This is a genomic window from Bacteroidales bacterium, assembly GCA_029210725.1.
Taxonomy (GTDB): Bacteria; Bacteroidota; Bacteroidia; order Bacteroidales.
On record JARGFM010000004.1, the window covers coordinates 1 to 57,671 of the forward strand.

At 49.1% G+C, this 57,671-nt stretch carries 46 protein-coding genes, 2 tRNA genes and 2 pseudogenes (1 of these 50 running past the window's edge); 22 read left to right on the forward strand and 28 right to left on the reverse strand.

The genetic code is table 11. The features are described 5' to 3' along the window. A pseudogene (locus P1P86_03055) lies at nucleotides 1-194 on the forward strand (transposase). A 709-nt stretch (nucleotides 195-903) separates the two neighbouring features. On the opposite strand, the gene P1P86_03060 reads toward P1P86_03055, so the two are convergent. Then, the gene (locus tag P1P86_03060) at nucleotides 904-2,244 is read right to left on the reverse strand and encodes a tetratricopeptide repeat protein (GenBank protein MDF1574155.1); all 1,341 of its coding nucleotides are present in this window, start codon (nucleotides 2,242-2,244) and stop codon (nucleotides 904-906) included. 74 nt (nucleotides 2,245-2,318) lie between these two features. Next, nucleotides 2,319-4,808: a DNA gyrase subunit A gene (gene gyrA, locus P1P86_03065; protein ID MDF1574156.1), complete on the reverse strand. Its 2,490-nt coding sequence runs from the start codon at nucleotides 4,806-4,808 to the stop codon at nucleotides 2,319-2,321. A gap of 184 nt (nucleotides 4,809-4,992) precedes the next feature. Here gyrA and P1P86_03070 point away from each other — a divergent pair, with 184 nt between their 5' ends. Further along, complete coding sequence (locus P1P86_03070; protein ID MDF1574157.1) at nucleotides 4,993-7,599, forward strand: ATP-dependent Clp protease ATP-binding subunit; 2,607 nt, start codon at nucleotides 4,993-4,995, stop codon at nucleotides 7,597-7,599. On the opposite strand, the gene rimO is transcribed toward P1P86_03070, so the two are convergent. The 6 genes from rimO to P1P86_03100 all read right to left on the reverse strand — a co-directional run bounded on the left by rimO (nucleotide 7,596) and on the right by P1P86_03100 (nucleotide 11,879). Then, a complete protein-coding gene (gene rimO / locus P1P86_03075) occupies nucleotides 7,596-8,888 on the reverse strand; it encodes a 30S ribosomal protein S12 methylthiotransferase RimO (GenBank protein ID MDF1574158.1) in 1,293 nt (430 codons plus the stop codon). The genes P1P86_03070 and rimO overlap by 4 nt on opposite strands. Continuing rightward, a complete protein-coding gene (gene ftsY / locus P1P86_03080; protein ID MDF1574159.1) occupies nucleotides 8,885-9,832 on the reverse strand; it encodes a signal recognition particle-docking protein FtsY in 948 nt (315 codons plus the stop codon). The genes rimO and ftsY overlap by 4 nt, the downstream gene beginning before the upstream one ends. 64 nt (nucleotides 9,833-9,896) lie before the next feature. Then, nucleotides 9,897-10,049, reverse strand: a complete 153-nt coding sequence (locus P1P86_03085; GenBank protein ID MDF1574160.1) for a DUF4295 domain-containing protein — start codon at nucleotides 10,047-10,049, stop codon at nucleotides 9,897-9,899. 10 nt (nucleotides 10,050-10,059) lie between these two features. Next, complete coding sequence (gene rpmG / locus P1P86_03090; protein MDF1574161.1) at nucleotides 10,060-10,248, reverse strand: 50S ribosomal protein L33; 189 nt, start codon at nucleotides 10,246-10,248, stop codon at nucleotides 10,060-10,062. An 11-nt stretch (nucleotides 10,249-10,259) separates the two neighbouring features. After that, entirely contained in the window at nucleotides 10,260-10,502 is a 243-nt protein-coding gene (gene rpmB / locus P1P86_03095) for a 50S ribosomal protein L28 (GenBank protein ID MDF1574162.1), read from the reverse strand. Nucleotides 10,503-10,622: 120 nt separating this feature from the next. After that, nucleotides 10,623-11,879 (reverse strand): competence/damage-inducible protein A, encoded by a 1,257-nt coding sequence (locus tag P1P86_03100; GenBank protein ID MDF1574163.1) that lies wholly within the window; start codon nucleotides 11,877-11,879, stop codon nucleotides 10,623-10,625. Nucleotides 11,880-11,944: 65 nt separating this feature from the next. On the opposite strand from P1P86_03100, the gene P1P86_03105 reads away from it, so the two are divergent. Together P1P86_03105 and P1P86_03110 are read left to right on the forward strand one after the other, a co-directional pair. After that, a tRNA-Gly gene (locus P1P86_03105) sits at nucleotides 11,945-12,016 on the forward strand. Between the two features lie 239 nt (nucleotides 12,017-12,255). After that, entirely contained in the window at nucleotides 12,256-13,023 is a 768-nt protein-coding gene (locus P1P86_03110; protein MDF1574164.1) for a hypothetical protein, read from the forward strand. Between the two features lie 300 nt (nucleotides 13,024-13,323). Here the strand turns inward: P1P86_03110 and P1P86_03115 are convergent, their stop codons facing one another. Genes P1P86_03115 through sucD form a run of 6 tightly spaced genes read right to left on the reverse strand, consistent with a single transcriptional unit; the run spans nucleotide 13,324 to nucleotide 19,835 of the window. Further along, nucleotides 13,324-14,382: a sugar phosphate isomerase/epimerase gene (locus P1P86_03115; protein MDF1574165.1), complete on the reverse strand. Its 1,059-nt coding sequence runs from the start codon at nucleotides 14,380-14,382 to the stop codon at nucleotides 13,324-13,326. Nucleotides 14,383-14,427: 45 nt separating this feature from the next. Continuing rightward, on the reverse strand, nucleotides 14,428-15,807 hold the full coding sequence (locus P1P86_03120; protein MDF1574166.1) for a Gfo/Idh/MocA family oxidoreductase: 1,380 nt from the start codon (nucleotides 15,805-15,807) through the stop codon (nucleotides 14,428-14,430). A gap of 60 nt (nucleotides 15,808-15,867) precedes the next feature. Beyond that, nucleotides 15,868-17,097, reverse strand: coding sequence for a M48 family metallopeptidase (locus P1P86_03125; protein ID MDF1574167.1), 1,230 nt, complete (start codon nucleotides 17,095-17,097; stop codon nucleotides 15,868-15,870). Between the two features lie 54 nt (nucleotides 17,098-17,151). Next, on the reverse strand, nucleotides 17,152-18,141 hold the full coding sequence (locus P1P86_03130) for a DUF6340 family protein (GenBank protein MDF1574168.1): 990 nt from the start codon (nucleotides 18,139-18,141) through the stop codon (nucleotides 17,152-17,154). Nucleotides 18,142-18,192: 51 nt separating this feature from the next. Next, nucleotides 18,193-18,939: a 3-oxoacyl-[acyl-carrier-protein] reductase gene (gene fabG / locus P1P86_03135; GenBank protein ID MDF1574169.1), complete on the reverse strand. Its 747-nt coding sequence runs from the start codon at nucleotides 18,937-18,939 to the stop codon at nucleotides 18,193-18,195. 14 nt (nucleotides 18,940-18,953) lie between these two features. Next, nucleotides 18,954-19,835, reverse strand: coding sequence for a succinate--CoA ligase subunit alpha (gene sucD, locus P1P86_03140; protein MDF1574170.1), 882 nt, complete (start codon nucleotides 19,833-19,835; stop codon nucleotides 18,954-18,956). A gap of 64 nt (nucleotides 19,836-19,899) precedes the next feature. Here sucD and P1P86_03145 point away from each other — a divergent pair, with 64 nt between their 5' ends. Then, on the forward strand, nucleotides 19,900-21,027 hold the full coding sequence (locus P1P86_03145) for a helix-turn-helix domain-containing protein (protein ID MDF1574171.1): 1,128 nt from the start codon (nucleotides 19,900-19,902) through the stop codon (nucleotides 21,025-21,027). On the opposite strand, the gene P1P86_03150 is transcribed toward P1P86_03145, so the two are convergent. Beyond that, the gene (locus P1P86_03150) at nucleotides 21,008-22,396 is read right to left on the reverse strand and encodes an aldehyde dehydrogenase family protein (protein ID MDF1574172.1); all 1,389 of its coding nucleotides are present in this window, start codon (nucleotides 22,394-22,396) and stop codon (nucleotides 21,008-21,010) included. The genes P1P86_03145 and P1P86_03150 overlap by 20 nt on opposite strands. Nucleotides 22,397-22,526: 130 nt before the next feature. Between P1P86_03150 and P1P86_03155 the strand changes: the two genes are divergently transcribed. Genes P1P86_03155 through mnmE form a run of 4 tightly spaced genes read left to right on the forward strand, consistent with a single transcriptional unit; the run spans nucleotide 22,527 to nucleotide 28,891 of the window. Then, complete coding sequence (locus tag P1P86_03155) at nucleotides 22,527-23,936, forward strand: hypothetical protein (protein MDF1574173.1); 1,410 nt, start codon at nucleotides 22,527-22,529, stop codon at nucleotides 23,934-23,936. Nucleotides 23,937-23,945: 9 nt separating this feature from the next. Continuing rightward, nucleotides 23,946-27,017 (forward strand): MMPL family transporter, encoded by a 3,072-nt coding sequence (locus tag P1P86_03160; GenBank protein MDF1574174.1) that lies wholly within the window; start codon nucleotides 23,946-23,948, stop codon nucleotides 27,015-27,017. Beyond that, entirely contained in the window at nucleotides 27,014-27,469 is a 456-nt protein-coding gene (locus P1P86_03165; protein ID MDF1574175.1) for a DUF2141 domain-containing protein, read from the forward strand. The genes P1P86_03160 and P1P86_03165 overlap by 4 nt, the downstream gene beginning before the upstream one ends. Before the next feature lie 24 nt (nucleotides 27,470-27,493). After that, nucleotides 27,494-28,891, forward strand: coding sequence for a tRNA uridine-5-carboxymethylaminomethyl(34) synthesis GTPase MnmE (mnmE, locus tag P1P86_03170; protein MDF1574176.1), 1,398 nt, complete (start codon nucleotides 27,494-27,496; stop codon nucleotides 28,889-28,891). A 24-nt stretch (nucleotides 28,892-28,915) separates the two neighbouring features. Here mnmE and P1P86_03175 read toward each other — a convergent pair whose 3' ends face one another. Together P1P86_03175 and P1P86_03180 are read right to left on the reverse strand one after the other, a co-directional pair. Beyond that, on the reverse strand, nucleotides 28,916-30,673 hold the full coding sequence (locus P1P86_03175; GenBank protein MDF1574177.1) for an arylsulfatase: 1,758 nt from the start codon (nucleotides 30,671-30,673) through the stop codon (nucleotides 28,916-28,918). 146 nt (nucleotides 30,674-30,819) lie between these two features. Further along, on the reverse strand, nucleotides 30,820-33,240 hold the full coding sequence (locus P1P86_03180; protein ID MDF1574178.1) for an ABC transporter permease: 2,421 nt from the start codon (nucleotides 33,238-33,240) through the stop codon (nucleotides 30,820-30,822). Between the two features lie 98 nt (nucleotides 33,241-33,338). Here P1P86_03180 and P1P86_03185 point away from each other — a divergent pair, with 98 nt between their 5' ends. From P1P86_03185 to P1P86_03195, 3 genes are all read left to right on the forward strand, one after another. Further along, entirely contained in the window at nucleotides 33,339-34,985 is a 1,647-nt protein-coding gene (locus P1P86_03185; protein ID MDF1574179.1) for a C69 family dipeptidase, read from the forward strand. A 189-nt stretch (nucleotides 34,986-35,174) separates the two neighbouring features. Next, nucleotides 35,175-37,580 carry an ABC transporter permease gene (locus P1P86_03190; GenBank protein ID MDF1574180.1) on the forward strand — a complete coding sequence of 802 codons (2,406 nt, stop codon included), beginning with the start codon at nucleotides 35,175-35,177 and terminating at the stop codon, nucleotides 37,578-37,580. A gap of 30 nt (nucleotides 37,581-37,610) precedes the next feature. Continuing rightward, complete coding sequence (locus tag P1P86_03195) at nucleotides 37,611-38,516, forward strand: DMT family transporter (protein ID MDF1574181.1); 906 nt, start codon at nucleotides 37,611-37,613, stop codon at nucleotides 38,514-38,516. Nucleotides 38,517-38,552: 36 nt separating this feature from the next. On the opposite strand, the gene P1P86_03200 is transcribed toward P1P86_03195, so the two are convergent. After that, nucleotides 38,553-39,017: a DUF1360 domain-containing protein gene (locus tag P1P86_03200; GenBank protein ID MDF1574182.1), complete on the reverse strand. Its 465-nt coding sequence runs from the start codon at nucleotides 39,015-39,017 to the stop codon at nucleotides 38,553-38,555. Nucleotides 39,018-39,054: 37 nt separating this feature from the next. Beyond that, nucleotides 39,055-40,635, reverse strand: a complete 1,581-nt coding sequence (locus P1P86_03205) for a GMC family oxidoreductase (protein ID MDF1574183.1) — start codon at nucleotides 40,633-40,635, stop codon at nucleotides 39,055-39,057. 59 nt (nucleotides 40,636-40,694) lie between these two features. On the opposite strand from P1P86_03205, the gene P1P86_03210 reads away from it, so the two are divergent. The 7 genes and pseudogenes from P1P86_03210 to P1P86_03240 all read left to right on the forward strand — a co-directional run bounded on the left by P1P86_03210 (nucleotide 40,695) and on the right by P1P86_03240 (nucleotide 48,573). After that, entirely contained in the window at nucleotides 40,695-41,150 is a 456-nt protein-coding gene (locus P1P86_03210; protein ID MDF1574184.1) for a DUF4268 domain-containing protein, read from the forward strand. Nucleotides 41,151-41,167: 17 nt separating this feature from the next. Then, nucleotides 41,168-42,679 carry an AmmeMemoRadiSam system protein B gene (gene amrB, locus P1P86_03215; protein ID MDF1574185.1) on the forward strand — a complete coding sequence of 504 codons (1,512 nt, stop codon included), beginning with the start codon at nucleotides 41,168-41,170 and terminating at the stop codon, nucleotides 42,677-42,679. Further along, nucleotides 42,676-45,168: a hypothetical protein gene (locus P1P86_03220; GenBank protein MDF1574186.1), complete on the forward strand. Its 2,493-nt coding sequence runs from the start codon at nucleotides 42,676-42,678 to the stop codon at nucleotides 45,166-45,168. Before amrB ends, P1P86_03220 begins: the two co-directional genes overlap by 4 nt. A gap of 3 nt (nucleotides 45,169-45,171) precedes the next feature. Further along, complete coding sequence (amrS, locus tag P1P86_03225; GenBank protein MDF1574187.1) at nucleotides 45,172-46,281, forward strand: AmmeMemoRadiSam system radical SAM enzyme; 1,110 nt, start codon at nucleotides 45,172-45,174, stop codon at nucleotides 46,279-46,281. Nucleotides 46,282-46,353: 72 nt separating this feature from the next. After that, nucleotides 46,354-46,767: pseudogene (locus P1P86_03230) on the forward strand (methionine-R-sulfoxide reductase). A gap of 67 nt (nucleotides 46,768-46,834) precedes the next feature. Further along, nucleotides 46,835-47,170, forward strand: coding sequence for a 30S ribosomal protein THX (locus P1P86_03235; GenBank protein ID MDF1574188.1), 336 nt, complete (start codon nucleotides 46,835-46,837; stop codon nucleotides 47,168-47,170). Between the two features lie 29 nt (nucleotides 47,171-47,199). Continuing rightward, on the forward strand, nucleotides 47,200-48,573 hold the full coding sequence (locus P1P86_03240) for an exonuclease domain-containing protein (protein MDF1574189.1): 1,374 nt from the start codon (nucleotides 47,200-47,202) through the stop codon (nucleotides 48,571-48,573). Between the two features lie 9 nt (nucleotides 48,574-48,582). Here P1P86_03240 and P1P86_03245 read toward each other — a convergent pair whose 3' ends face one another. The 4 genes from P1P86_03245 to P1P86_03260 are packed head-to-tail and all read right to left on the reverse strand — an operon-like array spanning nucleotide 48,583 to nucleotide 50,755. Further along, nucleotides 48,583-49,101 (reverse strand): DUF4252 domain-containing protein, encoded by a 519-nt coding sequence (locus tag P1P86_03245; protein MDF1574190.1) that lies wholly within the window; start codon nucleotides 49,099-49,101, stop codon nucleotides 48,583-48,585. Nucleotides 49,102-49,134: 33 nt separating this feature from the next. Further along, nucleotides 49,135-49,716 carry a hypothetical protein gene (locus P1P86_03250; protein ID MDF1574191.1) on the reverse strand — a complete coding sequence of 194 codons (582 nt, stop codon included), beginning with the start codon at nucleotides 49,714-49,716 and terminating at the stop codon, nucleotides 49,135-49,137. Further along, the gene (locus P1P86_03255) at nucleotides 49,704-50,219 is read right to left on the reverse strand and encodes a sigma-70 family RNA polymerase sigma factor (GenBank protein MDF1574192.1); all 516 of its coding nucleotides are present in this window, start codon (nucleotides 50,217-50,219) and stop codon (nucleotides 49,704-49,706) included. Before P1P86_03255 ends, P1P86_03250 begins: the two co-directional genes overlap by 13 nt. 38 nt (nucleotides 50,220-50,257) lie before the next feature. Beyond that, nucleotides 50,258-50,755: a DUF4252 domain-containing protein gene (locus tag P1P86_03260; protein ID MDF1574193.1), complete on the reverse strand. Its 498-nt coding sequence runs from the start codon at nucleotides 50,753-50,755 to the stop codon at nucleotides 50,258-50,260. A gap of 165 nt (nucleotides 50,756-50,920) precedes the next feature. On the opposite strand from P1P86_03260, the gene P1P86_03265 reads away from it, so the two are divergent. Further along, nucleotides 50,921-50,996: transfer RNA gene (locus P1P86_03265), tRNA-Lys, on the forward strand. A gap of 39 nt (nucleotides 50,997-51,035) precedes the next feature. Here the strand turns inward: P1P86_03265 and P1P86_03270 are convergent. Both P1P86_03270 and P1P86_03275 read right to left on the reverse strand, forming a co-directional pair. Further along, a complete protein-coding gene (locus P1P86_03270) occupies nucleotides 51,036-52,085 on the reverse strand; it encodes a CNNM domain-containing protein (protein MDF1574194.1) in 1,050 nt (349 codons plus the stop codon). Nucleotides 52,086-52,126: 41 nt separating this feature from the next. Then, a complete protein-coding gene (locus tag P1P86_03275; GenBank protein MDF1574195.1) occupies nucleotides 52,127-52,867 on the reverse strand; it encodes a protein-L-isoaspartate(D-aspartate) O-methyltransferase in 741 nt (246 codons plus the stop codon). 201 nt (nucleotides 52,868-53,068) lie between these two features. Here P1P86_03275 and P1P86_03280 point away from each other — a divergent pair, with 201 nt between their 5' ends. Further along, nucleotides 53,069-54,490: a S41 family peptidase gene (locus P1P86_03280; GenBank protein MDF1574196.1), complete on the forward strand. Its 1,422-nt coding sequence runs from the start codon at nucleotides 53,069-53,071 to the stop codon at nucleotides 54,488-54,490. Here the strand turns inward: P1P86_03280 and P1P86_03285 are convergent. Next, a complete protein-coding gene (locus tag P1P86_03285) occupies nucleotides 54,487-55,539 on the reverse strand; it encodes a quinone-dependent dihydroorotate dehydrogenase (GenBank protein MDF1574197.1) in 1,053 nt (350 codons plus the stop codon). The genes P1P86_03280 and P1P86_03285 overlap by 4 nt on opposite strands. A gap of 31 nt (nucleotides 55,540-55,570) precedes the next feature. Then, nucleotides 55,571-56,086 carry a helix-turn-helix transcriptional regulator gene (locus P1P86_03290; GenBank protein MDF1574198.1) on the reverse strand — a complete coding sequence of 172 codons (516 nt, stop codon included), beginning with the start codon at nucleotides 56,084-56,086 and terminating at the stop codon, nucleotides 55,571-55,573. A gap of 644 nt (nucleotides 56,087-56,730) precedes the next feature. On the opposite strand from P1P86_03290, the gene P1P86_03295 reads away from it, so the two are divergent. Continuing rightward, nucleotides 56,731-56,862, forward strand: coding sequence for a hypothetical protein (locus P1P86_03295; protein ID MDF1574199.1), 132 nt, complete (start codon nucleotides 56,731-56,733; stop codon nucleotides 56,860-56,862). 351 nt (nucleotides 56,863-57,213) lie between these two features. Here the strand turns inward: P1P86_03295 and P1P86_03300 are convergent, their stop codons facing one another. Next, nucleotides 57,214-57,671: the 3' portion of a dicarboxylate/amino acid:cation symporter gene (locus P1P86_03300; GenBank protein MDF1574200.1), read on the reverse strand. Its footprint extends 811 nt past the window's final position; 458 of the gene's 1,269 nt are visible here — the last part of the coding sequence; the start codon falls outside the window, past its right edge; the stop codon is at nucleotides 57,214-57,216.

Below are 57,671 nucleotides of genomic sequence, written 5' to 3' on the forward strand. Positions count from 1 at the left end.
GCCGGAAGCCTGAGAAAACCAAACAGACTCAATATCAAAAAAGGAAGAAACGACAGGAAGCAGCTGAAAGAAATCAAATCGAAGGCAAGTTCGGACAGGGAAAAAACGGATATAACCTGAATCAGATCCGGGCAAGGCTGAAGGATACTTCAGAAAGCTGGATTGCATGTATCTTCTTCGTGATGAACCTCATCCACTATGAGGCTAATCACTTTTTTGGCTCTATTTTTAGCCTGCCGGATGCCTTGACAGGCTGGACAACCTCTGTTACCGTCCGCCTGGAAGCATTTTTTGCGGAGCAACGGACAATCGTCAGTACTCAGGGCCGAGAAATAATGTTTTATTAAATGACTTTTTCAGCAGACCCTATTTAATATAATGCCTAACCGTAGCGAAGCGGAGCTCGACGAAGTCAATTATAGGACAATCTGCATAAACCTCAAATAATTAACATTTTATGCGCTGGCCTGTGCGTCTATTTACCTGAGCGACCAGGCGAAGGCAAGCGGCGAAATATTGTAGAAAGCTGTGAAGATAGCCAGGATGTCGACCTAAATGAGAAAGCCCGGATATAAGCATCTCTGCCAGCGCAGATATAATATCAACCGTAGCGAAGCGGAGCTCGACGAAGTCAATTATAGGACAAGGATTACCGGTGAGGATGGATCCAGCCAAAGCTGCTTAAGCTGGAGAAGGTCGCAAATTGCTTCAACATAAAATCGGTACCGATATAGGACCTGGAAAAGCTCCTATATCTGATTTTATGTTAATCAGGGAACCTGAAAGCAATTTGCTTTGAATGTCCTATAATTAATGTTATGTTAAATAGAAAATATAAACAGAAAGGGAGATATTCTGATATACCTCCCCTTCATTATTGTATCGACCTGTAAGTTTTTCGACTTACAGATTTTCCTTTAAGGCCTTCACACGCTCATATTGATCGGTCATCTCCTCCTTGTAATAGATTCTCTGAAGCAGATCAAGAGTTTCATATTTAACACCCTCGTTCTCTGAATTCAGTTCATATGCTTTCTCCAGAATTGGAATAGCCGCCTGGTACTTCACTTTACCAAGTTCTATGAGTTGATTACGGATGTTTTCGTCCTGCTCATCATTACTCCTTTCGAAGAAATCAGCTCCCTGGAGATAATAGATATAGCCCAGATCGTACCATACGTAATAAATGGACGGATCAATCTCTCCGGCCTTATTGTACGCTTCAATGGCTTTGTCAATAGCTTCCACTTCTTCTTTATTGATCAGCATGCGGCCCAGCCAGTAATATGATTCCGGGATTTCCGGATTATTCTCCACCACACTCTCCATAAAAGCGATCCCTTCATCAATATCTTTCATCTGGATATAAGTATCAGCAATATTAGCTATAACACTCACGGTATCCGGATACTTTTCGTAGGCTTCTTTGAGGATTTCCAGTGCGCTAACCGTATCGCCCAGACTCATATAATCCATTTTAATCTGCAGATAGGTATTGGGACCACCAAAATCGGCAGCTGCCAGCTGCTTGTAGTAATTGATGGACTTATTATAAAGCTCGTCGTTATCTGTCTTAGCAGCAATCTCCCTGGATATGATACCCGAATACTGCACCATTACGGTATCCAGTTCGCCGGCAAACAGGTCCAGCTGATTGATCTGCAATACATCTTCAAAACAGTCCAATGCTCCTTTATAATCTTCTGAATAATAGTCATTTACACCCTGTCTCTTTAACATTGCCTTTACTTCGATTAAACCCTCCTTTATCCTGGACTCCAGCTTACCTCCTTCATCCAGCTCAAGGGCTTTTTTATAAGCTTCCATGGAAACCTTCAGAGGTTCTTCGTGAATGGGATTCACTCTCACCCACTGTTGCAGCACTCCATCGATAAAAATATATTTCATATTCTCATAAATGTAAGTCTCTTTCTGAGAGCCATCCTCCATGGTTTCGTTTTCAATACTTAAGGGTTGCTTGTAGAAAAGAATGAGCATCTTTGTATCCATGCCCTCCTGGACCTGTTCCAGTCCGATGTTAAAGACATCCTGGAAGAGTTCTCCCCTATCCATCCAGGTTTTGGCTTTCAAACTCTTTTTTGCGTCCTGAATGTTTGCATCATTTTTTTCTACTTTCTTTTTAACCGTATTGGCATTCAGCAGAACTACAGTGGTACCCAGGTCCTGGGCATTCAGTCCAATTACAGCTGTGGCAAAGATTACCAGTGTGATTAACTTTCTCATATTGATTGTGATTAATTTGACTTTAAAAATACAACTTTACCTTATACCTTCAAATAGAATGCCAGAACAGTTTCCTATTCTTCAACAGCCTCAGTATCTGTCTCGTTATCATCACCGTTTTCGCTGTTAGCCGGTACCTGAGTAGCAGCAGCAATCTGATCTCCATCTCTGAGATTTATCAGCCTCACCCCCTGCGTGTTACGTCCCATTACCCGGATGCCTCTTACAGCCAGCCTGATAGCAATCCCGTTTTCAGTAATAATCATCAGGTCATCCTCATCGGTCACCGCTTTCATGGCAATGAGATTACCGGTTTTCTCCGTGATATTGATCGTTTTAACTCCTTTTCCGCCCCGGTTGGTGAACCGGTAGTCGTCCAGAATGGAGCGTTTTCCAAAACCATTTTCTGAGATTACCAGAATATCTTTTTCTTCGGGTTTGGCAGTTATCATACCAACCACTTCATCCTTCGGCCCTCCGAGGGTCACCCCTTTGACGCCGGATGCGGTCCGGCCAACCGCCCTGACGGTATCTTCATGAAAACGAATGGCCTTGCCCGAACGAACCGCCAGCATCATCTCCATGTCTCCGTCGGTCAGCCTGGCATCCAGGAGAGTATCTCCTTCCCTGACCAGAATCGCATTGATCCCGTTCTGCCGTGGCCGTGAGTAGGCCTCCAGCCTGGTCTTCTTGATCACACCCTTCTTGGTAGCCAGGACAATGTAGTTGTTGTTGATGTAGTCGTTGTCTTTCAGGTCTTTCACATTGACAAAGGTTTTTACTGTATCCTCCGATTCAATGTTAATCAGATTCTGGATGGCTCGTCCCTTGGTAGCTCGTGCCCCCTCAGGAATCTGATATACCTTGAGCCAGTAGCACTTCCCGTTTTCAGTAAAAAACAGAATGGTATTGTGCATGGTGGCCACAAACATATTCACCATAAAGTCCTCGTCCCTGGTGGCGCCTCCTTTGGCACCCACTCCCCCCCTGTTCTGGGTCCTGAACTCATGCAGCGGGGTTCGCTTGATATAGCCCAGTTTGGAGATGGTAATCACCATGTCATCGTCCGAATAGAAGTCCTCGGGATCGAATTCCCCTTCATCGGGTACCAGAGCGGTTCTTCGTTCATCCCCAAATTTCTCTTTTACATCCAGAAGCTCCTCCTTAATGATCTCCATACGCAAGCCCTCATCAGAAAGAATTTTTTTATAGTACTCGATCATCTTGATTAATTCCTCAAACTCAGCGCGTATCTTATCACGTTCGAGGCCCACCAGTCGCTGAAGCCTCATATCCAGAATGGCCCTGGCCTGGATCTCCGTAAATCCGAACTTCTCCATCAGCCCTTCCCGGGCCTCATCGGGTGTTTTGGACGCTCTGATCAGCGCAATCACCTCATCAATATGATCCAGCGCCTTCAGAAGCCCTTCTAGAATATGAGCCCTCTTCTGGGCCTGATCAAGATCATACTGGGTACGGCGAACCACCACGTCGTGCCGGTGATTCACAAAATAGGTAATAATCTGTTTCAGGTTCAGTGTGCGTGGCCTTCCCTTGACCAGTGCAATGTTATTAACATTGAAGGATGTCTGTAACTGCGTGTATTTCAATAAGTTATTTAGAACAACATGGGCGCTTGCATCCCTTTTGATAATGATCACTATACGCATTCCCTGCCGGTCCGATTCATCATTAATGTAGGAAATCCCCTCGATCTTCTTTTCATTGATCAAATCGGCAGTTTTGCGAATCAATTCAGCCTTATTTACCAGGTAGGGAATCTCCGTTATTATTATCTTTTCCCGTCCCGAATCGGTAACCTCAATTTCACTTTTGGCCCTTACAACAATCCTTCCCCTGCCAGTCTCATAGGCCTCCTTCACCCCATTATACCCGTAAATGATCCCCCCTGTGGGAAAATCCGGAGCTTTCAGGATCTCGGTAAGCTTGCTGATCTCAATGTCATAATCATTGATATAGGCCACGATGGCATCCACCGCATCACTCAGGTTATGGGGCGGCATATTGGTGGCCATACCCACTGCGATACCGGATGTTCCATTGATAAGTAAAGTCGGTATGCGGGTAGGCATCACCGTCGGTTCTTCCAGGGTATCATCAAAATTCAGCTGAAAGTCCACCGTGTTCTTATCCAGGTCGGCCATGCTCTCCTCCGCGATCTTCCGCAAACGTGCTTCAGTATACCTCATGGCCGCAGGGCTGTCCCCGTCCACCGATCCAAAGTTTCCCTGTCCTTCCACCAGCGGATATCGCAAGGACCACTGCTGAGCCATTCTTACCATGGCATCGTATACGGATGAGTCCCCGTGCGGATGGTACTTACCCAACACCTCTCCTACTATTCTTGCAGATTTCTTATAAGGTCTGTTGGAAAAGATTCCCAGTTCCGACATTCCAAAAAGGACCCTGCGATGAACTGGCTTCAGACCATCTCTAACATCCGGCAATGCCCGTGAAACGATTACCGACATCGAGTAATCGATGTAAGCGGATTTCATTTCCTCCTCAATATTGATCCTCAGTATTTTTTCTCCTTCCGCCATCTGTTTACAACTAATTAATTATCAATATTTTATATGCTGATTATCCAGCTGCTTTAATAACACACGAAAATAGTCATTTCCACCCTAAAAACCTTGATTTAATTGCGCTTTTATTAACAGTGAACTGTTTATAATAGATGAGTGTTTTATTGATAATCTCATGCCTTATTAGTTACTTTGCCGTATGGATGCACAGTTTTCACAAAGGATAAAAGACGTACTTGGATACAGCAAGGAGGAAGCCATCAGGCTTGGCAACTCTCACATCAGCGTAGAGCACCTTTTTCTGGGGATTCTGAGGGACGGAGAAGGATTGGCTATTGATGTGCTCGTTGTTCTGGGAGTTGAACTTTACGACCTGAGAATGGCTATTGAAAAGGCTATACGGAACGACCAGCCCTCGACCGTGACAGACCCTGACAGTCTGCCTCTTCTGAAAAGCGCGGAGAGAATCCTTAAGCTAACACACCTGGAGGCACGTTCTATGAAAGAAAAGACCATCGATACCAATCATCTTCTCCTGGCTATCCTTAAGGATGATAACAATTATGCCACGAGGTACCTGGTGGAGAATGATATTACCTATAATAAGGTGAAGCAGGAGATTTCAGAATCTCAGCCCGAAAACCAGGCAGATTTTCCCGGAGATGAAGATGAGGAGGGTAAAGGTCCTTTTGGCAGCGGAGGCGGCGGAGGACATCCCGGAGGTTCGAAAGGTGGTCCGGGCGCTTCTCAAAAGAGCAGTTCTGACACTCCGGTCCTGGATAATTTTGGAATTGACCTGACCAAGGCTGCCGAAGAGGACCGGCTGGATCCCATTGTTGGCAGGGAAATAGAAATTGAGCGATTGGCGCAGATCCTGAGCCGTCGTAAAAAGAACAACCCCATCCTTATCGGGGAACCCGGAGTGGGTAAATCTGCCATTGCTGAAGGACTTGCACTAAGGATTATTCAGCGAAAAGTGAGTCGTGTTCTGTTTGACAAGCGCGTAGTTACCCTTGATCTGGCTTCCATTGTGGCCGGTACAAAATACCGGGGGCAATTTGAGGAACGTATGAAGGCCATCCTCAATGAACTTACCAAGAATCCGGGAATCATCCTCTTTATCGATGAGATTCATACGATTGTCGGAGCCGGAGGGGCCACCGGTTCCCTGGATGCAGCCAATATGCTGAAGCCGGCTCTGGCCAGAGGTGAAATACAATGCATTGGGGCAACGACCCTGGATGAATACAGACAGCATATCGAAAAAGATGGAGCTCTGGAACGAAGGTTTCAGAAGGTGTTGATCGATCCTACCTCGCCGGAGGAAACCATCGATATTCTCAAGAATATCAAGGAACGCTATGAGATCCATCACAATGTAAATTATACGGATGACGCCATCAAGGCCTGCGTGAAGCTTACGCAGCGCTACATCAGTGATCGTCACCTTCCGGACAAAGCGATAGACGCCCTGGATGAAGCAGGATCAAGAGTTCATATTTCCAACATTGTGGTTCCCGATCAGATCGTCAACCTGGAAAAAGAAATTGAAGTAACAAAACAAGATAAGATTCAGGCAGTCAAGAATCAGAACTTCGAAAAAGCTGCGAGCTACCGGGATAAAGAGAAGGAGTTACTGGACAGGCTCGATTCTGAAAAGAAAAAATGGGAGAAAGAGCTCTCTCAGAACCGGGAAACCGTGGATGAAGAGAAAGTAGCAGAAGTGGTGGCCATGATGACGGGTGTACCCGTTCAGCGGATTGCTCAGGCCGAGGGTGCCAGGCTCCTGAAAATGGCCGATGAACTCCGTGGAAGTGTGATTGGTCAGGATGAAGCCATCAGCAAGGTGGTCAAATCCATCCAGCGCAACAGGGCCGGACTGAAAGATCCCAATAAACCGATCGGGACCTTTGTATTCCTGGGACCCACCGGGGTTGGAAAAACACAAATGGCCAAGGTCCTGGCCGAATACCTCTTTGAGTCCATCGACAACCTGATTCGTATCGACATGAGCGAGTATATGGAGAAATTTTCCGTATCCAGGCTGGTGGGTGCTCCTCCGGGATATGTGGGTTATGAAGAGGGTGGTCAGCTTACGGAAAAAGTGCGCCGTAAGCCCTATGCCGTGGTTCTGCTCGATGAAATAGAAAAGGCCCATCCAGATGTGTTCAATATACTGCTGCAGGTTCTGGATGAGGGCCAGCTGACAGATAGCCTGGGAAGGCGCGTGGACTTCCGGAACACCATCGTGATCATGACCTCCAATATCGGGACACGAGAATTGAAAGATTTCGGTCAGGGAGTTGGCTTTGCTACAAAAGCCAGGCAAAACGCTGCCAATGAATATTCCAAAGGGGTCATTCAGAAAGCTTTAAAACGGGCTTTTGCTCCCGAATTCCTGAACCGTATCGACGATGTCGTACTCTTTAATACCCTTTCCAGGGAGGATATCCATAAAATCATTGATATTGAACTGAAAGGGCTCTATGAAAGAGTAGCAACACTTGGCTACGGAATCAAACTTTCCGACGAGGCCAAAGATTATGTATTGGATAAAGGCTATGATATTCAGTACGGCGCCAGACCCCTGAAGCGCGCCATCCAGAAATACCTTGAAGATCCCATGGCCGAAACGATCATCAAATCGTCCATGGTTGAAGGCGATACCATGATGGTGAATTTTGATAAGGAGAACGAGGAAATAACGGTCTCCATCAAAAAGAAGAAATCGCTGCCTAAATCGAAGGAAAACAAGGAGTTGCCCGAAGGAAAAAAAGAGCTGCCCGAAGGAGAGGAAATAGCCTAGAACTGATCCGGCACTCCATAGAGGTCAAATTCACCGGCCCCGGTAATTCTTACCTGGTAAAAATTACCAGGGGTGAGTTCCTGTTTGTCTTCTACCAGGACCTCATTGTCAACTTCCGGAGAGTCATACTGGGTTCGCCCCACATAATATCCCCCTTCTTTCCTGTCGATCAAAACCTTAAATGCTTTCCCAATCTTCTCGTTGTTGAGTTCCAGGGAAATTCCCTGCTGCAGTTCCATGATGGTTGAAGCGCGTTTCGATTTGAGCCGGGCCGGAACCGTGTCTTTGTAGAATTTGTATGCCGTTGTATCCTCTTCATGAGAGTAGGGAAAAACACCCAGCCTGTCAAATCTGAATTCAGTGATAAACTGGAGCAATTCAGAAAATGCCTCTTCAGTTTCCCCCGGAAAACCGGTAAGCACCGTGGTCCGCAGGGCCACACCGGGCACCTTCGCACGGAAAAGATTTAATAAGTTCTCAAGGTCTTCCCTGTTATGCCCCCTGCCCATGGCTTTAAGAACAGGATTGTTCACGTGCTGGATGGGAATATCCAGGTAGTTGCAAATCTTCTCTTCGGAAGCCATCAGATCGATTACCTCTTCCGGAAAACCGGTAGGAAAAGCATAATGAAGACGGATCCATTCCAGATCCTTGATCTTAACCAGCTGCCTGAGCAATTCGGGAAGTGCCCTGTTCCCATAGAGATCCATCCCGTAATTGGTCAGATCCTGCGCAATCAGGATCAACTCCCTGACCCCATGACGAACCAGATTCTGACTCTCATTTATCAGATCCTCCACAGAGATGGATTGCTGCACGCCACGTATTCCTGGAATGGCACAAAAGGCACAGGAGCGGTTGCACCCTTCCGATATCTTTAAATAGGCATAGTGGGAAGGAGTTGTAAGTACGCGTTCATGAAGCAGGAGCTGATCCAGCTTGCTGCCCATGGCCTCAAGGATGGCGGGCATTTCCCAAACCCCGTAAAATCCATCCACTTCAGGCATTTCCGCACTTAGGTCCTCTTTGTAACGCTCTGAAAGACAGCCCATCACAAAAAGTTTCCTGATCGTGCCACGCTTTTTCTCCTCCACATAGGACAAAATCGTATCTACCGATTCCTCTTTGGCATCCAGGATAAATCCGCAGGTATTGATGATTACCACATCTGCGTTTGCTTCATAGGTATTATGAAGCACCTGGTAACCTGAGGCACGGAACTGTGCGAGCAGGTGTTCGGAATCGACCAGGTTTTTGGAGCAACCCAGTGTAAGAATATGGACAGTCATTCGTGGCTGAATAAGCTGTCCACAAATTCATTACGGTCAAAAATCTGAAGATCTTCCAGTTTTTCGCCAATACCGATATACTTCACCGGGATATGGAACTGGTCAGAAATACCCAGCACCACCCCTCCTTTGGCAGTTCCATCCAGTTTCGTAAGAGCCAGTGCATTCACCTCTGTGGCTATGGTAAACTGCTTCGCCTGTTCAAAGGCGTTCTGTCCTGTCGATCCATCCAGAATTAAGAGGATCTCATGGGGTGCCTCCGGGATCACCTTCTGCATAACACGCCTGATCTTACTGAGTTCATTCATCAGGTTCACCTTATTGTGTAAGCGGCCTGCAGTATCAATGATAACCACATCAGCATTCCCGGACACCGCAGAAGAAAGGGTGTCGAAGGCCACCGAAGCGGGGTCCGAACCCATTGGCTGCTTCACGATATCAACCTCTACCCGTTCGGCCCATACAGAAAGTTGATCCACTGCTGCTGCCCGGAAGGTGTCGGCCGCTCCCAAAAGGACCTTCTTCCCTCCTTTCTTGAAATGATAGGCCAGTTTTCCAATGGTTGTGGTTTTTCCAACTCCATTCACTCCAACCACCATAATGACATAGGGAGAAGCAGGCAGGGGATCTTCGAAAGCGCTGACGACTCCGGAATTGTTTTCCTCCAGAAGAAGAACGATCTCCTCTTTTAAGATTGCATTTAACTCATTTACATTTAAAAACTTATCTACAGAAACCCGGGTTTCTATCCGTTCAATGATCCTCAGGGTGGTGTCCACCCCCACATCCGAAGTGATGAGTACCTCTTCCAGCTTATCCAGAACCTCATCGTCAACCCGGGATTTCCCAACAACAGCTCTGGACAGTTTCTTGAAAACACTCTCCTTGGTCTTCTCCAGTCCTCTATCAAGATTCTTCTTCTTTTCTGAAGTAAAAAGTCCCATACCGATTAAAAAAAAGCTTCCTTAAAATTAAGAAAGCTTTATGATTATATATGATTGACAATGATTAGTTACCAAAGAAATCTTTGATATGGTCATTGTGCACCATCTCTTCTTCGAAGATGTAAGCTCCGGATTTGGGGGAACGCACCATTTTGATGCACTTGGTGAAATTTCTTCCCTCTCCGCTCTGCAAACTTGCTACTACTTTCTTAGCCATTTTTCAGATCTTATTTGATTTCGCGATGAACAGTTACTTTTTTCAATATGGGATTGTACTTCTTCAGCTCAAGCCTGTCAGGGGTATTCTTCCTGTTCTTGGTTGAAATATACCGTGAAGTACCAGGCATTCCACTCTCTTTATGCTCAGTGCATTCGAGAATTACCTGTACCCTGTTTCCTTTACCTTTTTTAGCCATTTCCTAGTCTCTTAGTAAGATTTTAAAAATCCTTTCTTAACAGCGTCATCCAGAGTAGCTTTCAGACCGTTCTTATTGATGGTGCGAATTGCCTGAGCAGAAACGCGGAGACTTACATACCTGTCTTCTTCTTCAAGATAAAACTTCTTATCGAAGAGATTCGGCTGGAAGGTTCTTTTAGTCCTTCTCTTAGAGTGAGATACGTTGTTTCCCACCATCATCTTCTTACCTGTTATCTGACAAATTTTCGACATTTTTCCTTATAATTTCAGATCGATTCTTCTAACGAGGCGCAAAGTACGCAATTATTTATCAAATAATCAAACATTCCATTCAAAAAAAGCCCTTCATATACTTCAGCGAAAACCGAAGCTTTACCGGCTGGCTTTAAGATTGTCCAGAATTAAACGGCGAAGAAGCTGAAGAGCGGTGCTGCTGGCCTGGTCTATGATTCTTTCCCGTGAACCTCCGAAACGAAATTCCCCTGTATAAGATTTCACTCCATATTGCACACATAACCAGGTCGTTCCCACGGGTTTTTCATCGCTTCCCCCACCGGGGCCAGCAATCCCGGAGGTGGCAATGGCTGTGTCTGTTCCCAGTGCCTCCCGTGCACCACAGGCCATTTGTTCCACCACTTCCCCGGAAACGGCCCCCTTTTCTTTGATCAGTAAGGGATCCACCCCAAGCACTTCTGTTTTTATGCGGTTCTGATAGGCGATCACCGATCCGGTGAAGTAGTCCGAGCTGCCCGGAACCGCGGTGATCAATCTGGCAATATTTCCGCCGGTACAACTTTCCGCAGTGGCAAGGGTTAAACCCCGCTCCCGCAGGAGAATCCCGAGGGACTCCTCCAGGGAAATATCGTCAAAGCCAAAAATATGTTCGGGGATGATTTCCAATAGTTTACCTATAATTACATCAAGTATTTGTTTTGAATCTTCGGCACATTTGTCAATCACAGTCAAACGCAACCTGACAATACCCGGCCTGGGCAAATAGGCCAGTTTCACACAGGCGGGCAGGGCGTTTTCCCAGTTACGCAGCATGTCTGCCAGGTAGGATTCAGGAACCCCCTGGGTCATAATGGTCCGGTGAACCACATGAGGCACCTGGTTCATTCTGCGGATTTCAGGGATCACATGGTCCTCCATCAGGCCCTTCATTTCGTATGGAACCCCTGGCAAAGAGATCAGAATGGAACCATCCTTCTCGAACCACATTCCGGGCGCCGTTCCGTGATTATTCATCAACACCCGGCAAACTTCCGGCACATCGGCCTGTCTGAGGTTGGATTCAATCATGGAACGGCCGCGTTCTCTGAAAAAGGTGGTAATTTTTTCCAGTACCTCCGGATGGCTTACCAGCTTGCTGTTAAAATAGGCTGCAAGAGTCTGTTTGGTGATGTCATCCCGGGTTGGCCCCAATCCCCCGGTCATAATCAGCAGATCGTACCGCCCCATAAACCTGTCGAGCGTTTCGGTGATCTGACCGGCCTCATCTGAAACGGTCACCATCTCCCCCACCTGAACTCCAAGAGTGTTCAGTTGCTGAGAAATCCACACGGCATTGGTGTCGGCCACCTGCCCGATCAGGATCTCATCCCCTATGGTAATCAGGACACTTTTCATTTATCCGCTGGTTTTTTCAGCTGCCTGGCAAAAATATACAAATTAAATGTAAATTTGTCACTGCTGCGGGAGTAGCTCAGTGGTAGAGCATCAGCTTCCCAAGCTGAGGGTCGTGGGTTCGAACCCCATTTCCCGCTCTTTTAGTGAAAGGACTTATGGCTTTTCAGCTGTAAGTCCTTTTTTTTTGCAATTGCTCACTACTCCTGCAGTTCATTGATTTTATAACTTTTCCGGTTCTATTTCGTAATCTTACAAGGTAATAACGATGCGTATTCCATCTCGTATATCTTAAATGTATAATAATATGGATCAAAAGAATCAGACTTTTTATGCACCAGCAGAGAGGGACTAACTGAGTGAGGTAGTGCGTCAGAAGGTGAGCATTGAAGCATCCGAATTTCTGGACAGGGTGATGGCCAAAACGCCCTATATGTTTTTAATATTGAATGATAAAAGGCAGGTTATATACAGTAATCACCTGCTGATGAATCACCTGGGATATCAGGACATGGATAAACTGGTAGGCTTTCGCCCTGGCGAATTATTCAGTTGCATACATTCCAATAAAGAACCAGGTGGATGCGGAACATCAGAAAATTGCAGGTATTGTGGGGCAGTAAACGCAGTCCTCAGAAGTCAAAAAATGAATGATCTGGTGATTGAAGAGGCCATGATCAATATGAATATCAACGGTAAGATAATACCGGCAAATTACAACGTCTCCTCCAAACCATTCGACTGGAGAGGAGAATCTTTCTTTATAGTGACTCTGGAGGATATCAGTCCGGTAAAAAGGAAAGAACAGCTTGAAAAGACTTTCTTTCACGATATTAAGAACAAGGCAGGCACAATCAACGGTTTTTTAAAACTTATTCAGGAGAATGGTATTGGAAATGGCACCTACCTGGAAATTGCAGAAAGAGGAATTTCTGAACTTCTTGAGGACATCACCTATCAGCAAAAACTGCTGGAAGCTGAAGCGGGAAATATGGTGATTCATGCAGAGCCAATCTCTGTGCGGACCATCCTTGAAAATGCCTGTGGTGATTACAAAGAGATGGCAGGCAGGCAGGCGCGGTATTTCTGTCGACCAGACCTTTCAACAGGAGGATATCGTTTTCAGAAGCGATGTGGTTTTGCTTAAAAGAGTGCTGGGGAACCTCCTGAAAAATGCCATAGAAGCCAGCAAATCAGGAGACCGTATTACAGCAGGGTGTACCACTGATCCGAATCATATCACATTCTGCATCAACAATCCAATAGTAATGTCAGAAGAAATCCGGTACCAGGTATTCAATCGTTCTTTTTCAACTAAAGGAACCGGAAGAGGAATCGGAACATACAGCATCAAATTGTTTTCTGAAGATTACTTAAACGGAAAGGTGTATTTTACCTCAGAAGAACCGGGAGGAACTACTTTTTATGTAAAACTTCCGCGCAATATTTAAATCTGTACCAGCCCCTTCATCATCTCACAGGCCAGTTTCGCGTTCTTTTCCACGAAGTCGATTCCGACCTTTTCTCCATTTACCAGGGGAAGCGGGTGACACAGCTCATAACTGTAGTAGCCTTCATACCCGATCTCCTTCATGTTTTTAACAAACTCGGGCAGGTATTTTTCCGCTTTCTGCTCCGCCGCTTTATCGCCGTGATCACTGTGATCCTGGGTATCCACGATCCTTCCGTCTGCATCTCTGTCGAACTCACCTCCGAAATGGGTCAACATCTGTATACCCTTTACTGCCTGTGCGGCTTCCCTGATATTTTCAGGGGTCTTCTCCTCCATGATGGGAGCATCCAGGCATGCTTTTAAAGCAGGGGAATCAACCTCTTCAATCATCCGCATCATATCCCTCCAGTCGTTGATCACCGGTTTGTGATTCTGAAGGGCCAGGGTGAGGCCGAAATCTTCGGCATACCTGGCACTCTCAATTAATCCATCCCTGCACCATTCCCAGATCTGCTCAGGTTCAAACTGGTAATGTGCATGCTGCCAGCTCTCCCTGGCAATATCGTATCTCCCGCCGCTGGGATGCAGGGTAACACCCGGCCAGCCCAGGAAGACCCTGAGGGGAATCACCCCCAGATCAGAGCTCATCCGCATCAGTTCCCGGAGATACACGATCTGACACTCCCGGTACTCCGGAACGGGACTGCTGAAATCATTGTTGGCCGAAACCGCGTAGATGTCCAATCCCAGATCGGCCGCTTTAGACTTCAGTTCCTTGCAACGGGCCGTGGGCATATCCAGGGGATTCCCATGGGGCCTCTTCCCGTCGATCTCAATTCCGTCATACCCAAACGTTTTGGCTTTGACCATCATTTCATCCAGGGTAAGCGCGTCGCCCTTGTACCAGACCCCCAGGAAGGTGATGCTGTAAAGGCCCACTTTATTGACCGCTTTCTTCCGGCTCTCGCCGGCCATCATCTGCATGGCCGGAGAAGATAAACCAATGGCAGCTGTGCTGACCGCCGTTTTCTGTAAAAATTCACGTCTTTTCATGTGACTGGAAGTGTTCATTTTATTGGTAGTTTAGGTGTTTATGTATTATACAATTGTTTCTGTTTCCGCATCCCATCTTACTTTTCTCCCTTCCAGGAATGACCGGGTAGCCATCCGGGCAGTAACAGCCGCTTCAAACCCCCTGTCGATGTTGCAGCTTGTGGCCCCTCCGTCCCGGATACCCTTCAACCATTCTGCGAGATGAAGCCGGGTGGTGTTCACCTGTTTTCCCTCCCGGTAGGTACTTACCAGTCCCCTGTCCGCATAGTATTTGGAGGTCGCTGAGGACACTGCATCCACGTTTTGCTCAGCACTCATGTAGTTAACGAAAGGCGCCGCCGGATCAATAATTCCTGCTTCTATCCGGCTCTTATACTTGACGGACCTCTTGTCTGCCCAGACAGAGAGTATTCTCCCAAGCTCCAGGCTTGCGTCCCGGCCCATAAAGAGGGTCCCCCTGGGAATTCCACTGGACAGGGTCCCGCTGTAAAGCAGAGACAGGGCCCTGCCGGGAAACTCAAAGCTTGCCTGGAACACATCCGGCACCTCCCTTCCATTCCTGTGGTAATAAAGTCCTCCAGAGGCGATGGCAGATTCGGGGATACCCAGATCCATGATGGAATTGACTGCATCATATTCATTGGTCAGGAGCTCGCCCGACATACCGTTCCCGTAAGCCCAGTAATTCCTCCACCCGTAATACCTGTGGATGCTGAAGGCCTGTTTATCGGTGGCAGGACCCTGAAACAAGTCCCAGTCAACGGAGCCGGCACTTGCCGGTTCACCTTCACTGATGTTCCATTCCTCCAGCGGACTGTTCAGGTTGGTAGTGGTCTCCACCAGGCTAATCTTTCCCAAAGTATCCTTGTGAATCAATTCCCTGGCTTTCACGTTAAGATCACGTTGCCGGCCCTGGTGCCCCAGTTGAAATACCACACCACTTTTCCTGACCGCATCCCTCAAGGCTTTGGACTCCTCCAGGGTCCGGGCCATGACGGTCTCCAGGTAGATATGCAAGCCTCTGCCGGCGGCCTCGATGGCCATGGGGGCATGCCAGTGGTCGGGGGTGGCAATGATTACCGCATCCAGATCCTCGATATTCATCATATCCAGGTAGTTTTTATAGCCTCTGGCCCCGGATCCCACCGCTTGCAGTCCCCGCTTCAGGCGAAGGTCAAAAACATCACATACAGCCCGGAATTCAATATTCAGATCCCCGGGCTCCATCGCCCTGATTAACTCTTCTGCCCTTTTTCCATACCCGATAACTCCAAGACGGATGGGAGGGATTCTCGCTGCCCCCTGTTTTTGCATCTGGCTGCTGCCTTTTTCAGAAAGCACTCCACGGGCTCCCAAAAGCGGCACAGAAGCCACGCCGGTGAGAAATTCACGCCGTTTAATAAATCTGCTTTTTTGTACCCCCATGAGGCAGAGGAATTGACGAATACAACTCCAATAAAGATAGTCAATAATTTTATTGTGTCCCTATTTTTGTAAGGACCTGATCCTCTGAATTAAAGGTGGATGAGAATAGTGAAAGAACACATATGCCGGGTGGGGAGCGAGATTGCTCAGGTTATTTTTTGAAAGCTTCTTAAGTGAAGAAATCAGCCTGTCTGCTACATAATTCTCCTTCACATACTGATCTGCCTGGAACTCAAAACGCCTCGATAAGGCATTGGTGCCCAGTCCTGTAAGCATAGATATGGGAGAGTATAGCACTCCGAAGGCCAGCAATCCCAGATGAAACGAAGCCTCTGCCCCTCCCAGGGCCACTGCAAAACTGTCCACACCCACAAAGAGAGAAAAGAGGTAGAACATAAGGGCCGTTTGCAAGGTACCCAGGACCATTCCGCCGGCCGAATGTTTCTTCTTGTAATGACCCACTTCATGTGCCAGTACGGCCACAATTTCCTCCTCCTCCAGATTCTCCACCAGGGTATCATAAAGGACGATCCGTTTCCGGGGCCCCAGCCCGCTGAAATAGGCATTGGCCTTGCTGGAACGTTTGGAACCATCGATCACAAATATGTGGTCCACCCTGAATCCGGCTTCAATGATAAATTCCTCTATTTTACTCTTCAGAGACCCCTCTTCCAGTGGGATTTGTTTATTGAACAAAGGAACGATCAGGGTGGAATAGAACATATTCAGAAAAACCGAGACCAGGCTTATCAGGCCAAGGGCAATCAGCCAGAACCATTTGCCTGTGAGCATATAGATCCAGGTGACCAGGGCCAGCAGCCCCCCTCCCACAATGGCACCAATCAGCCAGCCTTTAAGTTTATCCAGGATATAAGTCCGGACCGTGGTTCGGTTAAATCCATACTTTTCTTCCAGTACAAAGGTATTATAGAGATCGAAGGGGGTGTTCAGCAAATCCCCGAGCAGGGCAAATGACCCAAAAAAGATAAGTACGTGCACTACATAGTGACTGCTTAAGCCTTCAATCAGGCGATCATACCAGCCAAATGCACCGAAGAAGAAGAGGAGCAACATCCCCACAAAGCTCAAGGAACTGCTAACAAAAGAGAAACGGGTATTATCCCGTTTATACAACTGGCTCCTTTTATACTCCTCAGCATCGAAGACCCCGGCCACTTCATCCGGCAAAACCGGAAGTGTGTGATCCAGGTTCAGCTTGTCAAGAATCCTCTCCAGCACATAAGCAAAGATCAAAACTGCTATGATCAGGACAAATACCGTATTATACATCAAAAAATCCTTTAAGTTAACTTTCAGCTTCTCCCGAAACCGGGTCTCCGGTCATTAGTTCACCTGCTTAAGTATATCATTTCTGTTCAATAACCTCACATCCAGCTCTTCCCGGTACATCCGGACCCGGGCCAGGGTGTCCCGTTCCAGTGCCATATCAAGCATCATGCTGGCCGAATCAAGATTGTCCTCAATTTCATAATAGATTGCCATATTGTAATATGCCTTGGATCCCAGCGTACTGTCGCCAGATTCACTCAGGCGGTTCCAAATGGAATAAGCCTGCTCCCAGTCCCCTTTGCCGGTATATTTCACAGCCAGTTTCAGAGAATCTTCCTTTCCCCCGTAAAGCAACCTGGTGGTCCGGTTCCAGATAGGCACCAGATAGGAACCATATTTTATGCCACTGCCGTAAAAGAGTTCCCGGATCATATCTACTCCGGGAGAATAGGGCAGAAATTCCCCATCGCTGATGGCTGGAAAAAAGAGCGTATCTGTAAGGGTATAGCGGTCGAAGGGCCTCGGATTGTCTGGCAGGTATATGTTCCATATCAAACGGTTGGAAACCTCATAGTAATGATTCTGAACCTCACCGGGGCTTTCTTTATAGTAATCAAAGTGCTGATCCAGGGCGGCCGAATAAAATTCCAGGCTGATCACGGCATCACCGCCCATGGTATCGCACATATCGGCCACCTCTCTCTTTGTCAGAATGCGTTCTTCCAGCAGCGAGGTATCCATTCTTCGATCGCTTAACCAAATGGGCATGTGAAAACTTTCAATGGGCGAGCTGCGCAACACCTCCAGGATGCCCCGGTGCAGATTATTCATGATCAGGGTATCCAACAATACCAGCTGCCTGGCATCCATTCCAGTCTGGTTGTTTTCTGCCCAGATAAGCGGAGTAAGAGGCGCCCGGTTCAGGAAAAGCAGCTGGTTCACCTGATCGGGAAACTGAACCGTGGCTGGTTCCAGAACCTCGAATTCGACCACGCTGTAAATACTTCTGCATCCATGCAGGGCCATCGACAGCAGTGCAAGCAATAAGAGATATTTGACCCGAATGAAAATTACCCTGGATATTAATGGATCAGATCACACACTCATGCCACCACATACCTGAAGGGTCTGACCGGTCATATAGGAGGAAAGGTCCGATGCCAGGAACAAAGTTACGTTAGCGACATCTTCGGGCAATCCGCCCCGCTTCAGGGGAATACTCTTGATCCACTCCTCTTTCACATTATCAGGCAGTTTGCCGGTCATGTCGGTGATAATAAATCCGGGGGCAATGGCATTGCAGCGCACATTCCTGGCTCCCAGCTCCTTGGCAATGGATTTGGTAAATCCGAGGATCCCGGCCTTGGAAGCGGAATAGTTGGACTGTCCGGCATTTCCGTTAACGCCAACCACCGAGCTCATGTTAATTATGGACCCTGTCCTTGCTTTCAGCATATACTTCTGCACCGCTTTGGTGAAATTAAAAACCGATTTCAGATTCACCCTGATAACCAGGTCCCACATCTCTTCGTCCATGCGCATTAACAAGGTATCTCGCGTGATCCCTGCATTATTGACCAGCACGTCCACCTTTTCAAAATCGGCAATTACCTGCTCGACCACCTGATGTGCCTCATCATAATTACTGGCATCACTCACATAGCCTTTCCCCTTTACCCCCAGTTCGGAGAGCTCTTTCTCCAGGGAGTCCATGTTTTCATCCCTGGAAAGATCCGTAAACGCCACATCGGCACCCTCCTGGGCAAAACGAAGTGTTATCATCCTTCCAATACCTCTTGCAGCACCGGTAACCACTGCGACTTTTCCTTTTAGTAGATCCATGATTCGTTGATTATTTAAGGAATTTTAATTTTCATCAATGAGGCCATCTTCTTTCCAATTTCTGCCGGGGAAATTACCACCGTTATTCCACATTCCTCCATGATTCTCATTTTCGCCTCTGCAGTATCAGCCTTACCTCCAATAATAGCACCTGCATGCCCCATTCTGCGTCCCCTGGGGGCTGTCTGCCCGGCTATGAAGCCCACTACCGGCTTGGTTCCATGCTCCCTGATCCAGTAGGCCGCATCGGCTTCCATGCTGCCTCCTATCTCTCCGATCATGATGATGCCCCTGGTTTGTTCATCCTCCATCAACAGTTTGACGGCATCCAGGGTGGTCGTTCCGATGATGGGATCCCCGCCGATCCCGATACAGGTGGATTGGCCCAGACCTGTTTTGGTGATCTGGTCCACCGCTTCATAGGTTAAAGTTCCCGAGCGGGATACAATCCCTATAACACCCTTCTGATGAATAAAACCCGGCATAATCCCAACTTTGGCTTCCCCGGGGGTAATAACACCGGGACAGTTGGGTCCTACCAGCCTTGTATCCCGGTTCTCCAGATAACTTTTTACTTTGATCATATCGGCTGTGGGTATGCCTTCGGTAATGCATACAACCAGCCTGATCCCGGCATCGGCCGCTTCCATGATGGCATCGGCCGCAAATGGCGGAGGTACAAAGATCACCGAGGTATCGGCACCCGCCTTTTCAACAGCTTCCTGCACCGTATTAAAAACCGGTTTACCCAGGTGCTCCTGTCCGCCTTTCCCGGGAGTTACCCCTCCTACCAACTCAGTACCATAATCCATCATTTGTCTGGCATGAAAAGTACCTTCACTTCCGGTAAATCCCTGGACAATCACCCTGGACTTTTTATTCAATAATACGCTCATCTACATGCTTTGTTTTTGGTTCTGACTGAATCTCAAATGTAACTAAATTTTCGTACATTTCGATATGGAAGCTATCCTCTATATCGGGATCTCCCAGACCCTCTTTGCCGGCATCCTGATTGCAGTGAAAAGGCCCCGGATACTGGCTAACAAGATCCTGGCAGCCTGGCTCTTCATCATCTGCATCGAGATGATTATTGTCCTGATTAACGAGACCCTGATAGAGTTATATCCCATTAAAATCCTGCCCTATACCTATGGGCCTTTATTACTGTTATATGCCATGTGGATGACCTCAGAAAAACCCCATTTTGATCTTCGCTACCTCTGGCATTTCTCTCCCTTTATCATCTTCCTGATAGCCTCTCTGCTGTTCCTGGATGAACGGGTTATGCACGGTACTGACGGATTTCTGCTAAAGGACCGTTTTGTCTCCTTCAGGATCATTTATGGCATTACTTTTTTTATTTCCATCACGGCCTACTCTGTGGCTACTTTTGTGGTTATCAACAGGCATCAGCGCAGGTTGAAGCAGCTGGTCAGCTACTCTTCGGGCAAGATCACCCTTCAATGGCTACTGGGCCTCTCCATCACCTTCTATGCGGGATATATCATCATGTTCATTTTCGGGGGAGTCGATATCCTGGTGGGTTTTATGCCCTTTGATCCTTACGAGATTTCCTTTATCAGCCTGACCCTCCTATCCTTTCTCTTCGGAGTATTCGGGTTTCATCAGCCCGGGATCTTTGAAGAAATGGTCAGATATAAAAGCATCGAGATGGAAGTGGAGCCGGAGACCGATAATAAAAAATATCAGAGATCGGGACTGAAACAGGAAGATGTGGCCGGGCTGGTGAATAAAATCAGGAAATATATGGTTATCGAAAAACCCTATCTGAACGGGGAACTGAGTATCTATGATCTCTCCGAGCAGCTCAGGATCTCCAGGCATATCCTGTCGGAGCTGATCAATGAGCATATGGGGAAAAACTTCTACAGCCTGGTAAATGAATACAGGGTTAATGAGGTGAAAGAGCGGCTGAGAAGCAATACATATAAACACCTGACAATTCTTGCCATCGCTTTTGATTCCGGGTTCAACTCCAAATCGAGCTTCAATACCATCTTCAAAGAGAAGACTGGAAAGACGCCCAGCGAATACCTGGCAGACCTTAATGCCAAAAATTCCTGATGGACTTGCCCAGTACCGACCGGTACAGTCGCAGGTAAAACTTCCGGTGTGGAGGGTATTTCAGAAAAAGCTCAAACCACATGGCTTTGATCATGATGGTTTTTTGGTGACTGAAATCCAGAAAACCTGCTTTCCCGTGATAGCTTCCCATTCCTGAAGCTCCAAGCCCTCCAAAGGGTGCATTCATATTGACGAAATGTGTCACTACTTCGTTGATCATGCCTCCTCCGGAAGCGATCTCTTTCAGGATCCGCATTGCCAGAGACCTGTTGCGGGTAAAGATATAAAGCACCAGCGGGGACGGCTGCAGCTTTAATGACTCCAGCAGCTTTTCCAGCCTGTTATAGGTAAGGACCGGTAGCACCGGACCAAAAATCTCCTCCTGCATAATCGGGTCCCCGGGGCTCACCCCGTCCATGATGGTCGGCTCGATATAACAATCGGAACGGTCCACAGTACAGCCTTTAACCACCTTCTCCGGATTAATCAAAGCCAGGACCCGGTCGAAGTTCTTTTCATTCACCATGCGTGGTAACAAAGGACTCTGCCTGGGATCAGAACCGGTAATACGATCCATCTGCTTTCCGATTTCCCGGATCAGCTCCTCTTTAACAGACTCATGCACATAAAGGTGATCGGGCGAGACACAGGCCTGGCCGTTGTTATGAAGCTTGCCCCAGGCAATACGCTGGGCGGTGCGCTTCAGGTTGCAATCGGGCATCACGATGACCGGGTTTTTCCCTCCCAGTTCAAGCGTCACCGGGGTCAGCTGTTCAGCCGCTGCCCTCATAATGATCCGTCCCACCTGTGTACTGCCGGTAAAAAAAATCTTATCAAATTTCAATTTCAGAAGCTCCGTGGTCTCCTCTACCCCTCCCTCTGCCACATAAATCAGCTCCCGGGGAAAATTGGAATTAATCAGCGAAGCCATAGCCGAGGATGAGTTTTGGGTGACCTCACTGGGCTTCAGGATGACCGTATTTCCGGCTGCCAGGGAAGAGATCATGGGAATCAAAGACAGCATGAAGGGATAATTCCAGGGACCGATCACCAGGGTCACCCCGTAAGGGACCGGAATGGTTCTGGTGCGAGCCGGAAAATTGGAAAGATTCGTGAGCTTCCGCCTGGATCGCGACCATCGCTTCAGTTGACGCACAGCACTGTTGATCTCCCCGTAAGGAAGGCTGAGCTCATTCTCTATGGTGAGCAGTTCAGGCTTTCTGAAATCCCTGTATATAGCTTCTGTGAGCAGGGATTCATTTTCCAGTAAAAGATCATGCAGCTTGCGCAGGTTCTTTTTTCTTTCAGCGATGGGCCTGGTATGACCTGCCAGGAAATACTTACGCTGGGATGCAATCAGTTCCTTCATGGTGATAAAAATAGCAATTTCTTATACAAAGGGTTCAGACTGGTCGGCTTGAACCCCTTTTACCTCAAACATCGGTCCGGACCGCACCATCCGGACGATTCATATCCTCGCTCAGTTTACATTTGCCTTGATGAAACGGACATCTTTTTTGGTACTGCTTCTAATACTTGGTATTACAGGGGTTTCGGGTCAGGGGCTGTTTGAATCTTCGCTGGCTGAAGGACCGGACTCCTCCGGAAAGGAGTATTTATCCATTGGCGGATTTATACGTTCGGCCATCTACCTCGGAAAAACACCACTTGAACAGGATCCCTATCTGCAGAGTGCCTATGGCCAGGCAGGGCTTTTGATGAAGGCAAAAGCAGGTAACAGGGCCACTGCCCTCGCTGATATCAGGTTCAGGCACGGTACAGAATGGCAGCAGACTATTTCAGAAATAGAACTCAGGGAGGCGTATGTGGACCTGCAAAGCGGACCGCTTGGATTCAGACTGGGGAAGCTGATTTCTCCCTGGGGTAAAGGAACCCTGTTTAATCCAACCAATAAACTAACGCCCATGGACCCTGCCACCAGGTCGCCGGAGACCGATGATATGAATCTGGGAATCTGGGCCCTGCAGGGAAATCTTTATCTGGGTTCCCTCCTGAAACTGACCGCTACCTGGAACCCCCTCTACCGGCCCGGGAAACTATTGACAGATCCCATCCCTATGCCCGGGTATGTCTCCTTCCTGGAACCCGAATATCCCGGTGTAAAACTCGATGAGGGAAGTTATGGCATCCGCCTGGATCTGCACGCTCCGGTGATGGATGCATCCCTGTACTGGTTCGATGGATATCATGGCTGGCCCGGTATCTCCTTTGACTCCTTTATTTTGGATAGCCTGAGCATGGAGCCCGTGTCCCTGAGTATTCTGGAAAAAGCCTACAAAATAAGGATGGCTGGTGTGGACCTCTCCATTCCTGCCGGCGCCTGGATTTTCAGGGTCGAAGGAGCCTGGTTGCAGGCAAACAACGACCACAAAGAAAGGGAGTACCTGCCCTTTCCCGAGATCTCTTATACAGCTGAAGCAGAAAGAAGCGGTTCCTGGTGGACCACCATAGCAGGGTATTACGGCAAATTCATTATGGATTATTCTCCCGCCCTGGCCGAACCGCTGCTCTCGGCCGAACGGGAACAGTTTCTACCGCTCATGCAGGGAGGGATGCCTGATGGCCCGGAAACGGTGAATGCGATGATAATAGAACAGGTCGCTGCATTCAACAGACTGTATAACTACCAGCTGGAGGAGAATTATCATTCCGTATTCCTGGTACTGAAAGGAGATTTTTTTCATAACAAACTGGAGATCCATGCCCCGGTTTTATATAATATAAGCACGGATGAGTGGATGGCCCGGCCGGCCGTCTCCTGGATGCCGGCCGATGGCCTTCGTGTGAAAGCGGGTCTTCATGGTTTGTGGGGGAGTAAACACTCCCTTTATGATATGGTTGGGCCGGTGCTAAATGCAGGATTTCTCTCCATGACACTAACATTTTAAAAAAATTCCATGAATCAGAAAATAATCAAATACCGCTGGTGGATCATCGCAGCCTCCCTGTTATTCACGGTCGGGTTCTCTATGTCTTTGCTGAAACTGGAAATTGATCCCGATCTGAAAAACTATTTCCCCAAAACCATGACCTCCATGGTAAACACCGACCGGATCGAGGAGGTCTTCGGCAACCAGGATATTATCATGATGATATTTGGAACAGATGATATTCTGAAAGAGGCCACATTAAAGCGGCTGAAGGTGGTGGAAAAAGAGATTGGACGCCTGGAGGGAATTAAACAGAGCTCTTCCCTTTTTGGCTCCAATCACATCTATGGCGAAGAGGGGGTCATGTACGTGGAACCAACCATCCTTCGCATCCCGGAAAATGAAACACAGCGTGAAGAACTCCGGCAGACTATTCAAGGGAATGAACTAGTTTATAAGGTGATGGTATCGGATGATTTTAAAGCCACGGCCCTGGTACTTACCCTGGAAGCAGATGCCGGCGAAGATGAGGTTTTTGAAGGAATTCACGGGATCCTGCAGGAACATCCCGGTGCGGAAAATATTTATTTTGGAGGTCTCCCCTACCTCCGTCAGGCCATTGATAAGGATATTAAGCGAGACGGCTTGATTCTGATACCCATTGCCCTCTTGCTGATGCTTATATTTCTCTTTCTGGTTTTCCGGGAATGGAGAGGGGTATGGCTTCCCTTCCTGGTGGTGGTGATGTCGGCCCTGGTGGGGCTCTCCATGATCCCGGTACTGGGATGGAAATTCTATATCATCACTTTGCTGGTGCCTATTCTGCTGATTGCAGTGGCCAATGATTACGGAATTCATATGATTGCCAGGTACCAGGAGCTTAATGCTTCAGGCTCCGGCGAAAATATGAAAAGAAAGGCTATCCGGATCACCAGCGATCTCTGGAAACCGATTACACTCACCGGTCTTACCACCATCGCGGGAATCTCTGCCCTCTGGGCCCATACCATGATCCCGGCCCGCCAGATGGCCCTGGTGGCAAGCATCGGGATTCTGCTGGCCATTTTCTTTAGCCTGGTGCTGTTGCCTGCACTGCTCTCCCTGCTGCCCAAATCCAGCTTTGTTCCTGCCATTTCCGGAAAAGGCAGAAATGGCAGAAAGAATTTACTAAGACGATTCGCATTTTTCGTAGTCAGGTACAAAAGGCCCACCCCGCTGCTTGCCCTGGCTGCCACTCTGCTTATTTCTTCCGGGATCTTCTTTCTGAAGGTCGACTCCAATGAGGAGAATTTCTTTCCGGAACGCCATGAGGTTAAAAAGGCAGCAAAAATAATAAACTCCAAGTTCGGGGGATCAGAGAGCATTTCGCTTTTGTTTAGCGGCGATATGCTCTCCCCCGAACTCCTTCAGAGGATGGAAGGCTACGGGGAGGAGATGAAGCAACTGGATGCGGTGGATTTCACCATGGGGTTTTCCGGGGTAATAAAAGAAATCAGTAAGGCTCTGTACGACCCGGGCGATCCGCTTTACGACCAGATCCCTCCCACCCGCGAGGCGGTGGCCCAGTATATGGAACTATACTCCATGAACGGGGATCCCGGTGAACTTGAACAACTGGTCGATTTCAACTATGAACATGCCCATCTGATGATCCGGATCAATGATACGAACAATGAAACGATCAACGGGGTCATAGAAAGACTTAAAAAGCTTACCGAAGAGGATCCTGCCGTGGAAGCCATTGGTGGATACGGATATGTGCGGACCGAACTGGCCAATAAGGTGCTCAAAGGTACTTATTACTCGCTGGGCATTGCCCTGATCATCATATTTATTCTCGTATCCATGATCTTCCGGTCTCTGAAGGCAGGGCTTCTTGGAATAGTCCCACTATTCATATCGGTGCTGGTGCTGTTCGGCCTTATGGGCCTGACTGGAATAAGGCTGGATGTAGCCACGGCCCTGCTTTCCTCTGTTATGATAGGTGTCGGGGTCGATTATTCCATACATTTCCTCTGGAGATACAGGGAGGAGCGCAGGCAAAACAGACCGGCTACCGAAGCGGTGATTACCACCATTACCACCACCGGACGGGGCATCATTTATAATGCTCTTTCGGTCATCGTCGGTTTTGTGGTATTAATCATCTCCTCCTTTACCCCGATCCGTTTTTTCGGGGTACTGGTGGTGGTTTCGATTCTGAGTTGTCTGACAGGTGCGCTGGTCATCCTGCCTGCTGTGGTCCTGAGGTTCAGGTTCAGGTTCCTCGAACCTGCTTTCGATGAGCATTTAACCCATAATATGAAAGGAAGAAAAACCATGAGAAGAATAGCCATGGGCCTGTTGCTGGCCCTGCTTGTTTCTATAAGCGCCAGTGCCCAGGATGCCAGAGAGCTTATAAAAAGCAGTCACGATGTCGTCAAGGTGAAATCCTTTGAGGCAGTCTCCACCTTAAGCATCGAAGATTCCAGGGGAAACCAGAGAGTCAGGAAAAGTTCCATGGCTTCCATGTCCCTGGCAGACGGAACGGAGAAGAGAATTATCAAATTTGTCTCCCCTGCAGAAGTTCGCGGAACAGGGATCCTTATTTTCGACTACCCGGAAAAAAGCGATGATATGTGGATCTACCTTCCGGCACTGCGTAAAACAAGACGTATTGTGAGCAAAGAGAAGAGCAAAAGCTTTATGGGCAGCGAGTTTACTAATGCAAATATGACTGCACCCGGACTGGATGATTTCCGCTATACACTGCTCGGGAAAGACCTGTTCAGGGATAAGAACTGTTTTATGGTGGAATCCATCCCGGCGGATGCCGGCAGGGAGGATGAATATGGCTACAGTAAATCTGTTTCCTGGATAGAAGAAAATACCTATCTTGTGTACAAGATTCAATATTTTGATTTTGATGGCGAGCTCTTCAAGTCTATTACCAACAGTGAGTTCCGGGAACTGGATAAGGAGCAGGGGAAATACATGGTAACCGGGATGAAAGCCGTGAACCATCAGAACAAACGAAGTTCGGAGATGATTATGGATCAGGTGTCGGTCACATCCACCAATCCCTCCTATTTTACAGTTGCATACCTGGAAAAAGAATGATATACAAATGGCTCACAGGCACCCTGATCAGTCTCTTTTTTAGTCTTACACTCTACTCTCAGTCAGGCTCCAAAGGCACCCTGGAAATCAGGTTCACAGAGCTTCGTTCCGGCAGCGGGAAAATTGCCATCGGAATCAATACTTCGGAGGAAGGCTGGCCCAGAAAGCCTCAGATAGAACTAAACTGGAATAAGGAGAATGTAAAGGAGGGTGTATTTACTGTAAAAGTTCCGGACCTTTCCTACGGGACCCTGGCGATCTCCGCACTGGATGATGAGAACGGCGACCTGGAGATGCATATGACCCTGGGGATTCCAAGGGAAGGTTTTGGATTCTCGAAGGATTCTCCGGTCGGACTGTCGGCCCCGAAGTTTGAGGATTGCTCCTTCCGGTTTTATCAGCCCAACCAGCATATCAGCATCCGCATGCGATACATGGGGAAAGGCAAATAGCCAGATATTCCCTATTTTTGCAGGATGTATTTCGAATCCACCATATGTGCACTGGCCACTCCGGGTCATGGAGCCCTTGCTGTGATCCGTGTAAGCGGACCCAGAGCCATTGAGATCACTGAAACCATCTTCGAGCCGGCAACAAGAAAGAAGAGCCTGGCCGAAGAAGCCCCCAATACCATTCATTTCGGAACAATCCGGGAGGGTGCTAGAATCATTGATGAAGTACTGGTGAGCCTTTTTAAGGCACCACGCTCCTACACCGGGGAAGATTCCATAGAAATTTCCTGTCACGGATCGCCCTACATACAGCAAAAGATCCTGGAACTGCTGGTCAGCCACGGGGCTGAGGCTGCCCGTCCGGGTGAGTTCACCAAGCGGGCCTTCCTGAATGGAAAGATGGATTTGTCCCAGGCCGAAGCCGTAGCGGACCTGATTGCCGCCGAATCGGAGGGCGCCCACCGCGTGGCCCTGCAGCAATTACGCGGAGGTTTTTCGGAGCACCTGAAAGCCCTGCGCAAACAGCTCCTTCACTTCATTTCCATGATTGAGCTGGAGCTGGACTTCAGCGAAGAGGAAGTGGAGTTTGCCGACCGCGGCCAACTGATTGAGCTGGTCGGGCAGATTGGCGCCCTGATCGATGAGCTGATCCGTTCCTTCCGGCTGGGCAATGTACTCAAAAACGGAGTTCCGGTAGCAATTGTTGGCCGGCCCAATGTGGGCAAATCGACCCTGCTGAATGCCATGCTTAAAGAGGAACGCGCCATTGTAAGCGATATGGAGGGAACCACCCGCGACTCCATTGAAGACAGCATTAACCTGGGAGGAATCAGCTTCCGCTTTATTGACACCGCCGGCATCCGGGAAACTGCCGATACCATCGAGAACCTGGGCATCAGGCGTACTTACCAGAAGATAGAACAGTCCTCTATCGTTCTTTTACTGACCGAAGCCGGAGATGACCTGGTCCATATCAGGCAGTCCATCGAAGCAATCCGGGAACAGATGGGAGGAGGCAAACAACTGGTAGTCGTTCTGAATAAGTCGGACCGGGTTCCTGAAAAGGTGCATGAGAAGCTGCAAAACAGCATCAAACTGCAGCAGAATGAAAGAATCATTGCTATTTCTGCAGAACAGGGTAAGAACATCGACGGCCTTACCCGGATGCTGCTTGACATGGTCAATCTGGGCAGCCTGAAACACCAGGATGTGGTCATCTCCAACATCCGCCACTACAATGCCCTGAATTCGGCCTCCGAAGGACTCTCACGGGTCTCCGAAGGACTCACCTCTGCCCTGCCCTCCGACCTGCTGGCGCAGGATATCCATGAGGTGCTGCACTACCTGGGCGAGATCACCGGGGAAGTGACCACCGATGAGGTACTGGGCAATATCTTCAAAAATTTCTGTATCGGAAAGTAAAAAGCGCTCCTTTTTCAACAGGATCTAAATGCGCTCGAAAAGAAAGAGGCGGAAGTCCATCACGCTGTTGCCGGGCATATCCAGAGCCTTCAGTGACATCTGAAAGGTTCCCTTTGTCAGATCGATGGTTCCCATATCCATCTCTTTCCAGTCTTTTACATAAGATTCCATACGCGGAGTCAGATCCTCTTCCATACCGCGAAGGGGCGGATCAAATGCTTCGGTGATTTTCGATTCCAAATAGCTCTCCCCGACCGACAGCAGGATGCGAGAACCCTCATCACCCTCCGGACAGGTATAATAGAGGGCAACCTTAAAGGTCCCTTCCTGAGGCACTTCCACCTGCCAGCTAAGGCTGTCATCCTTGCTGATCCAGTTGGTGAAGAAGGAGCAGTTGGGCCAGCGGTTGGAGCGTTCGATCTGGCCATGGGCCGTTCCGTCGCGGGCCGGGATCTGGGTATATTTGAGAGCCGGGTGGCCCAGGTAGAAAGGTCTCGGATCCTCTTCCGGCAATTCTCTGTCAATCTGAACGCGATAGGATTCAGCCACTTTTTCCATCTGCTCCCTGATCTCTGGCAGCTGATCCCCGAGATCCTTTGTCTGACCGCGATCCTTGACTATGTCGTACAGTCCGCCTTCGGGATCAAGCCGGTAGCGCTGACTCCTGATACTAATGCGTCCGTCCCAGTAATTCAACAGATAGCGGTCCTCCGGACCGGAATCATCCTTCAGGATACTGTTTGTAACACGGGTCCCGTCCAGCGGATGCATGGTTTCACATGGAATACCACACAGCTCACTCAGGGTGGGAAGCAGATCAGTAACAGAAGCCAGGGTCTCCACCTTTTTTCCGGCTTCTATTTTTCCGGGCCATTTAATAAACATGGGCGAGCGCACTCCCCCTTCATCCACCGAGCCCTTTTTCCCTTTCATCCCTCCGTTCCAGCGCCAGGTGTTTGGACCGTTGTCAGAAAAGTAGATAATGATGGTGTTGTCTTCGATCCCCAGCTCCCTGGTCTTCTCCACGATCCGGCCCACGTTCCAGTCGATGTTCTCACACATGGCCAGGGCCGCGCGGGTTTCGTTCATATCCTCGTCTTCATGGTCCGAAAGCATGGTGATCTCTTTGTTCCTGTAGCGGTCCCAGTATTCCTCAGGCGCTTGGAAGGGAGTATGAGGTGTATTAAAGGGAAGATACAGAAAGAAAGGTTCGCCTGCATGTTCTTCCATGAAGTCCAGTCCGTGATTGGTAAAATCATCAATAATAAAACCCTCCCCTTTTACAATTTTTCCGTTATGCTCCAGCATGGGTGAATAATAGTTCCCCCAGTGACCGGAACAAAAGCCATAATAATCTTCAAATCCCCGTCCGTTGGGATGATAGGGATACTGCATGCCATTGTGCCCTTTGCCATAAGCCGCAGTGCGGTAGCCTGCCTGCCTGAACACTTCAGCCATGGTGGTCTCATCCATATCCAGGCGTTCGCCTCCACCCCCCGTACTGTAAACCCCTCCCCTGAAATGGTAACGGCCTGTCAGCAACTCGGCCCGGGTCGGTGAACAGACTGCACAGACATAGAAATTTTCCAGGGAAGCACCTGCACGCGCCAGCCCGTCTATATTGGGGGTTGAGATATTGGTATTGCCCTGTACTGAAAGGTCTCCCCAGCCCTGATCATCGCTCAGGATGACGATTACATTGGGCTGTTCGGCCTCATGACCGCTGGAACAGGCCTGCGTCAGTAAACTAATGCAAAGACTGGAAAGGAGCAGGAATCTCATAGCTTCGGGTTTTAAGAATCAGGCTTAAAAATACTTAATTCTGCAGAAGTTAAAAGTTTTTTCAGCAGCTTCAGGTCCAATCCGCTTATAGTTACTGGATATTTCTTGTAGATCGGTCTGGTTCGTTGGCTTATTCCTCAAAGTTCCTATTCATATCTGAGAGCTTTAACCGGGTTGGCAGAAGCGGATTGATAGACACGCAGCAGGACTGTGACCGAAGCAATGATAAAAGCCATCAGGGAACTCAGGATAAAGACCACCGGGTCGAGGCCAACCCGAAGCGGATAATCCTGGAGCCAGTCTTTCATAAAGAAATATCCCAGGGGCCACGCAGCCATGGTCGATAAAAGGATCAGCCAGATATATTCCCTGGAGAGGGACAGCAAAACGCTGGCGATGGAAGCTCCCATGGCTTTGCGGATGCCCACCTCCTTGGTACGCTGGGCAGCACTGAAAGAGGTCAGGCCCAGCAGTCCGAGAGCCGCAATAAAAATGGCCAGTATGGAGAAGATATTAAAGACGGTGGCTGTCTTCTCCTCATTGTTGTAAAGCGCCGCCAGCTCTTCCTCAAGGAAGGTCATATGAACGGGCTGCTGTTCCCGGAAGGAATTCCAGATCTTCTCGATATAGTCCAGGGTCATTCCTGCCTCAGTGTCACTAATTTTAACCGTCATTTGGTTTTTATTCACATCGTTAAAGCGAATAATGAGTGGCCTGATCTCCTGATGCAGGGATTGAAAATGAAAATCTTTGACCACCCCGATGATGTGGTGCGGATCGCTGGTGTCTTCACCGAACTGTGTATAAAGGCGCCTGTCAAGGGGATCGTCAAAGTTCAGTGCCCGAACGGCCGCTTCACTAAGTATCAGCGCGGTGGAGTCCGTTGGAATTTCCTGCTGGAACCATCGCCCCTCCAGGATCTCCAGTTCATAGGCCTCCTGGAAATACCAGTCGGCCCACAGGTTATTTATGGCATAGGTTTCATGGGTGGAAGCTCCCTCCGGCAGGTAGGCATTGTCTCCTATTAATCCACCCGGTACCGAACTGGAAAGGGTAACCTGAAGAATGGATGGATTCTTCAGTAACTCCTGGCGAAAGGCATCTGTCTGCGCACCCAGCACATAGACCCGGTCTATGACTACCAGGTTCTCCTTGTTAAACCCCAGATCCTTGTCCCGTAAATAATTAATCTGCCTGTTTACCAGAATCGTACATATGAACAAAAAAATAGTCACCACAAACTGAAAGGTCACCAGAATCCTGCGCAGGCTTGCTCCCCTGGCCCCGCGCATAGCCCCGCTTTTCAGTACATCCACCGGTTTGAATGAAGAGAGGAAAAAAGCCGGATAGCTTCCGGAGACAAAGCCCACAAATAGACCAATTACCAGAAGTCCGATGATCAGGCGCAGGGTGCCCAGGGACTCTAATTCAAGTCCCTTCCCCGTAATACTGTTAAATCCGGGCATAAAAAGCTCCACCAATACCACGGCCAGAATCAGAGCCATAAGCGTAATCAGAAAGGATTCTACAATAAACTGCCGGACCAGACTACTTTTGTCGGCACCGGCTACTTTCCTGATTCCCACTTCGGTGGCCCTTCTGGAAGCACTGGCAGTTGCCAGATTCATAAAGTTAACGGAAGCTATCAGGATCAGAAACAGGGCAATCACTGAAAAAATAATGACCGAAGACCGGCTTCCGCCCGGGTTTATTTCAAACTGAAGATCCGACTTCAGGTGAATGTCCTTCAATGGTTCGAGAAAATATCCGTAAATGTTCCCGGATGCTAAAAACTCCTCCATCGATAATCCGAGGACCTCTTCCAGCTCTGTCCCCATATGCTTTGCAATAAGCTCCGGGAATTTTGCCTGCAGCTGACCAGGATCAGCGTCCTTCCCAAGCCGAATGTAGGTATAGTTATTGTTCCCCAGCCATTGGGTGTAATTGGCCAGATATATGGAGCTCATGGATCCAAGCATATTAAAGCGGAAGTGGGAATTCTCCGGAAATCCCCTGACCACCCCGGTAACTTCAAAATTTTCCTCTTGCTCACCAACCTGTAGTAACTTCCCCACAGGATCTTCATTCCCGAAATACTTGCGCGCCGTCTCTTCCGTCAGCACGACTGTGTTGGGCCTGTTTAACATATCGTCCGGATTTCCGTAGACCGCCGGTGCTGTGAATACATGGAAGAAGGTCGAATCCACATAATAAAAGTCCTCCTCAATAAACACCTTCTCTTCAAACCTGACCTTGGGATCTCCATCAAAGGTATACAGGCGGGTAAACTCCTCCACCTCCGGAAAATCAGACTTCAGGGTAGCACCCATGGGAGCATTGGATACAGCGGCTTCAACCTCATTGCCCTGTATCTTCCCCCTGATACAGATTCTATAGATATCCCTGAAGTGTTCATGGTGCCTGTCATAGCTTACCTCATCTATCACAAACAGCAGAATTATAATGGAACTGCTTATACCAATGGTCAGTCCCAGCAGGTTAATCAGCGTGTAGGCCCTGTTTCTGAAAGCATTGCGAAATGCAATGAGCAGGTAGGTCTTTATCATAACAGCTCAAAATTACAAGGGGCCTTCTTCAAAGCATGGTGCTAATTCAGGAATGTTTCCTAAATTGGATTTCAATTTAAATAAAATCACCAGAAAAGATGGTAAACAAGCGACTTTCTTTAAGGAATCTGAGTTTGATCACGGCCTTGCTTCTGGCTGCCACGGAACTCTATCCCTGCACCATTATTGCTGTGGGAAAAAAAGTTTCGGCCGATGGATCGGTGCTCATCTCACATACCGATTGCGGGCCCGATAACCGCATCCGTGTCGTACCTGGCAGGAGTTTTGAAAAAGGTGCTCTGGCACCGGTGTACTGGGGCATCCAGGATATCCACAGGCCCCTGGATGATTTTGGTGATGTTCTCGGATATATTCCTCAGGTTGAAAAGACCTATACTTACTTCCACTCGGCCTATCCTCATATGAACGAACACCAGCTGGCTATTGCCGAAAGCACTACCAGTCAGCGCAAGGAACTAAGGGTGGATATGGCTGTGTGCAAGCAGATCATGACCGTAGAACAGGCACAGGCCTTTGCCCTGCAGCGTTATACTTCGGCCCGGGAGGCCACTGCCTTTATTGGCCGCCTGATGAGCCAGTATGGTTTCCTCCCCTCCTGTGCGGGCGAATCGGAGACCCTGGTGGTAGGAGATACCGGGGAGATCTGGATCATTGAAATATTCTCTGTGGGATCTGACTGGGATCCCGAAAGCGGAGAACCCGGGGCCATCTGGGTGGCTCAGCGTGTACCGGACGACCATGCCCTGGTCGTGGCCAACTGGAGCATTATCAAGGAGGTGGACGAAAAGGATCCGGAAAATTTCATATTCTCCTCCAACTACAAGCAGTTTGCCATAGATAAAGGATGGTTCAATCCCGAAGGCAGCAAGCCTTTTATTCTCCAGGAGGTATATGCTCCCATTTTAAGAGAATGGGCGACCAATCGTATGTGGCTCTTCTACAGCACCTATGCCCCCTCTTACACCGACTGGCCGGAACGAAGGCTCGAGGACGGTCATATGATGGGATATAACCAGTACATTCAGTATGTGGAGCCCGTCTCCCTTTATCCCACCTCGGTGAAACCCGAACGAAAGATCTCTGTTCAGGATGTGATTGCCTTCCAGCGTTCCACCTTCGAGGGAACGATCTATGACAAAACAGAGGATTACGACTGGTATGTTCCGGACGGCAAAGGTGGAATGAAAAAGAGCCCGCTGGCCACCCCGTTTCCCAGCAAAGATATGCGGGAGTTGCTGGATATAAACAACCGCCGGAATGTGGCTCGTCCTCAGGGATATTACGGAATGATCGCTCAGCTGAGAGGATGGCTGCCCGATCCCATTGGAGGTATTTACTGGGTCTTCCTGGATAATGCCTACACCAGCCCCTACGTACCCATTTATGCCGGTACCCGGGAAACGGCCGAATGTTATAAGAACTTCGATCCCACCACCTACAGCAATAAGTCTGCCTGCTGGGCCATTGATTTTGTGGACAATCTGCTCTACCTGAAGTGGCAGGAGGCCGTGAAAGACCTGTGGGAGGTCCGGGATCCTTATGAGGAAGAACTTTTCTCAGAACATGATCATGTTGACAATGAAGCACTTGCGCTTTATAAGAACAATCCTGAAAAGGCCCTGGATTATCTCACTGCCTATTCGAAAGGTAAAATGGAAACCGTTCTGGAGATGTATAATGTTCTGCATGATGAGTTAATAGTGAAATACAGCAACAGCAGGTAATACCTGGGGCCTCGCTTTAGTATTTCGCTGTGAGTAACAAAACAGACAGTTATTCGTCCTTTTCATGGAGAAACTGATAAAAATAATTCTATGCCATAACTGCAGCACTTCCTTTGAACGGGATCTTGCATACCGAAGCTGCAGCAATTGCTTTGCCTGCACAGGCTGTGAGATATATACCTGTCCGGAGTGCGCCACAGAGATTGTGGTGAAACCAAAAATTATTACGCATTGATAGTCCGTCATATATTTAGTATAATCCGGCGCGATACAATAAGCCTTGTTACTAACCTGACCGGACTTTCACTGGGGCTTGCCGCTACCATCCTGCTCAGTGTATTTATTCAGTTCGAACTAAGCTTCGACAGGCATTTCACCCATGTCGACCGGATCTACCGGCTGAATTCCATCTGGATCAGCAGGGAGGGAACCATGGAAACGGCCATCAATCTCCGCCGGAGCTACACCGAGATTCCTGAAAAGGTTGCCGGTATAGAATCTGCCATTCAGCTTTACAGGGGATTTCAGGTAGAAGTGGCGGAAGGTGAAAAAAGACACAAGGAGCTGGGACTTCTGTACTCGGATCCGGACTTCTTCCGGATCTTCGACCTGAAAATGCTGGCAGGAAACCCCGAACTGGCCCTGTCGGAGCCCGGGGTGGTGGTACTCACCAAAAAGGCTGCCCTGCGGATCTTCGGACAGCTGGATGTGACAGGAAGGACGCTGACCATGGAGGATGCACTCTATACGGTATCGGGAGTGATGGAAGACATTCCCCCCAATACCCATTTTCGCTTCGATTTGCTGATGCCAATGAAATCGGTTTCTTATCTGGATGAGCTGGGGGGGCTTGAATTTTTTACCTATTACCTGATCGAAGAGGGAATGGATCCCGGACCGGTACTCGAAACCATCGGCCGGGAGAACTCCAGGCTACTCACAGAACGCTTTTCCAGTTTTGAAGGATCCAGCTTTGATTCGAGGCTCGAGGCCCTGGATCAATTGCACCTCCACACGGCTGTTGAGTGGGACCTCACCACTCCGGGAAGCATGAGAACCATTTATATCATGCTGATTATCACAATTTCGGTAATGGGGCTTGCTCTCTCCAATTTTATCAATCTGTACATTCTGAACGGGGCAAAACGTTCCAAGGAAATAGGAATCCGAAAGGTAAACGGAGCCGGCCGACGGCAAATGATCAAACAGTTTTATCTGGAAACCACCCTGGTGGTCTCCCTTGCCTTTATCGCAGGAACCATCCTCTCCATTGAACTGCTTCCTGCTTTTGCCAGCATTATGCAGCGAGAATCTTTTACCGAAGTTGGCAGTACCCCGGCCATCTACCTGGTTTCAGGCTCGGTCTTTTTACTGACCATACTGCTTTCCGGCTTTTACCCGGCCCTTTTGCTGAGCCGGGAAGCTCCGGTTCCGCTCCTTCGTGGCGGTGTGAACCCGGCAGGAGACAAAAAGATCCTGCTCAGGGCTGTGAGTGTGGTCCAGATCTGCATGGCCGTAAGTCTGCTGACCATCCTGCTGGGAATTAATACCCAGATCCGTTTCCTTAAAAGCCATGCCCTGGGATACGAGCCTGAAAACATTGTACTTATCTCCAACCTGAACCAGGGGCTGACGGGAAACTATCCGGCTATCCGGGATAAGTTGCTGAACCTGAATGGAATTGATGAAGTAGCAGCCTCCGGACACACCATCGGGGCAGGGAACAGCGGACAATCGATCAGGATGTACGGCGATGATCCCGACCAGGTAAAGGGAATCAATGAATACCGCATCCTGCCCGGGATTTGTCAGCTCTACCGGTTCAATCTGCTGGCAGGAAGATACCTGGATCCTGAAAGGCTTTCCGACCGTTCGGGGGTTATTCTGAATGCAGAGGCAACTAAAATGCTGGGGAAAACCCCGCAGGAACTGATAGGAGAATCGGTGGTCATGTTCGAAGATCCCATGGAGGTTATCGGCGTGGTTGAAGATTTCAATTACCAGTCGGTGGCCCTCGGGGTTGCACCCCTGGTTATCACGGCCTACTCCGACAGGATCAGGAACATCGCGGTCAGGATCTCCCCCGGAGCCGATCCGCAGGAGATTCTCAGTTCCATCGACGAAACCATCCGGGCTTTTGATCCCGACTATGTGATGATACATCGGTTTGCCACAGATATTGCCGAAGGATATTACCTGGCAGAAGAAAGGCTGCAAAAGATTCTGCTTTCGGGTTCACTACTGTCCGTGCTGATTGTCTTGCTGGGTATTTATGCGCTGGTATCCCACCACATGGTCAGAAGAACCAGGGAGATAGGAATCCGGAAGGCAATGGGCGGAAGCACCCGCGAAATGATGATCCTGGTCTATATCTCCACGCTCAAATGGACCCTGGCCGGTTCGGCTCTGGCCATTCCGCCTGCCCTGCTCTATCTTCGGCAATGGCTCAGCGACTATGCGGTCCGCATTCCCATATCCTGGTGGATTTTTGCATGCAGCATCGTCACAGTCATTCTGTTCCAGACCCTGATCACCCTGGGGCAGACCCGAAGAACAGCCCGCAGAAATCCGGTTGTGGCTTTACGCTACGAATAGCTATCTTTGCGCACTTCCAAATAGAAAAAAGTGCAAGAATACCTGGGTGAAACAGCGGCCCTGCTAACTGCTGTCTGCTGGACGGTGACTGCCATGGCTTTTGAATCGGCCGGAAAACGTGTGGGTGCGCTTTCGCTGAACCTGATCCGGCTGCTGACCGGCCTGGGTTTCCTGGGGATATTTAATGCCATATTCAACGATGGATTTTTACCATCAGCCACCGGATACCAATGGTTCTGGCTGACCCTTTCCGGAGTGGTTGGTTTTGTGCTTGGCGATTTGTTCCTGTTCCGGGCCTTTATCCTGATCGGTGCCCGCATCTCCATGCTGATCATGGCACTGGTTCCTCCCATCACTGCCCTGATTGGCTGGCTTACCCTGGGAGAGATCCTTTCGGGCAAGGAGTTCCTGGGCATGGGGGTGACCCTGATGGGTATTGTACTGGTAATCTCAACCAAACTGGATATGAAAAAGGTCCCCCCGGGATTATCACTCTCCCTGAGACCACTGCTGCTGGGAAGCTTACTGGCTCTGGGAGGGGCCCTTGGTCAGGCAGCCGGACTGGTACTTAGCAAAAAAGGCATGCAGGATATGAATGCCTTTGAGGCCACACAGATACGCATTATGGCCGGAGTGGTCGGATTTACCGTGGTAATCACCCTCTTTAAGAGGTGGAGGCACCTGCTGGGAGCCCTGAAGGATCTGAAGGCCATGAAAGCGATGACCCTGGGCTCCTTTACCGGTCCTTTCCTGGGGGTTAGTTTTTCCCTGCTGGCCGTTCAGCATACCGATACTGGTGTTGCAGCCACCCTGATGGCCCTAACCCCGGTTTTGATTATTCCACCGGCCATTTTTATGAACAAGGAGCGTATCAGGCTCATTGAAATCATTGGAGCAGTCATCTCTATAAGCGGAGTGGCTTTATTCTTTCTGTAAACCCTTTGCTTATAATCCTTCCGTCATTCAGAAAAGCTACAGGTGATCCGGAAACTTGTCCTTCTGGTGGATCCGCTGCCTGCGCTCGGTATACATGTGCAGCAGGTTGGAGATCAGGATTACCATGGAAACCAGACCCGCCAGGGCCAGAACATACACCAGGAGATCCCCGTAAGGAACCAGGAAATAAAAAACTATGATGATCAGGGTCACCCATACTCCGGCACACCAGGGACAGGTAACCATGGAGTGAATGGTGCCGATCACATAGAAGTTCTCTCTTTTTTTCAGCACATCCCGAAAATACTTGAAGATCTTCTCAAACACCAGGATCCGGGTCATCCGGAAGGAAGCCAGAATAACCAGCACAGCTTCTTTAATGGTAAGATCCCTGATATCAATACCCTCCCTCTTCAGAAAGTACCCTGCCAGTGCAATCGCTCCGAAAAAGACAAAGGCAGACCAGAAATTCCAGGCCTGATGTTTTCGTTCATTCAACATAGTTTACTGTAATTAGATCCTGGAGCAATATACAAAACTATTTTTTTAATGGGATTTTTGACATGGCCCGTTCGGTCATGGCAGTAATAGTCAGTGCCGGGTTCACCCCCGGATTGGCAGAAATGGCGCTGCCGTCGCACACATAGAGATTCTTGTAGTTGAACACCTGGTGATCTTGATCGATCACCCCTTCTGTATCATCCTTCCCAATGACGCAACCTCCGAGGATATGCGCGGTAAGCGGAGTGCCCAGTATAGCTTCGGAAATCATCACAAAGGGGGTCCCATTTACCTCTTCCGCCGTGGATTCGGCCAGCTTTTTAGCCAGTGGCATAAAGGCCGAGGGTGCCGGACCGCTTGAAAGTACACTGCGCATATTCAGCAGGCCGCGTTTTAATCTCAGGGTACTGTCCAGATGCTGCATAAATAGCAGAATTACCGACTCTTTTGCAAAATCCCTGCTCACATAGATCCTGAGCCAGGAAACAGGCCTGCTGATAAAACGCCAGATCAGCTTCAGGATTCTTCCCGCCACTGTTTTTCCATAAGTCATGGGTACTCCCAGCAATTTCCAGAATCCCGATCCGCTGCCATAACGAACCGGCTCCAGATGGGTATCTGCATCCGGGGGGAAAATAGAGCCGATGGCCACCCCTCTGGAAAAATCTTTCTCCTTTTGAGACGAGTGTATAAGTGCCAGACTCTCGTTATTGGTTCTTATATCTGCTCCTACCCGCTTGCTCAGTCCGGGAAGGTAAAAGCGTTTCATATTAAGCAGCAGTCGCACCGTTCCCAGCACACCCCCTGAGAAAACCACTCCGCTGGTGGTGAACTCATTTCTGCCTTTGAAAAGTCCTGAAGCATCCTTTATCCTGACCCGGTAGCCGGTCTCGCCCGCTTTGCCCCCACTGTCTGGCTGGTTTATCAAAGGGGCCACACGGATCACCTTTTTCTCCGGAAGAACTTCCGCCCCCTCCTTCTCTGCCAGGTAGAGGTAGTTTTTATCCAGAGTGTTTTTGGCATTGTAGCGGCAACCGGTCATACAGGAGCCGCAATGATTGCACCCCGACCGCCTGGGGCCCTTTCCATCGAAAAAGGGGTCAGGAACCTCCTGTTCCGGTTCTCCAAAGAAAACCGCCACACGGGTGGGTTCAAAGAGTTTCGATTTTCCAAATTTTTTCGCCACGGCACGCAGGGCTTCATCCGAATCATACAATCCGGGATTTTCCGTAGAGCCCAGCATCCTTTCCGCCTCCGCGCAGTGTGGTTCCAGCTCCTGTTTCCAGTCAGCCAGACCGGACCAGCTTCCGGATTTGTAGAAAGTTTCGCGGGGCCTGGGCAGCGTATTGGCGTACATCAGCGATCCTCCGCCCACCCCGACGCCGCTCAGTATTCCCACATGGCGCATGATGGTCATTTTAAAAATACCATGGAAACGGAACAAGGGCAACCAGAGCCATTTGCGGAGATTCCAGTTGGTCTCGGGAAAATCTTCAGCCTTCCACCTTTTTCCCTTCTCGACAACCAGAACCCGGTACCCTTTTTCGCTCAGGCGCAGAGCGGAAACGGATCCTCCAAAACCAGATCCGATAATGATGTAGTCGTAATCGAAACTCATGCCCCAATATATCATTTAATCGTGGAAACCGGATTACATGGATTATATTTGTTATATCCATGTTTTCAAAAGAAGAAGCAAAGACACTGCGGGAGGAGTTCTGGAACTCCTTCAGACTCCTGTCTGCCGGCAGACGGGTCAGGAAAAAACTGCCCGGCAACTGGATGCTGGAACACACCGGGATCAAGGCGCTCAAGCTGCGGTTTTATGTGGACCGCCAGGTAGCCCAGGTAGGGATTGACCTGGAAACCAGGAATATGGATAAACGAATCGAGCTTTACGAAAAGCTGGAATCGCTTAAGAAGTTGCTGGAGAAAGCCATGGATTCACCCCTGATCTGGGAGCTGGATTATATCCGGGAGAACGGGAAAGCGGTGAGCCGAATCTACCTCGAGCTGGAAGGGGTCGATATCTATTCACGGGAAACCTGGCCCGGGGCTTTTGAGTTTATGTACCAGCAGATGATCAAGCTGGAGGCTTTTTACAGGGAATATCAGGACTACATCAAATACTGAACCTAGCAAGAATAAAGATGAAGAGTCACAAATCACTTTATATCAGCGCTCTTATTGCACTTCTGTTCATTTTTTCGGATGGCAGGACACAGCAGCCGGTCTCTGCGGCTGACAGGCAGGCCAGATTTGCAGGAACCTTCTATCCGGCAACAAAACAGGCCCTTGAATCACAGCTTCAGCAACTTTTCAAAGTAGCCGAAGCAGGCACTTCAAAAGGACGGGTTCAGACGCTGATCGTCCCCCATGCCGGGTATGCTTACTCGGGGATGGTGGCCGCATCCGGATATAAAAGCATTCCGCCTGATGCCTCCTATGAAAATATCTTTATCATTGCCTCTTCCCACCGCGAACAATTCCGGGGCTGTTCCATCTATCCCTCCGGAAATTATATCACTCCCCTCGGTAAAGTAAGGGTTAACCAGGAAATTGCAGACACCCTGATCCAGAGCCATAAAAACATCAGCTATAAGCCAGAGGCACATGACCGGGAGCATAGCATCGAGGTGCAGATCCCCTATCTCCAGTACCATTTCGGACAAATGCCTCCCATTGTTCCCATTGTTATGGGTTCCTCCTCCCTGGCAGAGGCCAGGGAGCTTGCCACCGCCCTGATACCCTACTTCACCCCGGAGAATCTCTTTATTATCAGTTCCGATTTTTCCCACTATCCGGATTATGAAGATGCCAGGCGGATCGACAGAATCACCGGCGATGCGATCCTGACAAAAGACCCGGAGCTTTTTTACAATGCGCTCCGGCAGAGCAGTGAAGCATCCGTAAAGAACCTGCTTACCCCCTGCTGTGGATGGAGTTCCGTTATGACCATGCTCTATATGGCCGACCGCCGGGAAGACCTGGAGCTGAAAGCAGTGCTCTACAAAAACTCGGGCGATTCAGATGCCGGAGACAGGGAGCGTGTGGTCGGATACTGGGCCATCGCCGGTACGATCGTTTCGCCTGAGGAGCATCCCTTTTCCCTGAGCACCAGGGATAAGCAGCTTTTGATCGATATTTCCCGATCCACTCTCGAAAGCTACATCCAGAATGAGAAGGTCTATGAGGTGAACCAGAAGGATCTGAGCTTCAACCTGAAACAGCCCTGCGGCGCTTTCGTCAGCCTCTACATGGGCGGAAGGCTAAGGGGATGTACCGGTAACTTCTCCCCTGAAAAACCCCTGTATGCTGTGGTTCAGGAAATGACCATCGCTGCTGCTACCCGCGATCCCAGGTTTGCAGCGGTCGAAAGCCCGGACCTCCCCTATATAAGCATTGAAATATCGGTCCTGACCCCCTTGCAAAAGATCAACTCCATCGATGAATTTCAACCGGGCCGGCATGGCATTTACATGACCAGGGACGGCCGGTCGGGCACCTATCTGCCCCAGGTGGCGGAGCAAACAGGCTGGAACAGGGAAGAGCTCCTCGGCCACTGTTCCCGGGAGAAGGCAGGCCTGGGCCGGGATGGATGGAAGGAGGCTGATCTGTATGTATACGAAGCGATTATAATTGGAGAAGAAAAGAAAAAATGACCGGGGGTGCCTATCATTTGATTTCCATCGGGACCGGGATCCTGTTCCTTTATATGATGAGCCTCTGGATGGTTCACCTCCGGGTGATTCCCGGAAAGCAAAACAGGAGGTTCTGGAACTTTCTGCTGCTTTTCTTCTTTATTTCCACCGCTGTTCCGGGACTGTTCCTGGTGGTGAAGGTCAACTATAAACTGAATATCCCCTGGGTGGAAGAGGTCATGCAGTGGCATGTCGACTGTGGGATCGCTTTCTCCCTCGTGGCCCTTTTTCATCTCCTCCGGAACATAAAATATTACACCGGGAAACAGGCTCAGTCCAGCGCTAAAACAAACGAATCCGGGGATATTCATCCCGCCGGTAACTTTTTTACCGGTCTGCAGGAGAGCATATTCTTTCTGCTGCTGGGATATATCAGCATCATGGCACAGCTGGTGTTGCTCAGGGAATTTATCAAGAGTTTCCTGGGAAACGAACTGGTTATCGGTATTTTCCTGGCCATCTGGATGGTGCTGACAGCCCTGGGGGCAAAGTCCGGGAACAATTACCGGGGCCGGATAGCCCTCCCCGGACTATACAGGATCCTGGCCCTTCTGGGGGCACTCCCTCTTCTTATTTATCTCCTGCTGATCCTGGTAAACAGGTTCTTCTTTCTTCCCGGCTACCAGGCCGGGATCCTGGATATCACCCTGGTCATTTTGCTCCTCACTGCCCTGTTCACGGGAATATCCGGATTCCTCTTCGGGTACGTATCCAGGTCGCCGGGAGCCCATAGATCCAGATCTGCCTCCTACAGGCTGGATGCTCTTGGATCCCTGGCCGGCGGGATATTTTTCAGTCTGATCCTGGTGTACCTGCTTAATAACCTGCAGGCCCTGACCCTCTTGTTCCTGATTACCAGTGTGCTCCTGGTCTGGATATACGGATTTCCAAAGCCCGGGGCCCCGCGGTGGACCCTGTTATTTGCCGGCATACTGCTCTTTGCCCTCAGTCTGGCTCCGGAGCTGCTCAACGCGGTGGAAGGACTCAGGTACCGGCAGGAAAAGGTCCTTCACATCAAGGATACCCCGCATGGCAATCTGACCTTTACCTCCAGGAATGATCAGGTGACGGGCTACCTGGACGGAAACCCGGTTCTCAGTTCCGGTGACCTGAGCCGGATTGAGGAATCCGTGCACTTCCCGGCGTTGCAGCACCCGGATCCCCTATCCTTCCTCTTACTGGGAGGCGGACTGACGGGTCACCTGGACGAAGTGGCCAAGTATCTGCCTGACAGCATCGATTATTGCGAAGCGGATCCATGGATTTTTCGCCTGGGGCGAATCTATTTTCCGGAGAACAGCTCCGCTCAACTCCGGTTTATTCCCCGGGATGGCCGCAGCTGGCTGAAACAATCGGGAAGCAGTCAGTATGATGTGATTATTTCGACAGCCGGGGATCCGCTTACCCTGGGCTGGAACCGCTATTTCACCCTGGAATTCTATCAACTGATTAAGAAACATCTTGCTCCGGAAGGAATCTTTTCCATGCAGCTGAGCACTGGTGGAAATTATGTGAATAATGAGGGAAGTCAGCTGCTGGGTATCAACTACCACACTTTGAAACAGGTATTTACCCATGTGGCCATGGTTCCCGGCAATTCCACGTACTTCCTTGCTTCAGAGGCCCCTCTTTCCATGGATTTCCCAACCCTTCTGCAAGATCATGAGATCTCCACCACCTATGTGCATCCCGACTACCTGGATGCGAACCGGATCTTATTCGACAGCGGGCAACTGCTCCAGCGGATTCAAAATGAGAAAGCTCTTATCAACAGGGACCTCAGGCCCGGCTTGTTTTTTGCCAGCCTCACCGGGCTGGAATCCCGGATGGGAAAGCATTCCCTGGCTATAACGGGGATCCTCGCCTCGCTGCTGTGGGTGGTTCTCTGGCTATCCTACAAACCCGTGAGATCCCTCATGTATATCTCCGGGTTTACCGGCGCCGGCATACAGATGGTGCTGATTTTGGTGATGCAGTCCCTCTATGGATTTGCCTACCTGGCAGCCCCCATGATGATTACCGTTTTTATGGGTGGACTGGTCCTGGGTACCCTGAGATGGAAGAGAAAGAGGAAAGAAGCGTCCCTTCTTGAACTGAGCGGAATGGCAGGGCTTCTGGCCCTGGTATCTGCCCTGGGCTTCCTGCTGCTCAGGGCCGGGGCTCTGTCCGATACCGGATTTTCCGGGCAGCTGCTGCTTGGAGCGGTAAACCTGATTACCGGGACCCTGGTGGGAACCGTTTTTAGCATGGCCGTTCATCTGAAAGATGGCTCGACCCCTGTAAGTCCGGGAATCCTTTACAGTGCCGACCTGGCAGGGGCCGCACTGGGAACCTTACTACCCGTGGTCTTTCTTCTCCCCTTGATCGGTGTCAGGAATACCTTTATCTTGTTCACCGGAATCAATCTGATCACCATGATCCGGCTTTGGGTTAAGGGAAATACTGCATAGGTCATGGACAAGCGCACCTTCATAAAAACCGGGGTATGCGGAACCGCATGTGCCCTGCTCGGACCGGGAACCCTGTTTGCCGAGGCCTCCGGGAGGCCATGGAAGTGGAGCCGGGAGGCCCTGTATCAGTCGGAGACCCCCAAAGGCGTTCGATGCCTGATCTGCCCGAACGAATGTACCCTGAAAGAGGGGGAGTTAAGCGAATGTCATAACCGCAGGGTGTACAAGGGCAAGCTCTATACCATCGCTTACGGAAATCCCTGTGCGGTGCATCTGGATCCCATTGAAAAAAAGCCACTCTACCACTATCTGCCGGACTCGGACGCTTTTTCCATTGCCACAGCCGGCTGCAACCTGGCCTGTCTCAACTGTCAGAACTGGACCATTTCCCAGTCCTCTCCCGAGGAAACCGAAAACTTTGACCTGATGCCCCAAAAGGTCATTGAGCAGGCCCGGAAATACAATTGCCGGAGCATTGCCTATACGTATTCCGAACCCATTACCTGGTACGAATACCTGTTCGATACCGGACAAATGGCCCGTGAAGCAGGAATCAAAAACGTTCTTGTATCGGCCGGCTATATAAACAGAGATCCTTTGCTGAACCTGTGCAAAGTAATTGATGCAGCCAACATCGACCTGAAGTCCATGGATGACTCCATCTACCTGAAACTGAATGCCGGAAAACTGGAGCCGGTGCTGAACACTCTCAAAACACTGAAAGATGAAGGCGTTTGGCTGGAGATTACCAACCTGGTGATACCATCCTGGACCGACGACCTGGATATGATACGCCGGATGTGCGGCTGGCTGGCCCGGAACGGCTTTGAGGACACCCCCCTTCACTTCAGCAGGTTCCATCCCCAGTACAAGCTGCAAAGGCTGCCTGCAACTCCCCTCCGGACGCTTGAATCCGCAAAAGAGATAGCTCTCTCAGAGGGCCTGAAGTTCATCTACATAGGGAATGTTCCCGGAAGCAAGGATACTCATACGCTTTGCCCCGGCTGCGGAGAAATCCTGGTGGAGCGCTCCGGATACACCCTCAAAAGCATGAAGGTGAAAAGCGGGCTTTGCCCCTACTGCTCCACCCCGATTCCGGGACACTGGAGTTGAACTCTTCTTTCCTCCCGGTGTTATAAGCATACGTACCAATGATCGATGAAGAAATTATTAAGCATATGCAGTATGCTGGCCCTGGTCCTGAGCCTGGCCGGGCAGGATACGCTGATACAGAAAAAAACCGTGAAATACAATAAATTAACTGAATTTGAGGAGTTTGTGATACTTGAAAAAGGGACCGAAAGACCCTGGACGGGCAAGTATGTGGAACATAAGGAAACAGGGGTTTATGTTTGCAAACGATGCAATGCCCCCCTCTATCGTTCTGATGATAAATTCGACAGCCACTGTGGCTGGCCCAGTTTCGATGATGAGATTGAAGGTGCGGTTACCCGGAAGATGGATGCGGACGGGCAGCGTACCGAAATTATCTGCTCCAACTGCGAAGGGCATCTGGGGCACGTATTCCTGGGAGAAAGGTTTACAGAAAAAAATACCCGGCATTGTGTGAATTCCTTATCCCTCCAATTCATCCCCGCCAGGTAAGAAGCTTGGCAGACCGCTCATTTTTTACTATCTTCACCCATCCAACTCTAACTACATAAACATGGGAAAAGGTGATCAAAAAACCCGCAGGGGAAAACTCTTCAGTGGCAGTTACGGAGTGCTCAGACCAAGAAAAAGAAAAAACGCGTTCAGCCTGGTAAGTGCAAGCAGGAAGAAAGCAGTTGAATCCGAAAAGCCGAAAGCAAGTCCGAAGCCTAAAGAAGAACCGGCCGCTGAAGTCACTGAACCGCTTGCAGAGGAGGTAAAGCCAGAGATTGAAGAGACTAAAGCAGCAGCAAAGAAACCGGCAGCCAAAAAGCCCGAAGTCAAAAAGGAGACCTCAAAAAAAGAGACTTTAAAAGGGGAACCTTCCAAAGAAGAACCGCCCAAAGCGTAGACCCGGTGCAGTGAGCAGGAGAATGAGCAATGTTTGCCATACTTGATATTGAGACCACCGGCGGAAGCCCGAAAACAGAGAAAATAACAGAAATTGCCATCTACTTTCATGACGGTGAGAAAATCGTTGATGAGTGGAGTACCCTGATCAATCCCGAAAAATCCATCCCCTATTTTATCACCGGACTTACCGGAATCACCAACGAAATGGTGGCCAATGCTCCCAGGTTCTGCGAGATAGCCAAAGAGTTGGTGGAACGCACCGAGAACCATACCATCGTTGGACATAATGTAAAATTCGACTACTCCTTTATCCAGAGTGAGTTCAGGAATCTCGGTTTTAGCTTCGATCGCAACACCCTCTGCACCATTAAACTGAGCAGAAAGATTATCCCGGGACACAAATCCTACAGTCTGGGCAAGCTCTGCAGGGATCTGGGCATTGAAATCACTGACAGGCACCGGGCAGAAGGCGATGCCCTGGCCACGGTTAAACTGTTCGAACTGTTGCGCGATAAGCAAAACGGGGAGTTTGAATCTGCCCTTGTTCAGGATCCATCCGGAAAATATAAGAACCTGAACGAGCATCTGACCGTGGAAGATATTCAAAACCTGCCCGAGGCATGTGGTACCTACTACTTCTTCGATGAGCATAAAGAGCTGCTTTACATTGGCAAAAGCAAAGATATACGCCACCGGGTCCTCTCCCACCTGGGAAACACCACATCCAGGAGGGCCATGGAGATGAAACAGCGTATCCACTCCATCTCCTATGAACTAACAGGCAGTGAACTGATTGCTCTGCTCAAAGAATCCAGAGAGATCAAAGAGCAGAAACCCAGGTTCAATCGTGCACAGAAACGATCAAGCTCCTACTGGGGCCTATACCCGGGGAAAGATGAATCCGGATATATCACTTTTTCGCTGAAGAAAATCTCTGAGACTGCGGACGACCCGGTCACCTGCTTTAATAATCAGAAAGAGGCCCGGGAAGTATTAACAAAAATGGTTGGTAAGCACTGGCTTTGCCAGAAGCTGAGCGGACTCTATCAGACCAATGGCGCCTGTTTTCACCATTCTATCAGACAGTGTAACGGGGCCTGCATTCAGGCAGAAGCTGTTTCAGCCTATAACAAAAGAGCAGGTTTACTGCTTGACAGCCTGACACTGGACCGTGGAAATGTGCTGATTATTGATAAAGGAAGGGATCCGGACGAGCGAAGCCTGGTTCGCATTGAGAAGGGGATCTATATGGGCTACGGATACCTGTCGGTAAATGAGGCTTACCTGGGAATTGAGGAGATGCTCGACTGCATTCAGCCCTCTCTGGACAACAGGGATATCAGGCAGATCCTGAGAAACTGGCTAAAAAACAACCAGGTGGAAAAGTTGCTGTATTACTGAGTTCTTTTCCTAAGGCAGATCTTCAATATCCTCCAGGTTTTCCAAACCAGGCATATCCAGGCCTGATGCAATGCTGGCAATGCTTTCCAGATCGATATCTCCCTGGATGGCGATCAGGGCATCCTCACCCCCTCCGCTGACAATCAGCAGGAATTCGGTGATCTTTCCTCCCTGTTCACGGGCCAGAAAAAGAACATTCTCATCCTGGTCCTTAACCGTCATCATCTCCTTGTATTCCGACCTGGGCAGCATCTCCAGCAATTCGGCAGCAAAGGACTCTGAATTACTTCCTTCCTGGGTCAGTATTTTAATAGAACTGATCCCTGCCGTTGCCTTTTTAAATTCATTGTATTCCGGATCGTTCGTCTCCAGGCTGTTCAAAAGGTTGAACATAAAGCTGGAAATATAGACGGTGGTATAACCTTCCTTTCCGCTGTATTTTTCAAATACCTTGTCTACGGCAGTATTCTGTCCCATTGCAAAGAGGGTCAATAGAATCAACACCCCTCCCATAAATATCCGTTTCATCTTATCTTGTTTTATATTTATTTTTCCTGAATCTTATCGTTCAAATTCTTCAACCCGCTGCAATTGTCCCAGCAGGCTGAGTTCCTTGCTTCCCTTGTTGATCTTCGACAGCGACTTCAAAGGATCGGAGGTGGTCCTGGATACCTTCCTGACCATTTCAAGCTCACTGGTTCCCTCATTCAGCTTGGTCGATACATAGGCCAGTGCTCTTTTGGCCTCTGCATAGGCATCCTGAGGATCTTCATAGGTGTCGGTCATCTGGCTGGAAGCCAGCAATCCCGGCTGGCCGTCTCTGAAATATCCCACATAAAGCGCAATGACCACCAGCAGTCCGGCTGCCAGTCCGGAAAGCGAAAATATAGAGATTCTCCTGGTCCGGATCACCTTTTTCTCCTGCTGGTCGATCACATCCAGGATCCTCTGGTTCAAGCCAACGGGTACCGGAATCCTGTTTCCGGCAGGCTCCAGAGACCGGAACAGGTCCCTGTCCGGTATCAACTCGTCCGGGACACTGCCCGAAGAAAAATACTCCTGAAGGATCTCCTCCTCCTTCATCGTGGTCTCTCCCTGGTAGAACCGGTCAATTAACTTACGTATCTCTTCTATACTCTCCATGCTGAATACTGTTTTTCAATCATTTCACGCATCTGTTTTCTGGCCCGCGATATACTCACCCGGATGGCATTCACATTCATATTAACCATCCCGGCGATCTCCTCGTACTCTTTTCCCTCCAGGTGCCGCAGATGGACCAGCGAGCGCTGCGGTTCGGGCAGTGCTGAAATAAGCTTATGAACAAGTTCCGCGTCTTCCTTCTTTTCAAGGTTCTCTGAAGGCGTTTCAGTGTGATAATTCTCTTTAAATTGTTCCGCCTTCATGGCATCCTGGTTAACTTTCCTTCTCCTCAGATGATCCAGGCATAAATTCCGGGTAATCCGGACACACAGCGCCTCAATGCTCTTGTAAGAACTCAGATCATTCCGCATCCCCCAGAGTCTCACATAAACCTCCTGGACAATGTCCTCAGCCTCTTCCCGGTTGTTCATCAGGCGAAAAGCCATCCGATACAACCGGGAACTGTAAGGCATTACCATCAGTTTAAACTCTGAGGACTTCATGCGGTATCAATAACTTTAAGAACTTCTAAGTTAAAAATCTAAAAATCGATGTCCAAATCGTGATCCATGTGCTCTGCCAGTTCTTCCAGGTCCTTCATGTTAAAGTCCCCCGTGATATAGATCAGGACATTGTCATCGCCACCCACAATCAGAAGAAACTCGGAAACAATGTTCTGATTCACCTTCATCCACATGCGGACCACCTCTCCGCTGTCATCCACCGTAAGAACCTCGGCAAAATCATTCACATCCAGATCGTTCTTGATCTCCTCGTAGAAATTAACATTTTCCCATCCCTCTTCATCCTCAATGGTCAGGATCTTGACACTGGCGATCTTGTCGACAGGAAAATCCTGCTCCTCCAGCTCCTCGATACCCATGGCATTTACCATCTGGAACAACTCGGGACTAAGGTTTACAGTGGTTATTCCCTGCTTTCCCTTGTACTTGGCAAAAAGCTTGTCTACAGCACTGTTCTGAGCCATTATAAAGGCCGGGAACGCAATTACCAGAATTAACAATACTACTCTTTTCATGATTTCCTTTTTTAGTTTATAGAACGATAAAAACTGCTTTCTAAACCGAAGACGAAGCAGACGGAAATTCATTACTGAGCGAGTAAAAAAAAGTGATGGATTTCTTTTTTGCAGAAAATAATATTGTTGTTATCTTTGCAACCGCTTTTAAAGCGATAACAGGATGACTCAGTAGCTCAGCTGGTAGAGCACATCCCTTTTAAGGATGGGGTCCTGAGTTCGAACCTCAGCTGAGTCACCACCCTCTTAGAACCCCGATCGGAAACGGTCGGGTTTTTTTTTATTCGATCAGGCCAAGCTTTTTGGCGCGGGCCTCCCAGTTCTTCCTGGCCAGCATCTGCATGTCCTCCACATTGTCCATCTCATCGACGATTTCCAGCCCGATAAGCGTCTCGAACAGGTCCTCCATGGTGACCAGTCCGCTCACCATCCCGTATTCATCCACTACGATGGCCATATGAATCCTGCGTTCAATCAGTTTGCTGAATAAGCGGATGATAGGGGTATCCTCATTCACGGCTGTAATGGGCCTGGCAATGCTTTTCAATGGCTCCCCTCCTCTGTTCTCGATAATCGCCTCCATCACCTCATCTCTAAGAACAAAACCTGAAAACTGGTTCAGTTCTTTATGGTAAAGGGGGATCCTCGAAAAAATACCAGGCTGGTTCTTTTCATAAAACTGTTCCATGGAGGTGTTTTCATCAGCCGCATGAATAACGACTTGAGGGGTCATAATGTTCTTTACCAGAATGCTCTGAAACCTCATCAGATTCTGCAGGATGCGGGATTCCTCGTCATCCATCACCCGGTTTTCAATAACCGTGTCGGTGATGGCCCGGAACTCCGGTTCGCTGATGGGCGATTTGCCGCTCCTCCCTTTCCGGAACAAACGGGTCACAGAATTGGTCAGAATGATAAAGGGATAAAGCGGTGAATAAATCATGATGCGCAGGGCATAGACGGTAAAACGGCTCAACTCTTTCCAGTAGAGTGCTCCCAGGGTCTTGGGAATAATCTCCGAACCAATCAGGATAATCAGAGTCAGGATGATGGATGCAATCGCCAGGTATTCGCTCCCCCAGAGTTCCTGGACCTGCGAGCCAATACCGGCTGCACCGATGGTGTGGGCAAAGGTGTTCAGGGTCAGAATAGCCGACAGCGGAAGGTCAATGTTTTTCTTGTAGTGGTCCAGCCAATGCGCATACTTTTTCCCCTCCTTCTGCTTCATATTGATGAAAATACTGGAGGTACTCAGAAGTGTGGCCTCGAGGATAGAGCACAAAAAGGACAAAAACAGGTCTATACCCAGATATACAAAGAGTATAACCATCGAAACAAAGATAGTTATCCTGTTGGATTTTTCATCTGTGTCTATTCTTTCGATTTCCCGGTCATGGGAACAAAGCGGACCGGGTAATGCTCTTTCTGCGAAAGGTGGCCCTTCCTGTCTTTTTGAACCTCTACCATATACTGGGTCTCAAACTGTCCGCCCACCGGTATCACCATACGTCCGCCAGGAGCCAGCTGGTCCAGTAAAGCCCGGGGGATCTCCTCCGGGGCGCAGGTCACAATGATCCGGTCGAAAGGGGCGGCCTCGGGCCATCCTTCGTAACCGTTTCCGATCCTGACCTGTACCTGGTCATACCCAAGTTCTTTTAAAAGTTTTTCTGCCTTTCGCCCCAGGGGTGCAACAATCTCCATGGTATAAACATGATTGCAAAGCTCCGCCAGCACGGCTGCCTGGTATCCGGAACCCGTCCCAATTTCGAGCACACGGAGTTCTGGTTCCAGATCGAGCAGTTCGGACATATGGGCCACAATAAAGGGCTGGGAAATGGTTTGATTATGACCGATCAGCAGGGGACTGTTCCGGTAGGCCAGGTCCCGGTATTCTTCCGGGACAAAGAGATGCCTGGGCACACGGCGCATCGCCTTCAGCACCCCGGGGTCCTTCACCGGCTGAAATGGATAATTCTCAATGCCCTCCCGGACCATTTGTTCCCTTTCCACCACCCTTTCCGAGAATCCGGGATGCAATTTCTGTTGTTCTGTGTTTACCTGCGAATAAAGCGGTAGTTCCCAAACCAGCAGTGTTAGGAAAAGCACAAACATAGTAATACGGTCATCCCGTCTCTGGAGGCCTGAAATCTGATCCTGAAATTCCGGAACACTTTTTGTAGTTGCATTTGTCTTGTTTTCCGCCATCGCTTGATTCGCTCTTTTGAATAAAAACGGAAGAAGGGCGAGAATGTTCAGGCATATGAGGGCCGGAACAAAGGATATTGCTAATTTTGTATTCATATAAATGAGAAAATGGAACGACTGATAAGGAACAGTGCTTTAATCATAGTGATCAGCATTGTATTTGCCCTGCTTCCGGCCTGTGAGAAAGAGGAGAACGGGAACGGGAATGAAAACGAACTTCCGGAAGAAACGCTGATTCTGAATGAATGGATCTGGGAAGGAATGAATGAGGTCTACCTGTGGGAGGCTTTTATCCCGGATCTGAACTGGAGAGAGGAAACGGATCCGGAAGCTTTCTTTTATAAGCTTTTGTATTCGGGGGACCGTAATTCCTGGATCGTAGATGATTATGAAGAACTTGCAGCTATGTTTGACGGGGTGGAGACAGCCACCGGTATGTCGGCATACCCCATGATATATACCGGAAACCAGGTGGTCAGTTTTGTGGAATATGTAACGCCAGGCTCCCCTGCAGCCGATTCAGGAATTGCTCGCGGCGATATCATATATACCATCGACGGCACGATTTTAACCACGGAGAATTACTATTCGCTGTATTATCAGACGACGGCCACTTTTGGTTTTTCCGATTGGAATGGTAGTGCCATGGTTCCCAACGGAACAGAGATTCCCCTCACGGCCATTGAGTTGAATCAGAACCCCATCATTTATGATGAAGTTATTGAATACCAGGGACTAAAAATCGGTTACCTGGTCTATACACAGTTTACCGCTGGAGAATCCGGCGAGTGGCTGGACGAGCTGAACGGGGTATTTAACGAATTTAAATCGGCCGGTGTCAGTGAGGTGGTCATTGACCTCCGCTACAACCCGGGAGGGAGCCTGGATCTTTCAGCTTATATGGCGGCAAGCCTGGCGCCCGCAGCGGTTATGGAAGGGAACGAGGTGTTTGTGGACCTGGTCTGGAACGACTTATACAATAGCTACTGGGCGGGGGCTGACCTGGATGATAATGGAGAGGCAGATGGCCTGGAGTCGGCCCAGCTCCGGATCCGGATGCCCCACAGCGATCTGAATCTGAATCTTTCCACGGTTTATTTTCTGACCACCGATGGGACCGCTTCGGCCAGTGAATCCCTGATGACCGGGCTCTATCCCTATATGAACGTGGTACAAATCGGAACCAGCACCTATGGAAAGTGCTATGCTTCCATCACCATAGATGACTGGGAAGAACCCAAGCGCCATAACTGGGCCATGCAGCCCATCGTAATCAAATATTCCAACTCAGAGGGTTTTACCGATTTTGTAGACGGGATAACTCCTGACATAGAGGTGGTGGATAACCTGCTTTATGCCTTGCCCTTCGGAAGCATGGGGGATCCTTTGCTGGCCACGGCGCTTGAGGAGATCACCGGGGTATCGCCCCTGGCGAAGAAATCGGTGGGACCGGAAACCCGGTTCAGTTCCATTCCCCGGCCCAGAAAACCATTGGTAGAGTGGCGGGTCGATCTGCCCCGAAGAGATTAGCTTCCGCTTGCGGTCCTTCTTTTTAGAATAGCCCGGTTAATCCGTTTGGCCAGACCCGGCCCTTCGTAAATAAACCCGGTATACAATTGAATCAGGGTGGCCCCTGAATCCAGCATTTCCAGGGCATCCCCGACAGACATAATACCACCCACTGCAATGACTGGCAGCTTGCCCAGGCTCTTTTGATGGATGTACCGCACCACCTCCAGGCTTCTGGCAGTAAGGGCTGCCCCACTGAGGCCCCCATTCCCGATGGCCTGAATCTGTTTCTCCGGCGTCTTTAAACCTGCCCTGCCAACCGTGGTATTGGTAGCTACGATCCCGTCGATCTTCAGGCGATCCACAATCTCCAGGGTTTCATCCAGTTGCTGTTCATTCAGGTCCGGGGAGATTTTTAACAGAACGGGTTTCTTTTCCTTTTTCTCCGCACGCAGCTCCATGATCCGCCCCAGGATCTGTTCCAGCGAATCCTGGTCCTGCAATTTGCGCAGGTCCGAAATATTGGGGCAGCTTACGTTGACCACAAAATAGTCCACTCCATCGTAAATGGCATTGAAAACAGCCTCATAATCGTCCACAGCCCTCTCGTTGGGGGTTTGGGTGTTCTTCCCTATGTTTCCGCCCAGAATAAGCCCTTTGGGCCGTTTACGGGCCAACCGGACTGCTGCTGCCTCCGCCCCCTGGTTGTTAAATCCCATGCGGTTGATCAGTCCCCGGTCCTTTTTTACCCGGAAACTCCGCGGTTTCTCGTTTCCCGGCTGCCCCAGCGGGGTCACGGTACCCACCTCGATAAAGGAGAAGCCAAAAGCCTGAAACTCCCTGTAAACACTGGCATTCTTATCAAATCCCGCGGCCAGTCCCACCGGATTACTAAAGCGTAATCCAAGGAAGGTGGTCTCCAGGGCCGGATGTTTCACCCGGTAAACACTTTTCACCAGGGGATGCAGACCCGGTATTTTAAAGACAATACGAAGAAAGGAGATAAGCAGGTGATGAATGGTCTCGGGCGGGAGCAGGAAGAGAATGGGTCTGATCAGGTACCTGTACATTCGATTTTTGCCTGCAAATATACACAGATTTCTAATTTGCGGGGGTAAAGGAACGGAAGGTATCATCCTCATAAATGACAAGGACCTGTAAAATCTTCCGCTTTCCAGAGCCTAAAGCCTCCGCTATTGCTCCTGTCGGAACACCGGCGGGATCCCCGCCTTCCGCGGAACTTTTAGCCGCAGAAGCTGCCGCTTCAGGTTTTTCCGGGCCTTTCACAGCTTCAGAAGCGCCCCTTGTTTCCGTCTCCAGGTTGTGTTGTTCAGGAATCCGGCCGGGATCCGGCTCTTCCGTTTCTACCGGAATATCAAAGAGATTTCCACTTACCTTCCTGCCCATCTGTTCATACATGCTCCCTTCCCCCGTCATCAACCAGGAGGCATTCAGTCCCGGAAAAGCTTTTAAAGTCTTCTGCAGAAAGTCAAAGCTGGGTTTGTTCCGGCCCGAGAGCACGTGCGAAATGCTGCTTCGCTGAACTCCTATCAGATCGGCAAATTTGGAAGGGGACAGCTGTTCCAGGTCCAGTAACTGAATAAGACGCTCTTTCATTATAAAATCTTTGATTACAAATGTAACAAGTATTTTGTTTCCATATGTAACATGATATAATTTACATTTGTAACATAATGGAAATAATAAGGATATTTGCTTATTATATGAAGAAAGGGCCTTTGTATGATCTACCGGACAAATAAGTAATTATGATGGATTATAATCATATGGTTTTATAAATCTTCAATCTGCTATATACCTGTTAAATCGAGCGCTTTCGAAGCGCCCGGGCCGGGCTTTTAAAGCCCACTGAGCCCGTTTTTACCTTAGTTTTTGCCTTCAGGGTTTATATTAAAGTAATATTTCATGTGATTCTGATATTATACTGGTTTTCAAGAATATATTTGGATATTTTGATAGTTTATAAGCACTTTTAAGGCTAATAGATGATATTTCATTGAAGTTTTATCACGATGATCTCTGTAATAAACTGGTTATTTGATGTTTATACCCTTCAACTTACGATTTGAAAGCCTGGTATATTTAGTTTACATATGTAACAGGACAAAAGGGCTGAATCTGTATTTATTTGTGTATTATCTCTTCTTTTTCCGTTGGTTACAATTGTAACCGCTGCTATATTGATTACATTTGTCAATTATATACGAAGATCTTAGCATCCCGGAAATTCAGTCCCCTGTTTGACTTCTCAGAGACAGACCATCTGGAATCCGGAACCTGGAGCCGGGGAACAGCATGCACGCCCTGCCTTCTCCCGCATGCAAAACTTCAGCGTTTGCAGAGACGATTTTCCCTCCTCCCCCTTCCTGTAGCCTGTAGCTGATTTTTTTTATGTGCCTGATTTATACTTTAGCCTTCCAGAATGAAGTATAGGCAGACTACCTGCCGGAAGGAATGAAAACAGGAACTTCTAAGGGACTTAAAAGGGCCCGAAATTCTGCTTTTATTTTTGAAATAGAAGAAGATAGACGGATTTTCCGGTGGATTCACCGGGAACTCAAGCAGGAGAAATCAGGCAGTTTTATCAGAATTCCTGGCCCAATTGATTCTCCTCGCAGCTTGCTGCGAGGAATCATCGATTAATTTTTTATTTTAAATGTGCTCGCTTACCCCGCAGCAGAGCTACGGGGAACCGAGTTTACGAGCTCAGCGCAGCTAAAACGCTAGCGTAATTCACCCTCCGAACGGGCCACGATGGAAGAAACCGTGGTATCTCCGGTGATATTGACCACCGTGCGCAACATGTCCAGAGGCCGGTCCACCCCCAGGATCAGGGCCAGTCCCTCCACAGGCAGTCCCACCGAGTTCAGAACAATAATAAGCATCACTATACTGCCGCTGGGAATCCCCGGTGAACCAATAGAGGCCAGGGTCGCGGTAAGCACAATCGTGAGCTGCTGAACCAGGGTCAGGTCAATGCCAAAAACCTGGGCAATAAACACTGCCGCTATGGCCTGATAGCAGCTGGTACCATCCATGTTGATGGTCACTCCCACAGGAAGTACGAAGTTGGCAATAGATTTGGAAACACCCAGTTCATTGGTTACCTGCTTCATAGTGACCGGCAGGGTGGCCGCACTGGAGCTGGTCGTAAAGGCGACCAGCTGGGCCGGCAGGATCG

Excerpts from the sequence above, each read along its gene's own strand:
- P1P86_03060 (MDF1574155.1), bottom strand. The coding sequence starts at position 2,244 with ATGAGAAAGTTAATCACACTGGTAATCTTTGCCACAGCTGTAATTGGA.
- gyrA (MDF1574156.1), bottom strand. The coding sequence starts at position 4,808 with ATGGCGGAAGGAGAAAAAATACTGAGGATCAATATTGAGGAGGAAATG.
- P1P86_03070 (MDF1574157.1), top strand. The coding sequence starts at position 4,993 with ATGGATGCACAGTTTTCACAAAGGATAAAAGACGTACTTGGATACAGC.
- rimO (MDF1574158.1), bottom strand. The coding sequence starts at position 8,888 with ATGACTGTCCATATTCTTACACTGGGTTGCTCCAAAAACCTGGTCGAT.
- ftsY (MDF1574159.1), bottom strand. The coding sequence starts at position 9,832 with ATGGGACTTTTTACTTCAGAAAAGAAGAAGAATCTTGATAGAGGACTG.
- P1P86_03085 (MDF1574160.1), bottom strand. The coding sequence starts at position 10,049 with ATGGCTAAGAAAGTAGTAGCAAGTTTGCAGAGCGGAGAGGGAAGAAAT.
- rpmG (MDF1574161.1), bottom strand. The coding sequence starts at position 10,248 with ATGGCTAAAAAAGGTAAAGGAAACAGGGTACAGGTAATTCTCGAATGC.
- rpmB (MDF1574162.1), bottom strand. The coding sequence starts at position 10,502 with ATGTCGAAAATTTGTCAGATAACAGGTAAGAAGATGATGGTGGGAAAC.
- P1P86_03100 (MDF1574163.1), bottom strand. The coding sequence starts at position 11,879 with ATGAAAAGTGTCCTGATTACCATAGGGGATGAGATCCTGATCGGGCAG.
- P1P86_03115 (MDF1574165.1), bottom strand. The coding sequence starts at position 14,382 with ATGAAAAGACGTGAATTTTTACAGAAAACGGCGGTCAGCACAGCTGCC.
- P1P86_03120 (MDF1574166.1), bottom strand. The coding sequence starts at position 15,807 with ATGGGGGTACAAAAAAGCAGATTTATTAAACGGCGTGAATTTCTCACC.
- P1P86_03125 (MDF1574167.1), bottom strand. The coding sequence starts at position 17,097 with ATGTATAATACGGTATTTGTCCTGATCATAGCAGTTTTGATCTTTGCT.
- fabG (MDF1574169.1), bottom strand. The coding sequence starts at position 18,939 with ATGGATCTACTAAAAGGAAAAGTCGCAGTGGTTACCGGTGCTGCAAGA.
- sucD (MDF1574170.1), bottom strand. The coding sequence starts at position 19,835 with ATGAGCGTATTATTGAATAAAAAGTCCAGGGTGATTGTCCAGGGATTT.
- P1P86_03145 (MDF1574171.1), top strand. The coding sequence starts at position 19,900 with ATGGAAGCTATCCTCTATATCGGGATCTCCCAGACCCTCTTTGCCGGC.
- P1P86_03150 (MDF1574172.1), bottom strand. The coding sequence starts at position 22,396 with ATGAAGGAACTGATTGCATCCCAGCGTAAGTATTTCCTGGCAGGTCAT.
- P1P86_03155 (MDF1574173.1), top strand. The coding sequence starts at position 22,527 with ATGAAACGGACATCTTTTTTGGTACTGCTTCTAATACTTGGTATTACA.
- P1P86_03160 (MDF1574174.1), top strand. The coding sequence starts at position 23,946 with ATGAATCAGAAAATAATCAAATACCGCTGGTGGATCATCGCAGCCTCC.
- P1P86_03165 (MDF1574175.1), top strand. The coding sequence starts at position 27,014 with ATGATATACAAATGGCTCACAGGCACCCTGATCAGTCTCTTTTTTAGT.
- mnmE (MDF1574176.1), top strand. The coding sequence starts at position 27,494 with ATGTATTTCGAATCCACCATATGTGCACTGGCCACTCCGGGTCATGGA.
- P1P86_03175 (MDF1574177.1), bottom strand. The coding sequence starts at position 30,673 with ATGAGATTCCTGCTCCTTTCCAGTCTTTGCATTAGTTTACTGACGCAG.
- P1P86_03180 (MDF1574178.1), bottom strand. The coding sequence starts at position 33,240 with ATGATAAAGACCTACCTGCTCATTGCATTTCGCAATGCTTTCAGAAAC.
- P1P86_03185 (MDF1574179.1), top strand. The coding sequence starts at position 33,339 with ATGGTAAACAAGCGACTTTCTTTAAGGAATCTGAGTTTGATCACGGCC.
- P1P86_03200 (MDF1574182.1), bottom strand. The coding sequence starts at position 39,017 with ATGTTGAATGAACGAAAACATCAGGCCTGGAATTTCTGGTCTGCCTTT.
- P1P86_03205 (MDF1574183.1), bottom strand. The coding sequence starts at position 40,635 with ATGAGTTTCGATTACGACTACATCATTATCGGATCTGGTTTTGGAGGA.
- P1P86_03210 (MDF1574184.1), top strand. The coding sequence starts at position 40,695 with ATGTTTTCAAAAGAAGAAGCAAAGACACTGCGGGAGGAGTTCTGGAAC.
- amrB (MDF1574185.1), top strand. The coding sequence starts at position 41,168 with ATGAAGAGTCACAAATCACTTTATATCAGCGCTCTTATTGCACTTCTG.
- P1P86_03220 (MDF1574186.1), top strand. The coding sequence starts at position 42,676 with ATGACCGGGGGTGCCTATCATTTGATTTCCATCGGGACCGGGATCCTG.
- amrS (MDF1574187.1), top strand. The coding sequence starts at position 45,172 with ATGGACAAGCGCACCTTCATAAAAACCGGGGTATGCGGAACCGCATGT.
- P1P86_03235 (MDF1574188.1), top strand. The coding sequence starts at position 46,835 with ATGGGAAAAGGTGATCAAAAAACCCGCAGGGGAAAACTCTTCAGTGGC.
- P1P86_03240 (MDF1574189.1), top strand. The coding sequence starts at position 47,200 with ATGTTTGCCATACTTGATATTGAGACCACCGGCGGAAGCCCGAAAACA.
- P1P86_03245 (MDF1574190.1), bottom strand. The coding sequence starts at position 49,101 with ATGAAACGGATATTTATGGGAGGGGTGTTGATTCTATTGACCCTCTTT.
- P1P86_03250 (MDF1574191.1), bottom strand. The coding sequence starts at position 49,716 with ATGGAGAGTATAGAAGAGATACGTAAGTTAATTGACCGGTTCTACCAG.
- P1P86_03255 (MDF1574192.1), bottom strand. The coding sequence starts at position 50,219 with ATGAAGTCCTCAGAGTTTAAACTGATGGTAATGCCTTACAGTTCCCGG.
- P1P86_03260 (MDF1574193.1), bottom strand. The coding sequence starts at position 50,755 with ATGAAAAGAGTAGTATTGTTAATTCTGGTAATTGCGTTCCCGGCCTTT.
- P1P86_03270 (MDF1574194.1), bottom strand. The coding sequence starts at position 52,085 with ATGGTTATACTCTTTGTATATCTGGGTATAGACCTGTTTTTGTCCTTT.
- P1P86_03275 (MDF1574195.1), bottom strand. The coding sequence starts at position 52,867 with ATGTTTGTGCTTTTCCTAACACTGCTGGTTTGGGAACTACCGCTTTAT.
- P1P86_03280 (MDF1574196.1), top strand. The coding sequence starts at position 53,069 with ATGGAACGACTGATAAGGAACAGTGCTTTAATCATAGTGATCAGCATT.
- P1P86_03285 (MDF1574197.1), bottom strand. The coding sequence starts at position 55,539 with ATGTACAGGTACCTGATCAGACCCATTCTCTTCCTGCTCCCGCCCGAG.
- P1P86_03290 (MDF1574198.1), bottom strand. The coding sequence starts at position 56,086 with ATGAAAGAGCGTCTTATTCAGTTACTGGACCTGGAACAGCTGTCCCCT.